We start from the raw sequence: 55,198 nt of genomic DNA, 5'->3' as shown, positions 1-55,198 counted from the left end.
GCATGACGTCGCGGACCTTGACGCTCTCGATGTCCTGCAGCATCAGGATGCGTGCGGTGTCGAGGTGCTTGCGCCAATGTGCTTCGGCGGCATCGCCGTCGCCGGAGCGAATGATCTGGATCAGCTTGCGGTAGGACCGCATGAGCTTGTCGTAGTCGGTCTTCGACACCGGCCGGCGCTCTTTGAACAGGAAGGCGTGGTGGCGCACGGTGATCTCGTGCAGCATGCCGGCGATGATGCCCAGTGTGGCGTTGCCCGACAGCTCCACCACCCGGCGGTGAAAGTCGCCCGTGGTTGCGGCCAGTTGGTCCGACAGATGGTCCTTGGGGATGTGCTCGTCGAGCATCTGCTCAAGTTCGGCGAACGCCGCCTCGTCGCCCTTCTCGGCGAGCAGGCGGGCGGCCATGGGCTCGATCGCCGCACGGCCCACCAGGAGATCGGCGATGTCGGCGCCGGACAGCTCGAGCAGAAGACCCGCCGGGCGGGCGACGATCTCAGGGCCCGGAACCCGGACGCGGGCTCCTGTCCGCGAGCCGCGGCGGACCTCGACCAGGCGCTCGGATTCCAGCACCCGCACGGCCTCACGCAGTGTCGGCCTGCTGACCCCGAAATGCTCCATGAGCTCGGCCTCGTTGGGCAGGAAGTCGCCCTCTTTGAGCTGGCCGTCGACGACCATGCGCCGTAGGGTGCCCGCGACGAGCTCGGCGGTCTTCGGGGAACGGACCGGTGCCTGCGGTGCGATCGCGTCGGGGCCGATCATCGGCGCCAGCGGTGTGGTTCGAGCCACCAGACACTCCCAGGTGAGACAACTTTTAGGCTGGCCGGATGGTCAGCTGTACAACTCAGTAAACCATCTGTTCACCGTGGGAACGGTACATCGACGTCTACCAACCAGTAGGTTGACCTAGTAAACCTACTGGTCTATTTTCACCTCGAGTGCCCCGTTTGGGTCCAACCGGGGTAGCACCCCACCCTTCAAAGGAGAAGTCATGGCTGAAGCCGTCATCGTCGAGGCTGTCCGGTCACCAGTCGGGAAGCGCAACGGCGCCCTGTCGGGTGTGCATCCGTCGGAGCTGTCGGCCCAGGTGCTCAACGGTCTGGTGCAGCGCGCCGGCATCGACCCCGCCCTCGTCGACGACGTCATCTGGGGCTGCGTCATGCAGGCCGGTGAGCAGGCGCTCGACATCGCCCGGACCGCCGTGCTGACCGCGGGCTGGCCCGAGACCGTCCCCGGTGTCACCGTCGACCGCCAGTGCGGTTCGAGTCAGCAGTCCCTGCACTTCGCCGTGGCCGGGGTCGTCGCCGGGCACTACGACGTCGTGGTCGCCGGTGGTGTCGAGTCGATGTCGCGCACACCGATGGGTTCCTCGCTGGCCAACGGCGGCCACCCCTACCCGGAGGCGTTCCGGGAGCGCTACAACGGCCAGACCCCGAACCAGGGCGTCGGTGCCGAGATGATCGCCGAGCAGTGGGGCCTGTCGCGGACCCAGCTCGACGAGTTCTCCCTGCGCTCGCACGAGAAGGCGGCGGCCGCACAGGATGCGGGTGCGTTCAAGGACCAGATCGTCGGGATCAAGGACCAAGATGCCAACGTCGTGTTGGAAGACGGCGGCATCCGCCGCGGCGGCACCGTCGAGTCCATGGCTGCCATCAAGCCGGCCTTCAAGGAGGACGGCGTGATCCACGCCGGTAACTCCAGCCAGATCTCCGACGGGTCGGCCGCGCTGCTGATCATGTCGGCCGACAAGGCAAAAGACCTGGGGCTCAAGCCGCTTGCGAAGGTGCACACCGCGGTGCTCGCCGGCGCTGATCCGGTCATCATGCTGACCGCGCCGATCCCGGCCACCCAGAAGGCGCTGGCCAAGTCCGGGCTGAGCGTCGACCAGATCGGTGCGTTCGAGGTCAACGAGGCCTTCGCCCCGGTTCCGATGGCCTGGCTCAAGGACATCGGCGCCGACGAGGAGCGCCTCAACCCCAACGGCGGCGCAATCGCGCTCGGCCACCCGCTCGGCGGCTCCGGCGCGCGCATCCTGACCACGCTGCTGTACCACATGCGGGACAACAACATTCAGTACGGCCTGCAAACCATGTGTGAAGGCGGCGGCCAGGCCAACGCGACCATCCTGGAGCTCCTGTGACCGACACCGACACCCAGCCAGGCGCGCTCGTTGAAAAGCGCGGCAACGTTCTGCTCATCACCATCAACCGGCCCGAGGCGCGCAACGCGATCAACGGCTCCGTCAGCATCGCTGTCGGCGATGCGTTGGAGCAGGCCCAGAATGATCCCGAGGTCCGGGCCGTGGTCATCACGGGTTCGGGGGACAAGTCGTTTTGTGCCGGTGCCGACCTCAAGGCGATCTCCCGCGGCGAGAACCTCTTCCACCCCGAGCATCCGGAATACGGATTCGCCGGCTACGTCAGCCATTTCATCGACAAGCCGACGATCGCCGCGGTCAACGGCACCGCCCTTGGCGGCGGCACCGAACTGGCTCTGGCCAGTGACCTGATCGTCGCCGAGGAGAGCGCCAAATTCGGTCTGCCCGAGGTGAAGCGCGGCCTGATCGCCGGTGCCGGTGGCGTTTTCCGCATCGCCGAGCAGCTGCCCCGCAAGGTGGCCAACGAGCTGCTGTTCACCGGTGAGCCGATGTCCTCGGCCGATGCGCTGCGGTGGGGTCTGATCAACCAGGTCGTGCCGGACGGCACCGTTGTCGACGCCGCACTCAAGCTGGCCGAACGGATCACGGGCAACGCACCGCTGGCCGTGCAGGCCAGCAAGCGCGTCGCCTACGGCGTCGACGAGGGCGTCATCACCGGCGACAAGGACGGCTGGAAGCGCACCAACCGCGAATTCAGCACGCTGCTGAAGACCGAGGACGCCATGGAAGGGCCGCTGGCCTTCGCGCAGAAGCGCGAACCTGTTTGGAAGGCAAAGTAAGCCATGAAGCGACAGATCTACACCTCGGAGCACGAGGCATTCCGGGAGACGGTCAAGGAATACATCGAGCGTGAGCTCGTCCCCAATTCCGAGAAGTGGGAGACCGAGCGCATCGTCGACCGGTCGGCGTACACCGCCGCGGGCAAGTACGGCGTCATCGGGTTCAACATGCCCGAGGAGTTCGGCGGCGGCGGTTCAGATGACTTCCGGTTCAACGCGATCATCGACGAGGAGATCGCCAAGGCCGGCGTGCACGGCCCGGCGCTGAGCCTGCACAACGACGTTGTCGGCCCGTACTTCAAGGACCTCACCAACGACGAGCAGAAGCAGCGCTGGCTGCCCGGCATCGCCAGCGGCGAGACCATCATCGCGGTCGCGATGACCGAACCGGGCGCAGGCAGCGACCTGGCCGGCATCCGCACCTCCGCGGTACGTGACGGTGACGACTGGATCATCAACGGCTCCAAGACGTTCATCTCCTCGGGTATCAACTGCGACCTGTGCGTCGTGGTGGCCCGCACCGACCCCGAGGCCGGCCACAAGGGCTTCACGCTGTTCGTGGTGGAGCGCGGCATGGAGGGCTTCACCCGCGGTCGCAAGCTCGACAAGATGGGCCTGCACAGCCAGGACACCTCCGAGCTGCACTTCGAGAACGTCCGGGTGCCGAACGCCAACCTCCTGGGCAAGGAAGGTCGCGGGTTCTACCACCTGATGACCAACCTGCCCTCGGAGCGGCTCTCGATCGCCATCTCGGCGATCTACGGTGCGCGCGCGGTCTTCCAGGAGACGCTGCAGTATGCCAAGGACCGCAAGGCTTTTGGGCAGCCGATCGGCAGCTTCCAGCACAACCGGTTCCTGCTCGCCGAGATGGATACCGAGCTGGAGGTCACCGAGAACTACCTCGACCGCTGTCTGCAGGGCGTGGTCGACGGTGAACTGACCGCCGTCGAGGCGGCCAAGGCCAAGTGGTGGGCGACCGAGGTCGCCAAGAAGGTCATCGACAACTGCGTGCAGCTGCACGGCGGCTACGGCTACATGATGGAGTACCGCGTTGCGCGGGCCTACGTCGACGGACGGATCCAGACGATCTTTGGTGGCACCACCGAGATCATGAAGGAGATCATCGGCCGCGATCTCGGCGTCTAGTTCTTTCGCCGAACAGTCCCCCGCAAGCGGGAGGGGCCCCCACCAAAACTGCCCATTTCCACACGGAAATGGGCAGTTTTGCGTCTGCTGGCGGGGTTATCCACAGGGCTCGAAGTCAAATAGTGGCGGCCGGAGAATTGTCCGCAAACAATCACCGGCATGACGCTCGACGAAGTGTTTGCCCGCAACAACGGCGTCGCGACCACGAAGCAGCTGCTTGCCGCTATGACTTACCGGACACTCGCGCGGCGGGTCCGCGACGGTGAGTTCGTCCGGGTGTGGCATGGGGTCTATTCGTTGGGCACGCCCGACACGGCTCGCAGGCTCCGCGCCCTGGACCTGCTGTCGGAGACGGCGATCGTGGGCTGTCTGGGGACGGCCGCGCAGCTCTACGGCTTCGACACCGAGAACACGGTGAGAACCCACATTCTCGATCCAGGGGTACGCATGAGGCCCTCAGCAGACCTCATGGTGCATCAACGAATTGGCGCTCCGCTCAAGAAACTCGATGGCCGGTTGCTGACAGCGCCGGCGTGGACTGCCATCGAGCTTGCACGGACGTTGCGGCGGCCACGCGCGTTGGCGACTCTCGACGCCGCCCTGCGCAGCGCCACCTGCTCCGCGGCCGACCTCGAATGCGCGCTCCAGGAACAGCACGGCCGCCGCGGCGTGGTGAAGGTTCGTCAACTGCTGCCTCACGCTGACGCCAGGGCCGAGTCGCCGATGGAATCTGAGATGAGGTTGGTCTTCATGGACTGGGGCGTGCCCACGCCAGAACTGCAGTACGAGATCGTCGACCGACACGGGCAGTTGTGGAGGGTGGATTTTGCCTGGCCAGACTGTCGGGTCGCAGCCGAATACGACAGCATGGATTGGCACGCGAATCCTGTTGCGGTCAAGCATGACCGGATGAAATCAGCCCGATTGCAGGAGATCGGCTGGACCAGTGTGCCAGCCGTGGTAGATGACGTCCGGCGGTATCCCGCCGAACTGTGCTCTCGAATCAGGAGCCACCTCGAGGCTGCCGCATGATGGTCCCTGACCAGACGCAAAACTGCCCATTTCCACACAGAAATGGGCAGTTTTGTGTCTGCTCGCGCTGAGAAAAGAAATCAGCCGATCGGGGCGTCGGCGGCCGGGGTCTCCGGGGCCTTCGTCGTGGTCGTGGTCGTGGTGCTGGAGCCCGACGGCACGATGGCCTCCGGCGGGCTGTTGGGATCCAGCACGGTGTCGATCAGGTAGATCCGGGCGTTGGCCGCCTGGATGGGACCGCAGACCAGCTTGGCGGTGTCGTTGACCTTGATGTCGCCGCCCTTGCCGGTCACCTTGACCTCGGCGCCCTGCTGGGTGGGCCGCTGGCCCTTGACGTCATCGGGGCCGAGCAGGCCCAGGAACGCGTGGTAGTAGTCAAAGCTGGTGAGCGCGGCCACGTCAGCCTTGAGCGCATCGAGCTTGCCGGGCTCCATCGCGGCGAACGCGTCGTTGGTCGGCGCGAAGATGACGTACGGGCCGTTGTCGAGCACCGGGACGATGTTGACGGCCGGGTTCATCCCACCCGAGATCGCGGCATTGAACGTGCTGATGTCCGGGATGCTGGCCAGCACCTTGCCGGTCGGCAGATCCGCGAAGCTCTTCCAGTCCGGCATCGCCTTCTTGAAGTTGTCGCAGCCAGAGCCCTGCGGGTCGGGGATTTCGACGACCGGGGCGGTGGTCGTCGTCGGCGCCGGGTCGGCGTAGGCGGTGACTGCCAGCGGCAGCGACGCCGAGATCGCGGCGACGGCCGCAGCAACGCCCAGTGTCTTGGTGCGAGTCTTCATTTGGTGGGTTTTCCTCCCGCTCATGCCTAGCCTGGTATTCGTCGGCTGTCGGTGACGCGTTACGCGGTTCTCCGCGCGACTATGGCGAGCGACCACGAGCAATGACAGCCTCAGCGTTCCCCGCGGCGCCGCATCGGATGTTAAGGGTTACGAAGCGGTTACGGCAAAGCCGAAGTGGCAACTGTGACCAGGTCGGACGTTGTGACCTGCGCTTTTCGAATACTGAGGCACAAAGCGGCGGCTACGAAGCACAGCCCGGCGGCCAGCTGGAAGGCCAGGTCGTAATCGCCGTTCAGATCCCGCAGCCATCCTGCACCCGCGGCGGCGATGGCCGCGCCGACCTGGTGGGAGGCGAACACCCAACCGAACACCACCGGCGAACGGTCTCCGAAGTAGTCCCGGCACAGCACGATGGTCGGCGGCACGGTGGCCACCCAGTCCAGTCCGTAGAAGATGACGAACACCCACGTGCTCGGTTCGGCATGGGGGGACAGCAGGGACGGCAGCAGCATCAGTGACAGGCCGCGGCCCGCGTAGTAGACGAGCAGCAGCAGTCGGGGGTCCACGCGGTCGGTGAGCCAGCCGGAGAACACGGTGCCTGCGACGTCGAGGATGCCGATGGTGGCGAGCAGGCCTGCGGCGATCGTGGTTGGCATGCCATGGTCGTTCGCGGCCGGAATGAAGTGGGTGCCGATCAGACCATTGGTCGTCATGCCGCAGATCGCGAAGCTGGCGGCCAGCAGCCAGAACACGCGGGTCCGTGCGCCGAGGCGCAGGCCATCGAAAGCGGCGGCGAATCCGCCAGTCGGAGCCGGCGCGGCCGGGACAGGCTCAGTGGCTCCGTACGGTGCCAAACCCACGTCGGCGGGGCGGTTGCGCATGAACAACGCGACGAGCGGGACGACGGCCAGCGAGGCCGCCGCGACGATCAAAGAGGCCCAGCGCCAACCATATTGTGTGGTGACGGCCGCGACCACCGGTAGGAAGACCAGTTGCCCCGTCGCGCTGGCCGCGGTGAGCACGCCGGTGACCAGACCGCGGCGCTGTGCGAACCAACGGGTCGCGATGGTCGCCACGAACCCCATCGAGATCGACCCGGTTCCGACGCCGACGAGCACGCCCCACAGCAGCACCAGTTGCCAGCTCGCGGTCATCAAGGTGCTGACTGCCGAACCCGTCGCGATCAGCAGCAGCGACACCGTCAGCACGGGGCGGACACCGAATCGGTCCATGAGTGCCGCGGCGAACGGTGCGGTGAGTCCGTACAACATCATGTTGACCGACATCGCCAGCCCGACCGTGCCGTGCGACCAACCGAATTCGTGATGCAGCGGGTTCATCATCACGCCCGGGATGGATCGGAACCCGGCTGCGCCGAGGATCGCCACGAAGCTCACTGCGGCGACCACCCAGGCCCAGTGGATGCCGATGCGGATCGGGGTAGGCGAGGTCACCCGAACACTGTTGCCGAGGATGGCCGTCGCGACCAGTGGCATAAACGACAGCAATCATCAAAAACGTGCCACAATTGGCGTCGTGCACCGTGTTGCCGTCCTGCTGCTGGCGCCGGTGGTCGGGTTCGACGCGGCCATCGCGCCGACGTTGTTCTCCAATGCCACCGACAGCGAGGGCAATCCGCTCTACGACGTGGTGACGTGCGGGCTCACCACTGACCCGGTGCCGTCGACGACCGGGTTTGCCATGGTGCCCGGCGCGGCAGCCGAGGCATTGGAATCGGCCGACACCGTCGTGATCCCTGGCACCAGGTACGCGCCGGCCCGTGCCGACGGTGTGTTGGGCACCGAGGTGAGGGAGACCCTGTCGCGGATCCGCCCCGGCACCCGGCTTGTTTCGATCTGCACCGGAGCTTTCGTGCTGGCCGCCGCCGGCCTGCTGGACGGCAGACCGGCTACCACGCACTGGCGCTTCGCCGCGGACATGCGCCGGCTGTACCCGGACGTTCGCCTCGACGAGGACGTACTGTTCGTCGACGACGGCGACGTGCTCACCTCGGCCGGCCTGGCCGCGGGAATCGACTTGTGCCTGCACATCATTCGCTCCGATCACGGTGCGCAGGTGGCCAACACGGTGGCTCGCTACTGCGTGGTGCCGCCGTGGCGGGAGGGCGGGCAGGCGCAGTTCATCGATCACGGGCCCACGGTCAACGACCATGCCTCGACCGCCGCCACCCGTGAGTGGGCGTTACAGCACCTCGCCGAGGAACTCACCGTGACGCGCCTGGCTGCGCACGCCCACATGAGCGCCCGCACGTTCAACCGCCGCTTCCGTGAGGAGACCGGGCAGGCGCCCGCTACCTGGGTCCGCAGCCGCAGGCTGGACCTGGCGCGCGAACTTCTGGAATCGGGGGACCTGCCGGTGGACGAGGTGGCCAGGCGTTCGGGTCTGGGCACGTCGGGCAATCTGCGTCATCACCTGCGCCGCGGGCTCGGGATGTCACCGTCGAGCTACCGCAAGGTGTACCAGGGCGCGTGAGCCGGCCGGTCGGCTGTCTACCATGACCGGCATGCCTGAGCCGCTGATCGTCTCCGTCGCTGGTCACACCCCGCAGATCGACCCGGACGCCTGGGTTGCCCCCAATGCCAGTGTGATCGGCCAGGTTTCGCTGGCCGCCGGTGCCAGCGTCTGGTACGGGGCGACGCTGCGCGCCGAGGTCGAGCCCATCGAGATCGGCGAGGGCAGCAACATCCAGGACGGGGTGACCGTCCACGTCGACCCGGGTTTCCCGTGCCGGGTCGCCACCGGGGTCACCGTCGGCCACAACGTGGTGCTGCACGGCTGCACCGTCGAGCAGGACAGCCTGGTCGGGATGGGTGCTGTGGTGCTCAACGGTGCGGTGATCGGCGCCGGTTCGCTCGTGGCCGCCGGTGCGGTGGTGCCGCAGGGCATGGTGGTGCCGCCGCGCTCACTGGTGGCCGGTGTCCCGGCCAAGGTGCGCCGCGAGCTCAACGATGACGAGGTCGGCCACAACCAGTTGAACGCCGCGGCCTACACGCATCTGACGGGTTTGCACCGCGACGCGGAGTGACCTGCCCGACGATTGCGACCGCGCCAAGCCGGGTACTAACCGCGGCGTGACTGATACGGCGAGTAAACGGATTCTGGTGATCGGTGCGAGCGGCTACGTCGGTTCGCGTCTGGTGAGTGTGCTGTTGACGGCCGGGCACCGCGTGGTGGCGGCCGGGCGCAGCCTCGACAAGCTCGCCGACTACGGCTGGTTCCGCGACGTCACCGCGGTGCAACTCGATGCCGACGACCCGCTGTCCACCAACGCCGCGTTCGAGCAGATCGGCCCGGTCGATCTGGTCTATTACCTGGCCCACGGGATCGGGCAGTCCGGCTTCCGGGAGGCGGACTGCCAGGCTGCTGCCAACGTCGCCGCCGCGGCAAAGGAAGCCGGCGTCGAACGAATTGTGTATCTCGGCGGTTTCGTGCCGGATTCGACGAGCCTGTCGGACCATCTCGCAAGCCGGGCGGAGGTAGCTCAGGCGCTGCGCGTCGACGGCGGGCCGGAGGTGGTGTGGTTGGGCGCCGCGTTGATCATCGGCTCGGGGTCGACGTCGTTCGAGATTTTGCGCTATGTGGCCGACCGGTTCCCGGTCCTGCCCGCCCCGGCCTGGATGGCCAACCGGATCGATCCGATCTCGATCCGCGACGTACTGCACTATCTGGTGGCCGCCGGTGAATCGAAGCAGGTGCCGGCCGGCGACTACGACATCTGCGGACCGGACATCACGACCTATCGAGACCTGGTGGCGACCTATGCCCGGCTCGCGGGCAAGCGCCGACTGACCGTGCCGATCGGTGGGCCGACGGCCGGTGTGGCGGCCCGCGTGTCGGCGGCCACCTTGCCGATTCCCGGCGGTCTGGCAACGGATGTGATCACCTCGCTCGACCATCCGATGAGCGCCGCACGCGAGGGCATCCGCACCGTGGTGCCGGATCCGCCGGGCGGGCTGCTGGGTGTCGACGAGGCGATCCGACGGGCCTTGGGACCCGATGCCCTGCCGGCCGAGCGGCGGCCGGTCAGCGCACTGGCCGATCCGCACGACCTGGCCGACACCGATCCGGTGTGGGCCGGCGGTGACGCTGCGCGGATCCGGCAACTCACACCCGGCTTCGCGCGGCGTGTGCTCGGCCTGCTGCCCCCGATCCCCGGACCGGTCGCGGCCGTGGTGCGCTCCGGCCTCGATGTGGCGGCCCGCCTGGTTCCGAGCGGGGGCTGAAGGCCGGCGTGCCGGGGGTGACCACGGACGAACCGGCCGGGTTGCTGCGTCGGCGGGTCGTCGTCGGCGTGGTACTGGTTGCCGGAGCCGTTCTGCTGGCGGTGTCGCTGGGGGTCGAACCGGGTGAGAGTTCCTTCTACTGGCTGACTTTGGCTCTGGCCGGGGTCTGGACGGTGGGTGCGCTGACATCCGGTCCGTTGCACCTGGGCACCGGGCACCGGCCGGTGCTGCTCGGCACTGCGGTGGGTCTGGCCCTCGGTCTGGTGTTCGTGGTCGGCGCGCTGGTGGCCCGCCTGATCCCTGGTCTGCGCGAATATGTCACTGCGGTACTGGAATTCGCGAATCACGGCAGCCTGGTGGTGGTCGTGCTGATCACGCTGATCAACGGGGCGGCCGAGGAATTGTTCTTTCGCGGCGCGTTGTACACCGCGCTGGGTGATCATCATCCGGAGCTCATCTCCACGGTGGTCTACGTCGCCGCGGTGATGGCGTCCGGTAACCCGATGCTCGGGTTCGCCGCGATCCTGCTCGGCACGGTCTGCGCGGTTGAACGCCGAATGACCGGTGGCGTACTGGCGCCCATGCTGACCCACTTCTTCTGGGGCCTGATCATGGTGCTGGTACTGCCACCGATCTTCGGCGTCTAGCGCAGCGGGTGCGCGAGCTCGTCGCGTGGCATCCGTGCTGCGGTCACGGCCACCGCGGCCAGCACGGCGGGCAGCAGTCCGGCCACCAGGAAGATGGACTCCATCGAGACGACCTTCGACAATGGGCCGACGATCGCGAACGACAGCGGCATGAAGGCCAGCGACACGAAGAAGTCCAGGCTCGACACGCGGCCCAACATCTCCGTCGGCACCCGGCGCTGAAGCAGCGTTCCCCAGATCACCATGCCCGCACCGTCGGTGACGCCGATGCAGAACGTGGCCAACGCCATCAACGGGAACGAGGAAGTGACGCCGACGACCACCAGCGGCACCGAGCCCAGACCCCACATCAGCATCATCGTGGTCAGGTAGCGCCGCGGCATCCGGCGCGAGGACACCGTCAACGCCCCCAGGGCGCTGCCGAATCCGAAGAACGCCAGGATGAATCCGTACGCCCGCGCGCCGTCGGCGAACCGGTCCTGGGCGATGAACGGCAGCAACACCTCGATCGGCCCGAGGACGACGAGCACGAACATGCTCGCGAACAACAGTGTCGCCAGCAGCCACGGTGTTCGCACCATGAACGCGAAACCGTCACGCAGATCGCGCAATACGTGCGTGCGCTCGCCGGCATCCTGTGCCGCAACGGAGTCCACGGTGGGGCGGGTGGCGACCAGTAGGACCAGGCCCGCGCCGAACAACGCAGCCACCACGACCGCGCCCAGGGACGGGAAGGTCGCGGCGATCACCATGCCTGCCACTGCAGGCCCCACCGAACGCTGAAACACCGGCCGCGCCACGCCCTCGACACCGTTGGCCGCCAACAGTTGTTCGGGCGGCAGGATGCGGGGCAGCAGCGCGCTGTAGGCCGGGAAGAAGAATGCCGCGGCGATGCCGAGAATGCCTGCGGCGACGGCCAGATGCCAGATCTTGAGCAGGCCGAGCAGGCCGAGCGTCGCGACGGTCGTCACCGTGACGAGGTTGACGGTTTCCACCGCGATGATGATCGTGCGCTGGTTGATCCGGTCGGCGGTGATCCCGCCGATGAGAACGAAGCCCACAAGGCCGACACCCATGCAGGTGGCGACCAGCGACAGTGAGGTCGGATTGTTGTCGATCGCGATGACCTGCAACGCCATCACCACCGACCACATGCCCTCGGCGAAGATCGACAACGTGACCGCGGCAATCAGCAACCGATATTCGCGGATGCGGAAGGGTGCGAGCACACGCCAGCCGCCGGTCTGATCGACCGGCGTTTGGATGTCGTGCTGCATGCTCACAACATTCGATGGTGCCTACCCGGAGTGGGTTGAGTCCAACGATTTTCGCCGGCGTGAGTCCGGCGGAGCGCTTACTGCTGGGTGAACTCCGGGCGCCGGTTCTGCTGGAAGGCCTTGGTGCCCTCGCGGAAGTCGTCGGACACCAGCAGTTGCAGCTGGCCCTTGCGCTCGCGGGCGAAGGCGCCCTCGAGCTCGGTGAGCGTGGCCGCGTTGACGGCCTGCTTGGTCTCGCGCAGGGCCACCGCCGGACCGGAGCGCAGCTTGGCGACGATCTTGTCCACCGCGGCGTCGAACTCGTCGGCCGGGTACACGGCGCTGATCAGACCCCAGTCGAAGGCATCGGCGGCGCTGAGGCGGTCGGCCAGCAGCGCCAGCCGCATGGCCCGGATCCGGCCGATGTTCGTGGCGACCAGTGCCGAGGCACCGCCGTCGGGCATCAACCCGATTTTGGTGAAGGCGAGCAGGAAGAAGGCCGACTCCGAGGCCAGCACGACGTCACATGCCAGTGCCAGCGACACCCCGACGCCGGCGGCAGGCCCCTGCACGACGGCCACGACCGGCTTGGGCAGCGCCACGATCGATGCGACGGCGCGGTTGGCGGCGTCCAGCACGCCTTCGGCGTCATGGCTCTTGGCGTTCTGGTCGTCCTCGCTGATGCCGGCACCGGAGCTGAATCCGCGGCCCGCTCCGCCGAGGCGAACCACGCGCACCTCGGAGTCGGTGGCGGCCAGATCCATGGCGTCGGCGATCGCCACGAGCATGTCCTGCGTCAGGGAGTTGAGGCTGTCGGGCCGGTTGAGGGTCACCGACAGAACGCCGCCCTCAAGGGACACGGATACGTCTTTGACTTCGGGGTAAGCGTGGGTCGCGGTCATCTGTGCACCTTAGGTCTGGCGGGCCTGTGGCCCGCTCCGGGCGGGGGCGGCTATGGCCATACCGGGTCGAGAAGGTTATACAAGTAAGCTATGTCACCGGTCAACCGAGACCCACACGCGAAGGGGCGAAAGAGCATGGCTGGACCACTGCAAGGTTTGCGCGTTGTTGAGCTGGCGGGCATCGGCCCCGGCCCGCACGCGGCAATGATCCTCGGCGATCTGGGTGCCGACGTGGTGCGCATCGAACGACCGGGCAAGGGCACCGGTACGCCCAGCGCCGACACCATGCTGCGTAACCGCCGGTCGGTGGCTGCGGACATGAAGAGCGACGAGGGCCGTGCGCTGGTGCTCAAACTCATCGAGAAGGCCGACGTCCTGATCGAGGGCTTCCGTCCCGGCGTGACCGAGCGTCTGGGGCTGGGACCCGACGACTGCGCCAAGGTCAACGAACGGCTGATCTATGCCCGGATGACGGGCTGGGGCCAGGAAGGCCCGCGGGCCCTGCAGGCCGGCCACGACATCAACTACATCTCGCTGAACGGCCTGCTGCACGCCGTCGGTCGCAAGGGTGAGCGGCCGGTACCGCCGCTGAACCTCGCCGGTGATTTCGGCGGCGGGTCGATGTTCCTGCTCGTCGGCATCCTCTCGGCGCTGTTCGAGCGGCAGACCTCGGGCAAGGGGCAGGTGATCGATGCCGCGATGATCGACGGGTCCAGTGTGCTGATGCAGATGATGTGGAGCTTCCGCAGCCAAGGTCTGTGGTCCGACGAGCGTGGCACCAACATGCTCGACACCGGTGCTCCGTACTACGACACCTACGAGACCTCCGACGGCCGCTACATGTCGATCGGGGCGATCGAGCCGCAGTTCTACGCCGAGTTGCTCAAGGGCCTGGGTCTGGATGACGCCGACCTTCCGGACCAGAACGACATGGCGCGCTGGCCCGAGCTGCGTGAGGCGTTCACCAAGGCATTCGCCGCGCACGACCGGGATCACTGGGCCAAGGTGTTCGCCGGTACCGATGCGTGTGCGGCTCCGGTGCTGTCCTTCGCCGAGGTGCTCACCGAACCGCACATCGCCGAGCGCAACACGTTCTTCGACGAAGGCGGCAACCTGCAGCCGATGCCGGCACCGCGGTTCTCCCGCAGCGTCCCGGCGGTGCCGACGCCACCGGGCCCGCGCGGGTCCGACACGGAAGCTGTTCTGCGGGACTGGGTTTAGTCCAACCACTGTTTGGTTCGACCAAAGGGGTCGGTGGGAACGCCGGCCGGAAAGGAATGCGGTACATGGAGATCAAGGACGCGGTAGCCGTTGTCACCGGCGGTGCCTCCGGCCTCGGATTGGCTACCACCAAGCGCCTGCTGGATGCGGGTGCCCAGGTGGTCGTGATCGACCTCAAGGGTGAAGAGGTCGTGGCCGAACTGGGTGATCGGGCCAAGTTCGTCGCCACCGACGTCACCGACGAGGCGGGCGTGACCGAGGCGCTCGACGTCGCGGAATCGCTTGGCCCGGTGCGGATCAACGTCAACTGCGCGGGCATCGGCAACGCGATCAAGACCCTGAGCAAGAACGGTGCGTTTCCGCTCGACGGCTTCCGCAAGGTGGTCGAGGTCAACCTGATCGGCACGTTCAACGTGATCCGGCTGGCCGCTGAGCGCATCGCCAAGACGGAGCCGCTCAAGAATGAAGAGCGCGGCGTCATCATCAACACCGCCTCGGTGGCGGCGTTCGACGGCCAGATCGGGCAGGCCGCCTACTCGGCGTCCAAGGGCGGCGTGGTCGGCATGACCCTGCCCATCGCGCGTGACCTCTCGCGTGAGCTGATCCGCGTGTGCACCATCGCGCCGGGTCTGTTCAAGACCCCGCTGCTGGGCTCGCTGCCCGAAGAGGCGCAGAAGTCGCTGGGCCAGCAGGTGCCGCACCCGGCCCGGCTGGGCGATCCCGACGAGTACGGCGCCCTGGCCGTGCACATCATCGAAAACCCGATGCTCAACGGCGAGGTCATCCGCCTCGACGGTGCTATCCGTATGGCCCCTAGGTAAGGACTAATATGGCATTGAAGACGAAGTTCACCGAGACGTTCGGGATCGAGCATCCCATCGTGCAGGGCGGCATGCAGTGGGTCGGCCGCGCCGAACTCGTTGCGGCCGTGGCCAATGCGGGTGCGTTGGGTTTCATCACCGCGCTCACGCAGCCGACTCCGGCCGATCTGGCCAAGGAGATCGAGCGGTGTCGTGAGCTCACCGACAAGCCGTTCGGTGTGAACCTGACCATCCTGCCGACCATCAACCCGCCGCCATACGACGAGTACCGCCAGGTGATCGTCGACTCCGGCATCAAGATCGTCGAGACCGCGGGCTCCAACCCGGCGCCGCACCTGCCGATGTTCCACGACAACGGCATCAAGGTGCTGCACAAGTGCACCTCGGTGCGCCACGCGGTCAAGGCGCAGAGCCTGGGTGTGGACGGCATCAGCATCGACGGGTTCGAGTGCGCCGGTCACCCCGGCGAGGACGACATCCCGGGCCTGGTGCTGATCCCGGCGGCGTCGGCCAAGATCGACATCCCGATGATCGCCTCGGGCGGTTTCGCCGATGCGCGTGGTCTGGTGGCCGCACTGGCGCTGGGCGCCGACGGCATCAACATGGGTTCGCGGTTCATGTGCACCGCGGAATCGGCGATTCATCAGAAGGTCAAGGAAGCGATCGTGGCGGGCACCGAGCTCGACACCGAGCTGATCTTCCGCAGCCTGGGCAACACCGCGCGGGTGGCGAGCAATACGGTCTCGCGTGAGGTGGTGCAGATTCTCAAAGATGGCGGCCAGTTCGAGGACGTCAAGGATCTGGTGGCCGGCAAACGCGGCGTGAAGGTCTATGAGATCGGTGATCTCGACGCAGGCATCTGGTCGGTCGGAACCTCGATGGGTCTGATCAACGACATTCCCACCTGCGGCGAACTCGTCTCGCGGATGGTGTCGGAGGCCGAGGAGCTGATCAGTGGGCGCCTGGCGAACATGATCGGCGCGGACGAAGCCGAGCCGGAGAAAGAAGCAGTCCTCGCCTGAGACGAGGACTGCGGCCCGTTACGGGCAAACTTAACATGGGAAACGCGCGCCGTGAGGCGCGCGTTTTCTCATACTGCGGTGGGCAGCTCCTGGTAGTCGTCAAACTGCTCCGAGGTGTCGCCCTCGACGAGGAAATCGCCGTGGTAGAGGGCCTCGAAGTCGACCTTGATGACATCTGCACTGGTGTCGTCGATCCACATGACACTGAGCGTATGGGTCACTATTAAGGAATCTTTGAGTCACGGTTCGGAAAATGGTGGCAATCCTACTTTTGGGTAGGTTTCTGGCGAGTAGCTCCGACCGGCGGGCGTGCGCGGCTGTGACGATGGCCGCGGGGGCGTGGCGGCCGAGTGGTTGCCGCCGATTTCTACGCAAGGGTCGCTTGGGCGCGCTGGCCGCAGCCCGGGTGTAGAAAACCGGCCGGCGATCAAGCGCGAAAATGTGATCAGGCACCCGGCTTGGTGAAGTGGATCGGATTGCCGGGGTTCAGCGCGATCCAGGTCACCACCGCGGCGACGACGCCGATCACCACGAGACCCACGGATGACCGGGCCGACACCCGGGAGCGGCCGAACACCCGGTGATCGACCGAGAACGCGCCGGCGCCGGTGAACAGCAGCGCGACGGCGGCGAATGCGGCCAGGAACGGAACGTTGAACGGCTGGGACCAGAAGGCGTCGGCCGAGACGTTCACCGCCCAGGCGTCGACCATTGCACCGATCACCGCGCAGGCGGCCAACGGGGTGAGGATGCCCAGGAGCAGGCCGATGCCGCCGAGGGTTTCGGCCGCCGTGACCATGAACGCGCCGAATGCGGGTAACCGCCAACCGGCGGATTCCATGAATTCGACGGTGGTGCCGAAGTCGAATGCCTTGATCAGGCCGGCCTGCAGCATGGTCGCGCCGGTGGCGATGCGCAGGATGAGCAATCCGGTGTCGGTCATGCCGGTAGTCGTGGTTCCGGGGTCGCTGGTGATCGTCATGCCTTATTAGACGCACCGAACCCGCCGAATTCATCGCGTACGAGGGAGTTGAACTCTTCGGCGCCGGTCGCCGTATGTAGAGCGAGGCCCACGTTGACGCTGGAAACTTACCGTTGTTAACTTAACGGCGGTATTCATCGGGGGAAGGACACGCAGTGCTGCACCGAATCGCCCATCTGGCCCTCGCCGCACCGCGGCGGGTTCTTGTCGTGGCCGCACTGGCGATGGTCGCCGCAGGCATCTTCGGCATCCCGGTCGCCAAGAGCCTGTCAGCCGGCGGATTCCAGGACCCGACCTCGGAATCGGCACGGGCCACGCAGCTGCTGTCGGACAAGTTCGCCCGCGGCGACATGCAGTTGGTCATCAGCGTCACCGACGACAACGCCGGCGCCCAGAGCCCCGCCGCACGAGCTGCAGGCGCGGACATCGCCGCCCAGCTCAAAGCATCGCCATTCGTGACCGAGGTCAGCTCGGCATGGACCGTGCCCGCACCGGCGGCGGCCACGCTCATCAGTAAGGACGGCAAGACCGGTCTGATCCTGGCCGGCATCACCGGCGGGGAGAGCGGCGCACAGAAACACGCCAAGGAGCTCACCGATCAACTCGTGCACGACCGCGACGGCGTCACCGTGCGCGCCGGCGGCGAGGCGATGATCTATGTCCAGATCAACGGGCAGAGCGAAAAAGACCTCTTGATGATGGAATCCATCGCGATCCCGTTGAGCTTCCTGGTGCTGGTGTGGGTGTTCGGTGGATTGCTCGCCGCGGCATTGCCGCTGGCCGTCGGGGGCTTCGCCATCCTGGGATCGCTGGCGGTGCTGCGCGGGTTCACCATGGTCACCGACGTCTCGATCTTCGCGCTCAACCTCACCGTCGCCATGGGCCTGGCGTTGGCCATCGATTACACCCTGCTGATCGTCAGCCGCTACCGCGACGAACTCGCCGAGGGCGTCGACCCGGACCGGGCGTTGGTGCGCACCATGGTGACGGCCGGACGCACGGTGCTGTTCTCGGCGATGACGGTGGCGTTGTCGATGGTGGCGATGGTGCTGTTCCCGATGTACTTCCTCAAGTCCTTCGCGTACGCGGGCATCGCGGTGGTGGCGCTCGCGGCATTCGCGGCCATTGTGGTGGCCCCGGCCGCCATCGCGCTGTTGGGTGACCGCCTGGACGCCTACGACGTGCGCCGGTTCATCCGCCGCGTCCTGGGCCGGCCGGAGCCCGTGCGTAAGCCCGTGGAGCAGACGTTCTGGTACCGCATGACCAAGCGCGTCATGCGCCGGTCGGTTCCGGTCGGGCTCGCCGTGATCGCGCTGCTGCTCATGCTGGGCGCCCCGTTCCTCGGCATCAAATGGGGATTCCCCGACGACCGGGTGCTGCCGTCGTCGGCGTCGTCCCGTCAACTCGGCGACGAACTGCGCAACGACTTCGCCGTCGACTCGTCGACCGCCGTCACCGTGGTGCTGCCCGACGTGACCCGGCTGGCACCCGCCGAACTCGACCGCTATGCCGGCGATCTGTCCCGCGCCGCCGACGGGGTTTCCGTGTCCGCGCCCGGGGGCACCTTCGTCGACGGGCGCCGGGTCGGGCCGCCGACGTCGGGAACCGGAATAGCCGACGGCAGTGCCTATCTCACCGTCGGCAGCCATGTCCCGCTGTTCAGCGACGCCTCTGAGGCCCAGCTCGACGCGTTGCACGCCGTGCCTGCGCCGGCCGAGGTGCAGTTCACCGGGCTCGCGCAGGTCAACCGGGACAGCTCACACGCGATCACCTCCCGGTTGCCGCTGGTGCTGGGCATCATCGCCGCGATCACTTTCGTGTTGTTGTTCCTGCTCACCGGCAGCGTGGTGCTGCCGTTGAAAGCGTTGGTGCTCAACGTGTTGTCGCTGTCGGCGGCGTTCGGTGCGTTGGTGTGGATCTTCCAGGACGGACACCTGGGCGCGCTCGGGACGACATCGACGGGCACCTTGGTGGCCAACCTGCCGGTGTTGTTGTTCTGCATCGCATTCGGGTTGTCGATGGACTACGAGGTGTTCCTGGTCTCGCGCATCCGCGAATACTGGCTCGAATCCGGCCAGACCCGAGAGGATAACGACGAGAGCGTCGCGCTCGGGCTGGCCCGCACCGGCCGGGTGGTGACGGCAGCGGCACTGCTGATGTCGATCTCGTTCGCGGCGCTGATCGCCGCTCAGGTCGCCTTCATGCGGATGTTCGGCCTCGGCCTGACCATCGCGGTACTCGTCGACGCCACCTTGGTGCGCATGTTGTTGGTGCCGGCCTTCATGCACCTGATGGGACAGTGGAACTGGTGGGCGCCCGCACCGTTGGCTCGGCTGCACAAGCGAATCGGGATCAGTGAGTCGGGACCGGCCGAGTCGGACGCCATCGGAGCCGGCGATGCTCCCACGGACCGGGACAAGCGTGAGCCGGCCGATGCCTGCGTGAAGGACGCTGGTTAGCGTGGTCATGCAATCGCGCAAGCGGCGCCGCGCCCCTCGTGGCTCCGGGGAGCTGCTGCGCGATGAGATCCTCGACGCCACAACCGAACTACTGCTGGAAACCGGTCATGCCAAGGCCGTCTCGATCCGGTCGGTCGCTCAGCAGGTCGGGGTCACACCGCCGTCGATCTACCTGCACTTCGAGGACAAGGACGCGCTGCTGGATGCAGTGTGTTCGCGGTATTTCGAGAAACTCGACGAGGAGATGCAGCGCGCCGCCGCCGACCACGACTCGACCATCGAGGTGTTACGAGCGCAGGGACACGCCTACGTGAACTTCGCGCGACGCACACCCGAGTTGTACCGGCTGGCGACCATGGGTGAGGGCAGGCCCGGCAGTGACGTCGACGTCGCACTCAACAGCTCTGCGTTCCAACACATGCGCGCTGCCATGGAGGCGCTGATCGCCGAGGGCGTGTATCCGCCCGGCGACCCCACGATACTGGCGTTGGAACTGTGGACCGCGGCGCACGGGGTTGCCGCGATCCTGATCTCCAAGCCGTATCTGCCGTGGGGAGATGTCGAGGAATTCACCGACCGCGTGCTACGTGCGGTGTCCACCGGCCAGATCGTCTCGGGGATCATCGGAACCGACCTCGCACCTGCCGAAGCAATCGCACGGTTGCAGGGCTTGGCCAGTGAACCCGCCGACCAAGGCGCCGACGAAGGGTAGAAGCCGTGACTGACAAGACCGTCGACAATCCGTTCTTCGCCCGGGTGTGGAAGACGCTGTCGAGTTCGGAGCCCAAGGCACTGCGCCGGCTGCGCGGTGACAACCTCGCCGGACTCAGCGGCCGGGTGCTGGAGATCGGTGCGGGTACCGGGACGAACTTTGCCTTCTATCCGTCGACGGTGACCGAGGTGGTCGCCATCGAGCCCGAACGTCACCTTGCCGAAGTGGCCCGCAGCGCGGCGACGCGGGCGCCGGTGCCAGTGACCGTCACCAGCGACACCGCCGAGAAGTTCAGCAGCGCAGAGCCGTTCGACGCGGTGGTCTGCTCACTGGTGCTGTGCTCGATCGATCAACCCGATACGGTGCTGCGCCAGCTGTTTTCGATTGTCCGGCCAGGTGGCGAACTGCGGTACCTGGAGCATGTCGCCGGTCTCGGCTGGCGGGCCGGAATGCAGCGCGTGGCCGATGCCACCGTGTGGCCGCGGTTGTTCGGCAATTGCCACACCCACCGGCACACCGAGCAGGCGATCGCCGACAGTGGATTCCAGGTTGAGACTGCGCACCGTGAGATGGCGATGCCGGCCTGGGTGCCGCTGCCGGTGACGGAGTTCGCGATCGGGCGTGCGGTCAGGCCGGCCTAGCCGGCGTCGCGAGTACCGAGGAGCGTCGGCAACCGCTGCAGCAGATTCGGCAGGGAGCCGCCCGCGGTCTCGCGGAGTGAGAGCGTCGCGCTGTCCGACAGCGGGGTGCGTTCCGGATTGACCTCGACCACCACGGTGCCTGCGGCGACGGCGGCTTCGGCCAGTCCCGCCGCGGGATAGACGATCGAGCTGGTGCCCACCACGATCACCACATCGGCGTTGCTGACGGCCAGCACCGACCGTTGCCAGGCATCGTCGGGCAGCGGCTCGCCGAACCACACGACGCTCGGCCGGATCAGGCCGCCGCACGGGCAAACCGGAGGTTCGATCGTCTCGACCGGCTCAGGCATCTCGGGCAGCTCGCCCTCGAACTTCGAACCACATGCGTCGCAACGGAACTCGAACAAGTTGCCGTGTAGGTGGTAGACGTTCGTACTGCCGGCCCGCTCGTGCAGGTTGTCGACGTTCTGGGTGATGACGTGGACGTCGGCGAAGTCCTGCCAGGCGGCCACGGCCCGATGTCCGTCGTTGGGCTGCACGTGGGACATCATGTAGTGGCGCCACAGATACCAGGCCCAGACTTTCTCCGGGTGCCGCTGCCAGCCTTCGATGCTGGAGATCTCGTAGGGGTCCACCTTTGCCCACAGGCCCGTTTCGACGTCGCGGAACGTTGGTACACCGCTCTCCGCCGAGATTCCGGCACCACTGAGGACAGTCACTTGCACATCACCAACGTAGTCGGTTTGGGTGATACTTGAGCACGTGGTTGAGTTGGGGGATTGGGTTCTGATTGATTCGAGCGCGGAAAAGCCGCTGTTCGATCAACTCCGGATCCAGATTATCGAGGGCATCCGGCAGGGGCGCCTGACGCCGGGTACCCGGTTACCGACGGTGCGTGAGCTGGCGGCGAAGGTCGGGCTTGCGGTGAACACCGTGGCCAGGGCCTATCGCGAGTTGGAGTCGGCGGGGGTGTTGGAGACCCGGGGGCGGTACGGCACCTTCGTCGCACGGGCCGATCCGGCCGATGCCGCGATGGCCGCCGCCGCGCATTCGTTCGCCGAGGCCGCCCATGCGCTGGGGATCGGCAAGGCCGACGCCCTGCGTTATCTGGACAGCGCGTTCGACTGATCCGGGCTGGCTCAGCCGGTCCGGATGCCGTGCCAGCGGTGCACATCCAGGGCGACGGCTACCGCGACACTGTTTTCGGCGAGCGGGCGGGGCAGGAGCTGGTCGGCGCGAGCCAGTCGTCGCAGCAGCGTGTTGCGGTGGAGGTACAACCGTGCCGCGGCGCGTGAGGCGTTGCACTGTTCGTCGACGAATACCCTTACCGTTTCCTGTAATTCAGGGTCGGCGGTCTCAAGATCGCCGAGATTGCGGCTGACGAACTCGGCGGCACGATCGGGGTCGGCGGTGGCCAGTGCGACGAGTTCGACGTCGGCGAACTTTGCGATCTGCTGTGTGGAGTGCAGCCGGGCCATCATCTGCTGTGTGGTGATCGCGTCGAAGTGGCTGCGCCGGAATCCATCCAGACCGTCGGACGGCGGGCCGATGGCGATCCGGACGCCGTCCAACTCTGCGGCGACGCGGGTGAGTGCTTGGAAGCCGTGCTGAATGTCGGCGCCCCCTGCGGCCCACACCCAGCGGGTGGCGGTGCTGGCCAGCACGCTCAACGGTCGCGGATCGCCGCAGTCCTGGCCGAATGCCTCGGCGGCCCGGTCCAATCCGGACAGGTCGCCCGCCGGGTCCTCGCTCCAGATCACTGCCGCGGTGTGCGTTCCGGTGAGCGCGTGGCCCAGGCGCGCCTCGGCGCGCTGCCGGGGGATCGGGGCGCCCTCCAGCAGGAGCGCGACGGTCTCGCGCCGTTCGGCATGGGTGCCGCGGGTCAGGTCATCGCGTTCCAGGTCGATCTGGGCAGCGATCCCGGCCAGCGTGGCGTCGACGAACGCACTGATGGACTGCGAGCACACGTCGAGCATCTCGTGTAGTTCGCCGGGGTCGGACGTGAGCTCGAAGGCGATCTCCATGAGCCGGCGCCATGCCACACCCTCGCCGACCCGATACGCATCCAGGGGGAACTCGCTGACGCCGCGGCGCACCAGTTCCCGCGCGATGCTGAGTGGCTCCGGACCGGTATTCGGCGGCACCGGAGCACCTGGATCGCGCACATTCGCCGTGCCCCAGAAGAACAGGTTGGCGTGGTTACTGCGGACGACCGCGCCGGCGAGCTCGGGGTCGGACGCGATTGCCGGGCTGGCGGCCAACACTGCGGCATCGAATTCGTCGAGCCATTCCTGGCGGGGGTTGAGCACAATCTGTGCGCATTGCCGGATCAGGTCCTGCACCCGAGGTGACGGTGGCTTCCACGCCATCACCCCAGCGTAGAACTGTGGTGCAAACTGCACCATAGGATGCCGAAGATTTGGAACTTCCGACCTTGGGTGACGATCGGCTGACCGCAACCATTGAGACATGAACCACACCGAACACGTCGACGTACTCATCATCGGCGCCGGAATCTCCGGCATCGGTGCCGCCTACTACCTGCAGCGCGAACACCCGGGCCGCAGCTACACGATCCTCGAGGCCCGTGGCGCTACCGGCGGCACGTGGGACCTGTTCCGTTACCCGGGCATTCGGTCGGACTCCGACCTGCACACCTTCGGGTACGAATTCAAACCGTGGCGCGACGAGCATGCCATCGCGACCGCCGACAAGATCCTGGCCTACCTGCGCGAGACGGTGTCGGAGAACGGCATCGACCGCCACGTCCGGCTTCATCACAAGGTGCTCGGCGCGGCCTGGGACTCCGCGACTGCCGCCTGGACCGTGGACATCGAGCGGACCGGCAGTGACGGCGCGGATCCCGAACTCGTGCAGATCTCGGCGAACTGGTTGTTCTGCGGTGGCGGGTACTACCGCTACGACCAGGGCTACACCCCGACCTTCGAAGGTCAGGACCGGTTCACCGGACGAATCGTGCATCCGCAGCACTGGCCGGAGGATCTCGACTACACCGGCAAGAAGGTCGTCGTGATCGGCAGCGGTGCCACCGCGGTGACGCTGGTGCCGTCGATGGCGCCGACCGCCGGGCACGTCACGATGCTGCAGCGCTCACCCACCTACGTGCTTCCCGTCCCGGCCAAGGACGCCTTCGCCAACACCGCCAGGCGGCTGCTGGGCGACCGCCTCGGGTATGCCGCGGCCCGGCGCAAGAACATCATCAAGCAGCGCTCCGTCTACGTGCTGTGCCAGAAGTACCCGACGGCCGCCCGGTGGCTGATCCAGAAGGTCAACGCCGCCAAGCTGCCCAAGGGCTACCCCGTCGACGAGCACTTCGCGCCCCACTACAACCCGTGGGACCAGCGGTTGTGCGCCGTACCCGACGGCGACCTTTTCGAGGCCATCAGCAACGGCAGCGCCTCGGTGGTCACCGACCGCATCGCGACGTTCACCGAGAACGGAATCCTGCTGGAGTCCGGCCGTGAGCTTGACGCCGACATCATCGTCACCGCAACGGGTCTCAACATCCAGCTGTTCGGCGGGATGTCGCTGACCGTCGATGGCGCACCGGTGGACCTCGCCGACACGGTCGCCTACAAGGGCATCATGCTCTCGGGCGTGCCGAACTTCGCCTTCGCCTTCGGCTACACCAACTCGTCATGGACGCTCAAGGTCGGGTTGCTCTGCGAGCACTTCTGCCGGTTGTTGAAGCACATGGACGACAACGGTTTCGACGTCGTCCGGCCGGAGTTCGCCGGCGGTCAGACCCGCCCCCTCCTGGATTTCGGGGCCGGGTACGTGCAGCGTGCCATCGACGAGATTCCCCGTCAGGGGGTTGACGGACCGTGGCAGATGACCATGAACTACACGTTGGATGCCGAGACGTTGCGCAACGGACCCGTCGAGGACCCTCACCTCAGGTTCGAAAAGTCCTTGGTGGCCGTCTAGTTCGGCGGACTAGCCGAACTCCAGCAGACCTACCACCGGGCGGACGGGGTCGAAGATCGGCAGGTGGTAGGTCCGCAACAGGGCGTTGAAGATCGCGCCGCGGCCGGGTGGCATCGGCAGATCGCGAACCGCCCGTACTCCGGGGACGGTGTTGACCAGATCGGCGAGCTCGCCCGGGGACAGGCTGAACGGCATGGGCGGCACCCGATAGCGCATCGAGGTCGGCATCCCTTTGCGGGTGAGAAACGCGAAGAACGCCGGAGGCAGGTCGAACATCATCTGTCCGCCCGGAAAGCGCTGCGCGCAGGCACGGATCAGTGACATGGACTCCTCTGGCTGCAGATACATCAGGAGGCCCTCGGCGGTGATGAACACGCCGTGATCGGTGTCGACGTGGTCCATCCAGCTGAAGTCCAGTGCCGACTGGGCGCGCTGCGTGACGCGGTCGGGCTTGGGCAGCAGCTTGTTGCGGAGCTCGATCATCGGCTCCAAATCGACTGACATCCAGCGGAACTCATGTCCCACGCCGGCGGCGTCCAGGCGGTAGAAGCTGGTCTGCAACCCCTCGGCCAACGCCACCACGGTGGCCTTCGGATGCTCGCGAAGATAGTCGCCGGTGATCCGGTCGAACAGCAGTGAACGCAGGGCCATGTCCTGGCGGCGGGTATAGCCGAACTTGGCGAAATCAAAATCGATCGAGTCGACCAGTTGCAGCGCCACCGGATCGTCGATCAGACCGTCCGGGCGGCGTGCCTCGTGCGCGCGCACCTGCAGGGTCAGCAGTGCCGTCTCGGAGACACCGGTGAGCGCACTGCCACTGACCTTCTCTGAGCCACCCGTCATGGCGCGAATGTACCCGCGTTCCGCCGGCCGGTGCCAACCTCGTCGATCGCACGCGCAAAGATGCTCTCAAAGGGTGATTCGGTTCAGCTGGAAGGAGTCCGCCGTGCCACGCTTCGCGGCCAATCTCTCCATGATGTACCCCGAACACGCCTTCCTCGACCGGTTCGCCGCCGCGGCGGCCGACGGGTTCACCGCGGTGGAATTCCTCTTCCCGTACGAGTACCCGGCCGAGCAGCTGCGCGTTCGCCTCGATGCCTGCGGTCTGGAGCAGGCGTTGTTCAACGCTCATCCCGGCGATTACACGGCGGGGGAACGCGGCACCGCCTCCCTGCCCGGCCGCGAGGCCGAGTTCAGGGATGGATTCGTCCGCGCACTGGGCTACGCCGAGGCGCTGAATTGCCCACGGGTGCACGTGATGGCCGGCGTTGTCCCGACCGGTGCCGGGCGCGAGGAGCGGCTGGCGGTGTACCGCGACAACCTCACCTGGGCCGCCGATCAGGCCGCCGGCCTCGGCGTCGACGTGCTGATCGAACCGATCAACCAGCGCGACATGCCCGGCTATCTGCTGAGCCGGCAGGACGAGGCGCACCGCATTGTGGGCGGTATCGGGGCGCCGAACCTCAAGGTGCAACTCGACCTGTACCACTGCCAGATCACCGAAGGTGACGTGACGGTCCGGCTGCGGTCGGACATTCCGACCGGTCACGTCGGGCACCTGCAGATCGCCGGAGTTCCCGATCGTCACGAACCCGACAGCGGCGAACTGGCGATCGACTACCTGCTCGCCGTCATCGACGAGACCGGTTACGACGGTTGGGTGGGCTGTGAGTACCGTCCCGCCGCCGGCACGAGCGCAGGGTTGGGGTGGCTGCGAAGAGCGCGCGGGTGACGGCTCAGCGCAGCACCTTGTCCAGGGTCCGTAGATTTCTGGTGGTGGTGCAGGATTTGTAGCGCTTCTTGCCCATGGTCTTGCCGATCGCGCTGTCGAGCGTCGCGGCTCGGGGCACCTGCCAATAGAGCACCCCGTCGCCGCGTTGCACCTTTTCGTCGTCGCCCGGGGTCAGCGCCGCGAGCTCGTCGAGCAGGTTGTCGTCACTCACGAATGTGACATACGAGTGGTGGTCGGGGACTTCCCGCGCGAACGGATAATCGGCGGAGATCTTCTGCAGCGTGGGGATGTCGTACACCAACACCCATGCCTCGTAGCCGAAGGCGTCGCGCAGTGCCTTCTCGGCGGTGGTGCGGACCTTCGGGGCCTTGGAAGTGCTGTCCAGCAAGACATTTCCGCTTGCCAGAATCGTCTTGACCTCGGTGAATCCGGCTGCCTCCATGGCTTTGGCCACGTCGGCCATCTTGAGATTCACGCCTCCCACGTTGATGCCGCGCAGGAACGCGATGTAGCCCGTCACCGCTCCAGCCTAACCAGTCACTTCACCGGCAGTTGGTCCAATTCGGCCTTCGAGGTGGCGGTGATGAGGTGGAGCACCCGCCGGAAGCTGGGGGATCGCGTCGACACGATCGACGTGTGATTCTCACCCGGGAGCAGTTCGACGCTGGCCCGGCCGCCGCGCTTCTTGAGCGCTGCGACGTAGCGCTGCGAATTGGCCGGTGCCACAACGGTGTCGAGGGTTCCGTGCACCGCGATCACCGGCACGCTCGGGTCGAGGTTCTGGATCGGATCGACCGAGGCGTACCGCTGCGGCACCTCTGCCGGGCGGCCGCCGAGCACTGCGACGATGCGTTTGTCGCCGTGGTCGGCGGCGTAGACCATGTCGAGCGGACCGGCCAGCGAGATGACCCTGGTCGGCCGGAACCGAGGCCGGGATCCGACCTCGTCACCGCGCAGGTCCTGGCGGGTGCTGGCCCATACCGCCAATTGGGCTCCTGCACTATGGCCCACGACCAGCGCGTCGTCGATGGCCAGCTGCGGATACTGCAGGGCCACCTCGGCGACATAGTCCATGGCGCCGGCCACGTCGTCGAACGTGGTCGGCCACCCACCGCCCGACCCCATCCTGCGGTACTCGATGTTGTAGACCGCCATGCCGCGGCTACTGAGCTCGCGGGCCAGGCCCTGGAACACCCCCGCGCCCATCGTGCTCTGCCACCCGCCGCCGTGGATCAGCACCACCAGCGGGACCGAATTGAACGCATGCCTGCCGGCGGGCAGGTAGAGATCGGCCCAGTTCTGGTCGGGGTACCGGTCGGTGGGCCGGGCGTCGGACCGGTAGTGGACGCGGGTGACAGTCACGTCGTGCAGGGTGAGGGCCTCGGGGACCACCGCGACCGCAGCGGACCTCTTTTCCGTTTTCGCCTCGGTTGTGCAGGACGGCGTGACACCGACGACGAGCAAAGCGGTGAGCGCGATCAGCGCCCGCCGGTACCGCCGGCGATGCAGTCCTGGAATCAGCACAGTCGTCTCTTTCTCGATCCTTCGGGTCAGAAGTCCAGTGCCGTGATGGACGGTCTGATGCGGTGGATCGCGCCGATCCGGTCCAGCCACGGCTCGGCCGCCAGCTTGAACAGGCCGCGCCCGGCCTGCATGGGCACGTCCCGAGCCGACCTCACCCCGGCGATGGCTCCCGGTCCCGTCCCAGCCATGGCCAGGCCCTCTTCGGCGGTCAGCGCGAACGGCATCGGCGGCGCGATGTAGCGGTCGGACAGGTGTAGACCCTTGATGGTGCGCCGGCTCGCCCAGTGCGGGATCGAGTCGAACACCATCCGCCCCCCGGGGAACCGTGCCGCGCAGTCGGCGATCAGGCTGCGCACGTCGTCGGGTTCCAGGTACATCAGAAGTCCCTCGGCGGTGATGAACACACCGTTGGTGGCGTCGACGTGGTCCATCCAACTGCGGTCGAGTGCCGACTGGGCCAGGGCGACGATGCGGTCGTCATGAGGCAATAGTTTGTCCCGGATCGCGACCACAGGCGGTAGATCGACTGAATACCAGGTCAATTCGTCAGCCACCCCGGCCTGATCGAGGCGCCAGAAGCTGGTCTGCAGCCCCTCGGCCAATGCCACCACCGCGGCCTTCGGATGCGACGAGAGGTAGTCGCGGGTCTCGACGTCGAAGGTGCGGGCCCGCAGCGCATGGGCTTGGGTGGGCCTGCCGAACTTGCGGTAGTCGTAGTCGATGGAGTCACGAAGGGCCACGGCCCACGGGTCGCGGATCACGCCGTCGGAACGTCTGGCCTCGAGACCACGGTTGCTCAGGGTCCACAGCGACGTCGCCGAGACGCCGTCGAGGGTGTTGCCGTCAATCACGCTCATCGAACCGATGGTAAAGACGTACGCTCGTCACATGGGGCGCCAGGTTTTCGACGACAAGCTTTTGGCCTTGATCGGCGGCAACTCGATGGGAGTTCTCGCGACGATCAAGCAGGACGGTCGTCCGCAACTGTCGAATGTCTCCTACTACTTCGACCCGCGGGCAGTGCAGATCCAGGTGTCCATCACCGAGCCGCGGGCCAAGACCCGCAATCTGCGGCGGGATCCCCGGGCATCCGTCCATGTCAGCTCCGACGACGGCTGGTCGTATGCGGTTGCCGAGGGCGACGCGATCCTCACCCCACCCGCCGCCGCGCCCGACGACGATACGGTCGAGGGGCTGATTGCCTTGTACCGCAACATCGCCGGAGAGCATCCCGACTGGGACGATTACCGGCGAGCCATGGTCGACGATCGCCGCGTGTTGCTGACCCTGCCGATCACGCACGTGTACGGGATGCCGCCGGGCCGTCGGTAATACGCGTGACTATGGACTCGGAGTCGGACTACGCTGCGGCGTATGGCTGACGACACACCGGAAGACGACAACAAGCGCAAATTCCGGGAGGCCCTGGAGCGCAAGAAGGCGCAGTCGTCTGGGGGCGCTGCGCACAAGGACGGCGGGCGTGACAAATCGCGGGCACATGGCCCGGTCGAGAACCGGCGGGAATTCCGCCGCAAGAGCGGGTAGATACAGGTTCGTCAACGCCGAGTGTGCGTACAGATCGCTATTCCGTGGAAATTCGCGATCTGTACGCACACTCGACGTGTTAGTTGCGGGCCAGCGCCCGGGCCGCCACGAGGGCGGCCAACATGACCGCCACGCAGTACACGCCCTGATCTTTCAGGCCCCAAGCAACCGAGGTCAGTGTCGCCGCACCGGCCAGGCACAGCAGCAGTCCCACCGTGGCGCTGCGGATGCCGGTGTCGGCCACCGCGCCACCGTCCCACAGTGGCAGCGGCGAGTTCTCCAGCGGTCGCAGCGCGACGAAGGCGACCGCGACCAGTCCGGCCATCACGGCCAACTGCAGCACTGACAGCGCGATGAAGCCGGGGGCAGACGGGTCGATGCGGTCGAGCCCAAGGTAGTCGAACACCAGGTGCAGGCCCAGCAGCAGCGGCATGTGCCACAGGTACAGCGTCATCGCACCGGAGTTGCCGATCGCGGTCAGCCACCACACCCGCGGCCGCTGAGCCCACCGGTTGATGGCGGGGGCGGCGGCAATCGCGAACGCGCACATCATGATTGCGTGGCCGGCCAGCAGCAGCGACGGCGGCGTCATGTTCTTCAGGTGCTGGGTCTCGATGCCGACCAGGCTCAGCTCGTAGGGGCCGAAGTACAGCAGTGCCAGGTTCACCCCGAGCATGCCGATCCCGATCTTCAGCGCGGCACTGCTGGACAGCAGGTGGCGACGGTAGGCCACACCGAACACTCCGGGGATCAACCACACCACGGTGTTGAGGTAGCCCAGTGTGGCGTAGCCGTCCATGTTTATCCGGACCATGTCGATCACGGCGATGAACGCATATGTGCCGATGATCGCGCCGGCCATCTGCCCGGTCGTGGTGATACGGGCCAGCAGCGGCACCGCGGCCAGCACCAGGACATAAGCGCCCAGGAACCACAGCAGCTGGATGGAGATCCCGGCGATGGGCTCGTACACATGCTCGGGCAGCACGAACCGCAACACCGCCAGGGCCGCGGTCCAGAAAGCCAGGTAGTAGAACACCGGCCGGTACAGCCGGGTGCAGCGTCGCAGCAGCCACCCGCCCCACGAGGAGCCCGGCTTCCAGGACTGCACCGAAGCGGCCACGCCGGCGAAGAAGAACAACGGCATGATCTGGAACACCCAGGTCAGCGCCTGAAACACGACGGACGCGGTGAGCAGGTTGCTCCAGATGAACACGTCGTCACGGATCGTGCTGGTGGCCATGATCGTGTGGCCGAACACCACACCGACCAGGGAGACGATCCGGATGACGTCGATGGCGCGGTCCCGGTCGGGTGGGGTCTGCGCCTCGACCTCGGCGGGCGAGGGGAACGGCCCGGCTTTCGCGGGGGCATTCTTGGCAGCTGTGTCAGCAGCAACGGTCATGGCTAGAACGCTATGGCCCCACGGCTGCGTAGTCCCTAGGTAGAAGCACTCAACTTCGCTCTGGCCTCCGCGAACAGGATCGCGGTCAGACAGATCGCGGCCAGCACCGCGACCGTGATCGCGAAAGTGATGCCGGCGGTGCGCAGGCCCAGTGATTGAGCGGCCAGACCCTCGCCGATCACCGGAAGCGAGATGGCGACATAGGCGACGACGAAGTAGGTGGAGCTGACCTCGGCGCGACGCTGGGCCGGGGCGCGCTCGACGACCGCGGCCAGGCCCCGGCTGAAGCTCATGCCCTGGCCGATGCCGGATACCACGGCCGCGGCGATCAGGCCGGGCAGCGAGGAAAAATACAGTGCCGCAGTCAGAATCATCATGCCCACGATCAGCAGTCCGCAGCCGACCGCCACCGCCCGCTCGGCGACCATTCGATTCGCTGCCACCTGGGTCAAGGCCGAGGCCGCGAAGATCGAGCAGGCGATCGCGCCCGCCACCGCGTGGTTGCCGATGCCGATGACGTTCGACAGGAACGACGGCGCGACCGCGGTGAACAGTCCGGTCACCGCGAATCCGGCGAAGGCGGCGAGTGCGGCGATGACGAAGACGGTCCGCACCTCGGTGGGCACGGACAGCCGCTGCAACCCGATCCTCCCGGTGCGCGCCGACGTCTCCGGCACAACGAACACCGCGATCCCGGCCAGCACAGCGAGGCCGATGTGAATCAGGAACGGCAGCAGAAGGGGTTGGGGTGCGTACTGCACCAGTAGCCCGGCCAGCAGCGGGCCGGCGCCCAAGCCGCCGATGTTGGCCACTGTCGCCACCGCCGCGGCCCTGGATTTCCAGGCCTGGGGGGCGGCCTCAATGACGGCCGCCGTGGCCGTTCCGGTGAAGAGACCCGCCGACAGACCGGACAGGACCCGACCGATCAGCAGCAGCGGCACCGAATCGGCGAACAGGAACACCACGGCGCTGACCAGGGCCGCCGCCACGCCCGCCAGCAGCATGGGCCGCCGACCCACGGCATCCGACCAGCGGCCGAATACGAGCAGCGCGAACAACACACCGCCGGCGTAGGTGGCATAGATGACCGTCGTGGTCAGCACCGCGAAATGCATGCGGTCGGCGTACAGCGCGTACATCGGGGTGGGCAGCGTGGTGCCCACCATGATCGCGGCGAACGCGTACGCGAGGAGAGGAAAGGAGAGGCGGCGCACGCTGAATGGTAGCGGCGCCGCCCGACCTGTTATTCCGCTTATTCCGCCGAAACGGCATTCCAGCAGGCCGCTACTCGCAGTTTCTCTGCTGGAATGCCGTTTCGGCGGAGTGGCGTCTAGTGCGCGACCGCCTTCTCGGCGCCGACGCCGGTCAGCGACCGGACCTCCATCTCGGCGTTGAGTTCGGGGTTCCCGGTGTCGGGCGACGTGAGCGTGCCGATGATGCCGAGCGCGAATGCGAGCGGGATGGACACGATGCCTGGGTTGGCCAGCGGGAAGAAATCGAAGTCCGCGCCGGGGATCATGGCGGTCTTCGAACCCGATACGGCGGGGGAGAACACAATCAGCACGATGGTCGAGATCAGGCCGCCGTACATGCTCCACAGGGCACCGCGGGTGTTGAACCGCTTCCAGTACAGCGAGTACACGATCGTCGGTAGGTTGGCCGCAGCAGCCACGGCGAATGCCAGGGCCACCAGGAACGCCACGTTCTGGCCGTTGGCGAGAATGCCCAGCCCGATCGCGAACACGCCGAGCACGACCGCGGTGATACGCGAGACCCGCACTTGCTCGTCTTCGGTCACCTTGTGCGACTTGAGTACTGACGCATAGATGTCGTGGGCGAACGAGGCCGACGCCGTGATGGTCAGACCGGCCACGACGGCGAGGATCGTCGCGAACGCCACCGCGGAGATGACCCCGAGCAGGATCACCCCGCCGAGTTCGAACGCCAGCAGCGGGGCGGCCGAGTTGACGCCACCGGCTGCCCCAAGAATGCGGTCCGGACCGACCAGGGCGGCCGCGCCGTAGCCGAGTACCAAAGTAAATAGGTAGAAGGCGCCGATCAGCGCGATCGCCCAGACCACTGATCGCCGAGCCTCTTTCGCGGTCGGCACCGTGTAGAAGCGCATCAGCACGTGGGGTAGGCCCGCGGTACCGAGCACCAGCGCCAGCGCCAGCGAGATGAAGTTGATCTGCGAGGTGAGCGATCCGCCGTACTGCGCGCCCGGGGCGAGCACGTCACGGCTGGACACGCCCTTGGTGGTGGCCCCGGAGATCGCCGATTGTGCCGAACCGAGGATCTCGGAGAAGTTCAGCCCGAACTTGCTCAGCACCATCACGGTCATCAGAGCGGCACCCGCGATCAGCAGCACGGCCTTGATGATCTGCACCCACGTGGTGCCCTTCATGCCGCCGACCAAGACGTAGACGATCATCAGGATGCCGACGACGGCGATCACGATCGACTGCCCGGTGCGGCTGTTGACGTCGAGCAGCAGGGCGACCAGACCGCCGGCTCCGGCCATCTGGGCCAGCAGGTAGAACAGCGAAACCGTCAGTGTCGAGATGGCCGCGGCCAGCCGCACCGGACGCTGCTTGAGCCGGAAGCTCAGCACGTCGGCCATGGTGAATTTACCTGTGTTGCGCAGTAATTCGGCCACCAGTAGTAGGGCGACCAGCCAGGCCACCAGGAACCCGATCGAGTACAGGAAGCCGTCGTAGCCGTAGACGGCGATGGCGCCGGCGATGCCGAGGAAGCTGGCCGCCGACAGGTAGTCGCCGGCGACGGCGATGCCGTTCTGCGGGCCGGAGAAGCCGCGGCCGCCGGTGAAGAACTCGTCGGCGGTCGCATTTCGCTTGCTGGCCTTGATCACCACGATCATCGTGACGACGACGAAGAGGCTGAAGATGCCGATGTTGGCCACCGGGTTACCGACGGTCTCCGCGGCGAGCGTTGTGACTGTCATCGGGTGCCCTCCAGCTCTTCGCGGATGGCGGTGGCCCGCGGGTCGAGCTCCCGGTTCGCGAAGCGTACGTACAACCCGGTGATGAGGAACGTGGTGAGGAACTGGCCCAGCCCGATCAGCAGGCCGACGTTGACGTTGCCGAACACCCGGATGGCCATGAAGTCGTGGGCGAACGCGCCGAGAGCGACGTAGAGGCCGTACCAGACCAGGAAGAACGCGGTCATCGGAAAGACGAAGCGGCGCAGGCGGGTACGCAGTTCCTGGAATTCAGGACTGGCCTGCATGGCGAGGAACTGCTCCCCGGTGGGGGCAACCCTCTCGGGAAGGTCGGTTTCGGTCACCCGAGAACTCCTGACAATTGGCTGTGAGAGCGGATAGCGCCTGAACCTAATTGAGAGCTGGGTCACATGGGCGGGGTATCGAGGTCGATACGCCGAATTCGGTCATCGCTGCGCCGAGCGGTCGGTCGTCGGGGCTGAGCGGCAGGCGGTTCAGCCTGCGGGCACCCGCTCGACGCCGAGGCCGAGGCGTTCGGGCACGTGCATGCGCGCGAAGATCTGCGCGACGCCCGCGATGGGCCGGGTGAACATGCTGACGACGATCATGGTGAGGAAGGCGATCGGCACGCTGACCGCCGCCGGGTAACCGACCATCACCGCGGGCCATCCGCCGAGTACGTCGTCATCGATACCGCCGCTGATCGCCACGAGCGCCGCGCTGCCGCACACACATCCGCCCACCGCGAGGCCACATGCCGCACCGATCGCCGTCAGGCCGCGCCACCAGATACCGAGCACCAGTAGCGGGCACAGGGTGGACGCGGCGACCGCGAAGGCCAAGCCGACGCTGCGTGACAACTCCAGCCCGGACACCATCAGCGACAACGGGATCGGGATGAGCCCGCCGAACACTGCGGCGATCCGGAAGTCGCGCACCCGGCCGCGCAGCACATCGGTGGCCAGGGCCCCGGCGACGCTGATCAGCAGGCCCGAGGAGGTTGCCAGGAACGCCGCGATGGCGCCGGCGGCCACCAGGGCGGCCAGCAGTTGGCCGCCGATCCCGCCGACGGCTGCGCCGGGGGCCAAAAGCACTGCAGCGTCGGCAGTTCCGGTGATGAGCAGCTGCGGCACGTACAACCGGGAGAAGACCCCGAGCAGGATCGGGAAGAAGTAGAACACCGACAGCAGTGCCACCACCGCCAGCGCGGTACGGCGGGCCGCCCGACCGTCGGGGTTGGTATAGAAGCGGACCAGCACATGCGGCAGGCCCATGGTGCCCAGGAACGTCGCGACGATGATCGACAACACCTGATACAGCGGATGTCCACCGCCCAGGCCGCCGCCCGAGGCGATCCACTCACTGCCGGTCCCCGGAGTGCCGGCCACCACCGGCGTGGCCGCACCCGCGGCCAGCGTGAGTGTGGTGCCCGCGCCGAGGGTGTGTTGCCCGGGCGCGGTGATCGTGGCGGAGTCGACGTGACGGCCGTCCAGGTCGCCGGACACGGTGATGCCCGCCGGATCGATCACCTGGACCACCACTGCGGTCTCGATCTGCACGGTGGTCTGCTGCTGCACAGTGGGCGGCAGTGGGCCGCCCAAATCGCCACGGTCGCCGATGAACAGCCCGAGCAGGGCCAGCGCCGGGACCGCGATGGCGGTGAGTTTGAGCCAGTATTGAAACGCCTGCACGAAGGTGATCGACCGCATGCCGCCGGCCACCACGTTGGTGATCACGATCCCGGCGACGAGCAGCGGTCCGATCCAGACCGGCACGCCCAGAAGCGTTTTCAGGGCGAGCCCGGCGCCCTGATACTGCGGCGCCAGATAAAACAGGCAGATCACCACGACGACGAGCATGGCCACCTTGCGCAGACGGACCGAGCCGAGCCGGAATTCGGCGAAGTCGGGGACGGTGTAGGCCCCCGAGCGTCGCAGCGGTGCGGCCACGAACAGCAGCACGCCCAGATAACCCGCGGTGAAACCGACCGGATACCACAGCGCGTCGGCGCCGTACTTCGCGATCAGCCCGGCCACCCCGAGAAACGAGGCGGCGGAGAGATATTCACCGGAGATCGCGGCGGCGTTCCACTGCGGGCCGACGCTGCGCGAGGCCACCAGGAAGTCGGAGGTGGTGCGCGACAACCGAACCCCGTAGGCGCCGATGGCGATGGTGGTCACGACGGCGGCGAGCAGGGCAGCGGCGGTCAGCGGTGCGCCGGTCATGGTTCGCTGTCGACGACGCGGACGAAATCGCGCTCGCCCTGCTCGGCCAGTCGGATATAGAGCCGGCCTACGCCGTACAGCAGGGGATACAGCAGCCCGGCGAGGATCAGCCAGTTGAGCCGGATGCCGAGTACGGTGAGCGCGGCGAACTCCGGTACGGCGGAATTGAGTAGTACCAAGGCCACCACGACCGTGACCACTACGGCGGCGAGTCGCAAGGCGAGCCCCAACTGTGTGCGCACCAGGCCGCGTACCAGTGCGTCGCCCACCTGTGTCTGCTCGGCCACCTCGATGCGCGTGCGCACCATGCGGGTACCGCGGCGGTGGGCCAGCACGACGCGTTGGCGTCCGGCGGCGGGCCGCCCATTGGGTCCGGCGGCGGGCCGCCCATTGGGTCCGGCGGCGGGCCGCCCAGCGGACCCAGGCCGCTCACTCATCGCTGCCCGCCGGTTTGAGGGAACGCATCGGATCGCGGACCAGTCGGTCCCGCAGTTCGCGGGCCTGGCGCCGGCTCACCGGAAGCTCCACGGCGGGGGAGGTTCCGTTGGCGCGTAACCGCACCAGCACGGCGCCTTCGGCGGTACGCAGCCCGGTGATCTGTCGCAGTGACACCAGGTATGACCGGTGGATGCGTTGGAACCCATGGTCGCGCCAGCGGGTTTCCAAGGTGCTCAACGGGATCCGCACCAGGTGGGCGCCGGTGGCCGAGTGCAGCCGGGCGTAGTCACCTTCGGCCTCAACCCAGCCGATGCTGTCGCGGGGCACCAGGTGGGTTATACCGCCCAGTTCGGCGGGAACCACGTTCCAATCCCGATCCTCGGGCTGCGCCGGTTCAGCGGCCGCGGCCTTCGGAGCGGCCGACGCGGCCCGGCGCACGGCTTCGTCGAGGCGGTTCTGCCGGATCGGCTTGAGCAGATAGTCGACGGCGCCGACATCGAAGGCCGCCACTGCCTTGTCCTCGTGGGCGGTCACGAACACCACGGCGGGCCGGTTCGCGTAATTGGCCAGCACCCCGGCCAATTCGATGCCGGACAGGCCGGGCATGTTGATGTCGAGGAACACCGCGTCGAAAGCGTGCTGGTTGAGTTCGCGTAGTGCCGAGGTGGCGTCGGACGCGGTGTGCACCTCACCGACGTCGGGGTGTTGCCCCAGCAGATAGGCCAACTCGTCGAGCGCGGGCGCCTCATCGTCGACAGCGAGCACGGTGAGGCCAGAACTCATGCGAAACCACCTCCGCCGGCTCGGACCCCTGAACGGAACTTCGGCACGCGCATCACCACTTTGGTGCCCGCACCGACCGCTGTCTCGACCACAAGACCGTAATCGTTGCCGAATGCCGCGCGCAGTCGATGGTCCACATTTGTCAGCCCGACATGCGCGGACTCCCCGGTACGGTCGGCCAGTGCGTCGCCGGGGCCGGCGCGCAGTGTGTCGGGATCGATGCCTGCACCGTCGTCCTCCACGGTGATCACGCATTCAGTGCCCGCATCGCGGGCGATGATCTCCACGGATCCGCCGCCCCGACCCGCCAGCCCGTGCCGCACAGCGTTTTCCACCAGCGGTTGCAGCGCGAGGAACGGCACGACGACGTTGAGCACCTCGGGGGCCACCTGAAGCCGTACCCGCAGGCTGGTGCCGAACCGGGCCCGTTCCAGCGTCAGGTAGCGGTCGATGTTGCGCAGTTCGTCGGCGAGCGTGGTGTACTGCCCGGCCGCACGGAACGAGTAGCGGGTGAAATCCGCGAATTCCAGGATCAGTTCGCGGGCCCGGTCCGGGTCGGTCCGGACGAACGAGGCAATCGTGTTGAGCGCGTTGTAGATGAAGTGCGGGCTGATCTGGGCACGCAACGCCAGCACCTCGGCCCGGTCCAGTCGGGCGCGTGACGCGTCGAGTTCGGCCAGCTCGAGCTGGCTGGCGGCGTAGCGCGCCACCTCGCCGACCGCGCCGAGCATGCCCGGGCCAGGGCTGGCCGGTGCCAGGACCACCAGGGCACCGAGCACCTCGCCGCCCTCGGTCAGCAGCGGCTGCGCCACGACAGCTGTCGACCGTGCGGTGTGCAGTACCCGGCGACCGGCACTGATCGACTCGCGGGCGGTGTCGGCACAGACGTCGACGGTGCCGGACTGCCAGATCGCCTCATCGTCGTGGTCACGGGCCAGCAGGGCCGCGTCATCGTCGAACAGCGCGAGCCCCGCGGTACCGGTCAGCTCGCGCAGATAGGGCGCCGCGGTCTGGGCGGATTCGGTGTCCAGGCCTTGACGTAACGCGCGGGCGGCCTGCGCGGCGGTGTGCAGTGCGGCGTGCACGGCACGTTCGGTGGGGGTGGCCACCACCCGCCGGGTGCGCACCACGACGACGGCGGCGATCGCCGCCAAGATCAGCGCCAGGGCCAGCGCGACTGCCACTTCGCCGGACATTGTGGGCCAACCTTAGATGGCTGTGCGGCGAAACCGCAGCTAGCTCACCTACTGAACGGGGCAGGCGTACTTCCTGGCCACGTCGTACACCCGCTGCTCCGCACCGGGGCCGATCACACCCTGGGCGGCCAACTCCCAGCTGATGTACCCCGGGATGCTGCCCGTACACGCCTGGTGAGCGACGCGCCACGCGGTGTCGGGATTCAAGTGGAATCCGTTGCGGTCCAGGCCCTGCATGTAGTTGTCGAACTCCGGCGTGCCCTGATCGGGGATCGCGTTGGCCGTGGCGGCCAAGGCAAGCGCGGTAATCACCGCTGCAAAGAAGGGTGCAACGACGCGTCTCATGTCCATCTCCTGTGGGCACATCACCGGTTAACGCGTACACATTCGCACACTCCACCGACACAGACGTCAAAAACGTGGCTAGTCCTAGACTGGCGACGTGGGAAAACTGCAGCTAGTCCAAGACCCGGAGGCCGACGCCCTGCTGGAGTCCAACCCGTTCGCGCTGTTGGTCGGGATGTTGTTGGATCAGCAGATTCCGATGGAAACCGCATTCGCCGGGCCCAAGAAGATCGCCGACCGTCTCGGTCGTGTCGACGCCCGCGAGATCGCCGACTACAACCCGGACGAATTCATCGCGCTGGTGTCGCAAACCCCTGCCATTCACCGGTTTCCGGGGTCGATGGGCAAGCGGGTACAGGACCTGGCGCGGGCCATCGTCGACGAGTACGACGGCGATGTCACGGCGCTGTGGACCAGCGGCGATCCCGATGGCAAAGAGGTGTTGCGCCGGCTCAAGCGGCTGCCCGGGTTCGGTGACCAGAAAGCCCGGATCTTCTTGGCGCTGTTGGGTAAGCAGTACGGCGTGACGCCGACGGGCTGGCGTGAGGCCGCGGGGGATTACGGCACGGCCGGCAGCTTCATGTCGGTGGCCGACGTGGTAGATCCCGGGTCGCTGCAGAAGGTCCGCACCTACAAGAAGCAGATGAAGGCAGCCGCCAAAGAAGCCAAGGCCAAGAGCTGATGTCGGCGTCGAGCGTGCGCTGAGATCGCGTTTCGTGGCGAAATCGCGATCTGGGTGCACACTCGGGGTTGAAAGCTCGACTACCTATGCAATGGTGAACATATGGCGAAGACACATCTGAACTGCCCGTGTGGAGAAGCGATCAGCGGGACCGATGAGGACGACCTGGTCGAGAAGGCTCAGGCGCATCTGGCCCAGCAGCACCCCGGGCGTGAGTACGACCGCGAAATGATCCTCTTCATGGCCTACTGAGGCCTCCAGACTCAACCGAAAACAGCCCTACACAAAATTCCCGGTCGCCAGCCGTGAGGCAAGCGACCGGGAATTTCGTTTCCCCATTCATATGGTGTGGTCAGGGCACCACCGTGGATCCGATGGTGGGCATGAACTGGCACTGCTTCTCGGTCGTGGTGACCTGGCCGAAGACCGTCGTCATGATGCTGCCCGATCCGGTGTCGGCGATCGCGGTCAGCGTGGTCGGTCCTTCGGGGTTGATGTCCGAGCGCGGCTGCAGCGTCACGCTGCCGGACTTGCCGGTGGTCAGGTTCACCCACGTGGCGTTCAGCGGCAGCTTCTGCTCGGCGGCCGGGCCCGGAGTGCCGATCGCGGTGAACACGTACGCGGTCTGACCGGCCTTCGGACCGGGCAGCGGGATCGTGGCCGGGCCGGCCACCGAGATCGCCGTCGCCAGAACGTTTCCGCCGTCCTTGAGGCAGCCATTGCTGATCGACGGGTACATGAAGTCCTGCGTCGTCGGCGTGTCCGGCCCGAAGCCAGGGGGCGGAGCCGGGGCACCCGCCGGGGCGGCTTCAGGCGCGGGTGCCGGTGCAGGCGCAGCTTCAGGGGCCGGCGCGGGAATGGTGGCCGCGACCGGGACTGCCCCGGGAGTCGGGGCGGGCGCGGGTGCAGCTTCGGGTGCGGGTGCCGCCGCCTGTGCCGCCGGGGCAGCGGGTGCAGCCGGTGCCGGCGCGGGAGCGGGTGCGGCCTCGGGAGCGGGCGCGGGTGCCGGTGCGGGCAGCGCCTCAGGGGCCGGCCCGGCCGCATGGGCCGGGTCGACACCCATCGGCAGGTGAGCGTCGCCGCCGGCGCCCAGAGCAGGAACATGCTCGGGTGCGGCGACGGGCTGCGCCGCGAAATGGTTGACCGCCGTGGCGACGTTGCGGGATTCAGCCGATTCCGATTTGTTGGCAGCGAATGCCTGCGCGGCTGCCATCAGCAGTTGCACGGCGCCGCCGGGATCGGCTGCAGCCTGCTGGATGATCGGACTGAGATTCTCCATCGCCGGCAGACCGGGTGCCTGTACCGCGTCGATCGGCAGCGGTGCCGGATCGGCGTTCGCTACGGCGCTGCTGAACAGCAACAGGGTGGTGGACCCGATTGCGGCGGCGGTGCCGAACATCGTTTTCAGAGACATACGCGGTGACATGGTTTTCCCAATCGTTTCGGGCGGTCAGACCAGTTCGGGGATCAGGGCAGGCCGGCGGTCAGCAGTGGAGCCAGCGCCGCGACCTCGGGGTTGAGGGCAGCCGGAGCGGCGGCGGCCGGAGCCGCAACCGCAGGAGCTGCCGCCGCTGCCGGGGCCAACGGCGACGCCGCGGCGGGCAGCGCCGTCTGAGCGGCAACCGGAGCCAGCGAGGCCAGATCGCCCGGGATGTTCACCTTTTGGGGCAGCGGGATGGGCATCCCGGGCACCTGCGGGATCGTCAGCTCCGCAGAGGGGATCAGGGATGCCGGACCGGAGACCGGAGCCGTCGCGGCCGGAACCGCGGGTGCCGCGGCCGGTGCGGTGGCGCCGGGCAGCAACGACCCGAGCGGTGAGGCGGCAGCGGGTGCGGCAGCCGTCGGTGCCTGCGGCAGCGTCACCGAGGCGGTAGCGCCCGGAACCGGAGCCGGTGCGGCGGCAGGGGTGCCGGTCAACGCGGAGCTCACGCCCTGCAGCAGTTGCGGCGCGGCAGCCGGCACGCCGGCGAGTTGGTTGACGATCGGCAGGTTCGGTGCCGGGACCGGCGCCGGGGCCACCGGTTCGGCGTTCGCTGAGGCGCTGAGGGCCAACGCGACCGGGACTGCGCCGGCGGCCGCGATCATGCTGGTGGAAAGTGCTTTCCAGGTGAAGATCATGGTTCTCCCAATCGGTTGCTTGCACGTCTGAAGGGAAAACTATCGAGTTACTGATGGGACTCAAGTGACACGTGTGGCGGTTATTCAACCGTTACTGCCCTGACCGAATTCGTTATCTCGCAGTGCCTTGGGCGTGATGCGTCGGGATCGGGAACCTCACTCTCGGCGATTGTCACGCTGGAGTGACGCCCGGCGCCGACAGCCACTCCAGCGTGACAATCGGGGTCAGGCCGCGGGTCGCCCGTCACTCCAGCGTGACCCTCGGCGGCGAGAGCCGCGCTGGCGTGACAAACCGCCGACGAGACGAGCCGGGCGGGTCGCTAAAGTCGTGTCCGTTAACACCGAACCGGCCACCCACGTCTCAGCAACCGCGCGGCTCTACCGTCTGGCGCCTGCGTTGCTGGTCCTCAGCATTGCGGCGCGCCTGGCCTGGACCTATCTCGTCCCCAACGGCGCGAACTTCGTCGACCTGCACGTCTATGTCGGCGGCGCCGCCACCCTGGACGGTCGGGCCGGCCCGCTCTACGACTACGTCTACGCGGACCAGACACCGGATTTCCCACTGCCTTTCACCTACCCGCCGTTCGCGGCGGTGGTGTTCTACCCGCTGCATCTGCTGCCGTTCGGGTTGGTGGCGTTCTGTTGGCAGATCGGCATCATCGCCGCTCTGTACGGCGTGGTGCGGGTCAGTCAGCTGTTGCTCGGCGGTCCGGCGCCCCGGCGTGTCGCGATGTTGTGGACGGCCGTCGGTATCTGGACGGAGCCGCTGCGCAGCACGTTCGACTATGGGCAGGTCAATGTCGTCCTGGTGCTGGCGGTGCTTTGCGCCGTCTACAGCAACCGCTGGTGGCTGTCGGGGCTGCTGGTCGGTCTGGCCGCGGGCGTGAAACTGACGCCTGCGGTCTCGGGGCTCTACTTCCTCGGCGCGCGCAGGTGGGGCGCTGCGGTGTTCTCGGCCGTGGTGTTCTTCGGGACGGTCGCGTTCTCGGTGCTGGTGATCGGCGACGAGGCGCGCCGGTATTTCACCGAACTTCTCGGTGACGCAGACCGGATCGGACCGATCGGGACGTCGTTCAACCAGTCCTGGCGCGGCGGGATCTCCCGGATCCTTGGCCATGACGCGGGATACGGTCCGGCCGTCCTGCTCGGCATCGCCGTCACCGCGGTCCTTGCCGTTCTGGCCTGGCGGGCTATCGGCGGCAGCGCCGACCGGCTGGGCGCGATCGTGATCGTGAGCCTCTTCGGGTTGCTGCTTTCGCCGATTTCGTGGACGCACCACTGGGTCTGGCTGATTCCACTGATGATCTGGTTGCTGCACGGGCCGCTGGCGAACCGGCTGGGCGCGCGGGTGCTGGGCTGGGGTTGGCTGGCGCTCACGCTGGTCGGCGTGCCGTGGTTGCTCAGCTTCGCCCAGCCGACGATCTGGGAGATCGGCCGACCCTGGTATCTGGCCTGGGCCGGGCTGGTCTACATCGTCGCGACGCTGGCGACGCTGGCCTGGATCGCGACGACTACGCCAAGCGCGTCTAGCCCGGCTGGTCGGCCAGAATCCGGTTGATCTCCGTAGCCATCTGGAGGTCCTTCTCGGTGATTCCGCCGGCAGAATGCGTCACCAGTGCGAATGTGACTGTGCGCCAGCGGATGTCGATGTCAGGGTGATGGTCTTTTTCCTCGGCGAATTCGGCGACACGGCGCACGGCGTCGATGCCGTCGAGGAACGTCGGGAATTTGGTGGATCTGCGCAGGGCACCCGCCGCGCGTTCCCAGCCCGGCAGATCGGGCAGTGCGGCGTCGACCTGATCGTTCGATAACACGGCCATACCCGACGGTATACCGTCGGGCGCGATGGATGAACAGATCGTCGTGGCGGGTGCATTGTTCTCCGAGGCCGGGCTGTTGGTCGCCCAACGCCGGCGGCCGCCGGAGCTTGCCGGATTGTGGGAACTGCCCGGTGGCAAAGTGGCCGCCGGCGAGAGCGACGCCGATGCGCTGACCCGCGAGCTGCGAGAGGAACTGGGGGTCGAGGTGAGTGTCGGCGCCCGCCTCGGCGTGGATGTCACGCTCAAGGCAGGCATGACCCTGCGCGCCTACCGGGCCACACTGACCGCGGGCAGCCCGCAACCGCACGATCACCGGGCGCTGCGATGGGTCACCGCCGACGAACTCGACGAACTCCCATGGGTACCGGCCGATCGGGCTTGGCTTGCGGATCTGACCGCAGCGCTTACCCCGGCCAGCGGACGTGAAAGTACCTGACACGACGGGATTTCGGGTGCCGTCGCGCATGCTCGCACAACAAGCCGACCGCGGGCCTCGGGCGCATGAGATTTATTTGGGCATATCGATGTTGCGGATTACATTTCCGTGAAACCACCCACAACGTTTCCGGGAAAATGACGCGACCGCGCCGAACATGATGTTTTGCTGTTCGAGTGACCACGGCAAGTACGCCGTACCTGGGCCAAGGGCAGGGCATGAATCTTGTGCTGGCCACCTGGGTCTCGGCCATCAACTTCTGGGCCTGGAACATGATCGGCCCACTCTCCACTACCTACGCCGGCGACATGAAGCTCAGTGCCACGCAGGCTTCGATGCTCGTCGCCACGCCGATACTGGTCGGATCGCTGGGCCGCATAGCGGTCGGCTCACTGACCGACAGGTACGGCGGTCGCACCATGTTCCTCGCGGTGACGCTGGCCTCGATCGTGCCGGTGCTGGCCGTCGGGGCGGCGGGTGAGGCACGGTCCTATCCGATGTTGTTGGTGTGCGGATTCTTCCTGGGAATCGCGGGCACCATATTCGCGGTCGGAATCCCGTTCGCCAACAATTGGTACGAGCCGTCCCGCCGCGGATATGCCACCGGCGTATTCGGCATGGGAATGGTCGGCACAGCGCTGTCGGCATTCTTCACTCCGCGATTTGTGCGGTGGTTCGGATTGTTCCCGACGCATCTCATCATCGCGGCGGCCCTGGCGCTGACGGCGGTGCTGTGCATTGTGGTGATGCGCAATTCACCGGCATTCCAGCCGAACACCGACCCGGTGCTGCCGAAGCTCAAGTCGGCGCTGAAACTTCCGGTGACGTGGGAGATGTCGTTCCTGTACGCGGTGGTCTTCGGTGGGTTCGTCGCATTCAGCAACTACCTGCCCACCTACATCAAGAACGTGTACGAGTTCTCCTCCGTCGAAGCAGGTTCCCGCACAGCGGGCTTCGCACTGGCCGCGGTGCTGGCCCGGCCGATCGGCGGTGCGCTCTCGGATCGGATACCGCCCAAGTACGTCGTGCTCACGTCCTTCGCCGGAACCGCGGTACTCGCCTTCATCGCGATGTTCCAGCCGCCCCCGGACGTGTGGTCGGCGGCGACCTTCATCGGCCTGGCGATCTTCCTGGGCATCGGTACCGGCGGCGTGTTCGCCTGGGTGGCGCGTCGTTCACCGGCCAAAGAGGTGGGCTCGGTCACCGGAATCGTGGCCGCCGCAGGTGGTTTGGGCGGCTACTTCCCGCCGCTGGTGATGGGCGCTACGTACGACGCTGTGGATCACGACTACTCCGTCGGGCTTGTGCTGTTGGTGGCGACGGCATTGGTGGCGTTCGGCTACACCGCTCTACGACTGCACGCCCACGAACCTCAGCAGGCCAAGGAGGCCCATCGATGAGCAAGCCCCACGTCGGCGGATCGATCGAGGAATTGCTCGAGCGCAGTGGGAGGTTCTTCACCGCCGGTGAGTTCTCCGACGACCTGCGTACGGTCACACGCCAGGGGGGCCGTCAGGGCGACGTGTTCTACCGCGACCGGTGGAGCCACGACAAGGTGGTGCGCTCCACCCACGGGGTCAACTGCACGGGTTCATGCTCCTGGAAGATCTATGTCAAGGACGGGATCATCACCTGGGAAACCCAGGAGACCGACTACCCGTCGGTGGGGGCGGACCGACCTGAGTACGAGCCACGTGGATGCCCGCGCGGTGCGGCGTTCTCCTGGTACACCTACTCGCCGACGCGGGTGCGCTACCCGTACGCGCGTGGCGTGCTGGTGGAGATGTATCGGGAAGCCAAGGCGCGCCTGAAGGATCCGGTGCTCGCCTGGGCCGACATTCAGGGCGATCCGGAACGCCGCAAGCGCTATCACCGGGCGCGCGGTAAAGGCGGCCTGGTCCGGGTCAGCTGGACCGAGGCCACCGAGATGATCGCCGCCGCGCATGTGCACACCATCAAGACCTACGGGCCGGACCGGGTGGCGGGTTTCTCGCCGATCCCGGCGATGTCGATGGTGTCGTTCGCGGCCGGGTCCCGGTTCGTGGAGCTCATCGGCGGGGTGATGACGTCGTTCTACGACTGGTACGCCGATCTGCCGGTGGCCTCTCCGCAGGTGTTCGGCGATCAGACCGATGTGCCGGAGTCCGGCGATTGGTGGGACGCGTCGTATCTGATGATGTGGGGCTCGAACGTCCCGGTGACGCGTACGCCCGATGCGCACTGGATGGCCGAGGTCCGCTACCGCGGAACCAAAGTGGTGACGGTCAGCCCGGATTACGCCGACAACACCAAGTTCGCCGACGAGTGGATGCCGTGCGCGGCGGGCACCGACGGGGCGCTGGCGATGGCGATGGGCCACGTCATCCTCGACGAATGCTTTGTGCAGAAGCGGATTCCCTATTTCGTCGATTACGTTCGCAAGTTCACCGATCTGCCGTTCCTGGTCAAGCTCGAAGAGCGCGACGGTGTGCTGGTTCCCGGGAAAAACCTCACCGCAGCAGATCTCGGCGGCCCGACCGCCGAGCAGGAGAACGCGGCGTTCAAGCCGGTGCTGCTCGACGGTGCGAGCAACAGTGTCGCAGTCCCGCAGGGCTCGCTCGGGTTCCGGTACGGCGCCGATGGTGTCGGTAAGTGGAATCTCGATCTGGAGGACCTGGTTCCCGCGCTGACGGTGTCGGGGGACATCTTCGAGACCGCCGAGATCACGTTGCCGCGGTTCGACACCGTCGACGGCAGCGGCGCGACCATGCAGCGCGGGGTGCCGGTGCGACGGGTCGGTGAGCACCTGGTGTGCACGGTGTTCGACCTGATGTTGGCCCAGTACGGCGTGCATCGGCCCGGACTGCCCGGTGACTGGCCCACCGGATACGACGACGCCACCCAGCCGTACACCCCGGCCTGGCAGGAGCAGATCACCGGAGTCTCGGCGGGCCAGGCCATCCGGGTGGCACGCGAATTCGCCCGCAACGCCGAGGAATCCGGCGGCCGGTCGATGATCATCATGGGCGCCGGGATCTGCCAGTGGTTCCACGGCGATGCCACCTACCGGGCCGTGCTGGCACTGCTGCTGCTCACCGGTTCGATGGGCCGCAACGGCGGTGGCTGGGCACACTACGTCGGCCAGGAGAAGTGCCGTCCCGTCACCGGGTGGGCCGCCATGGCGATGGGCACCGACTGGTCGCGCCCACCGCGGCAGATGGCCGGCACGTCGTACTGGTACGCCCATACCGACCAGTGGCGCTACGACGGATACCGGGCCGACGCGCTGTCCAGTCCGGTCGGGCGGGGCCGATTCCGCGACAAGCACACGATGGATGTGATGAGTTCGGCGGTGGCCATGGGGTGGACACCGTTCTTCCCGCAGTTCGACCGCTCAAGCCTGGATGTGGTCGACGAGGCCAAGGCTGCCGGCCAGGAAGTGCCCGACTATGTGGCCGGCCAATTGGCAAGTGGTGGGCTGAAACTCGCGGTCACCGATCCCGACAATCCGGCGAACTGGCCTCGTGTACTCAACGTCTGGCGGGCCAACCTGTTGGGCTCGTCCAGCAAGGGCAACGAGTACTTCCTGCGGCACCTGTTGGGCACGACGTCGAACGTGCAGGCCGAGCCGGCCGGGGCGGAGTTGCGGCCCAAGGACGTGGCCTGGACCGAGGACATTCCCGAGGGCAAGCTCGACCTGCTGATGTCGATCGACTTCCGTATGACGTCGACGACGTTGCTCTCCGATGTGGTGCTGCCCGCGGCGACCTGGTACGAGAAGTCCGACCTGTCCAGCACCGATATGCACCCCTATATTCACGCCTTCAGTCCGGCGGTCGACCCGCCGTGGGAAACCCGTTCGGATTTCGAAGCTTTCGGTGCGATCGCCCGGACCTTCAGCGCGCTCGCGGCCCGGCACCTGGGCACCCGCACCGACGTGGTGATGGGCACACTGCAGCACGACACCCCGGGTGCGATGGCGTATCCCGGTGGCACCGAACATGATTGGCGGGTCACCGGTGAGACGCCGGTGCCGGGCAAGACGATGGGTCCGCTGGTGGTGGTCGAGCGCGACTACACGGCAATCGCCGAGAAGTGGGCAACACTGGGCCCACTGGTCGAGAGCTTGGGCCTGACCACCAAGGGCGTCACCACCCATCCCGACCAGGAGGTGGCCGAACTCGCCGCCAAGTTCGGGGTGATGGATTCGGGTGCCGGCCAGGGCCGCCCGGCGATCACCACGGCTGAGCGGATGTCCGATGTGATCCTCGCACTGTCGGGCACGTCCAACGGCCGGCTCGCGGTGGAAGGCTTCCGGGAACTCGAACGACGTACCGGTCGCAAGCTCATTCACCTGGCCATCGGCAACGAGGAACGCCGGATCACCTACGCCGACACCCAGGCCAGACCGGTCCCGGTGATCACCAGCCCCGAGTGGTCGGGCAGTGAGACCGGCGGCAGGCGCTACGCGCCGTTCACGGTGAACATCGAGGAGCTCAAGCCCTTCCACACCCTCACCGGCCGAATGCATTTCTACGTCGACCACGACTGGTTGGAGGAACTCGGCGAACAGTTGCCGATCTACCGGCCACCGTTGGACATGGCGCGGCTGTTCGGCGAATCGAAGCTGGGCCGCGACGGTATCGGCCTGACCGTGCGGTATCTGACCCCGCACTCCAAGTGGTCGATCCACTCGGAGTACCAGGACAACCTGTTCATGCTGTCACTGTCGCGCGGCGGCCCGACCATGTGGATGAGTCCGTTGGATGCCGACAAGATCGATGTGAAGGACAACGATTGGATCGAGGCGGTGAACCGCAACGGCGTACTGGTGTGCCGCGCCGTGGTCAGCCACCGCATGCCAGAGGGAGTGGTGTACGTCTACCACGCCCAGGAACGGACCATCGACGTACCGCTGAGCGAAACCACCGGAACCCGCGGCGGTATCCACAACTCACTGACCCGGCTGTTGGTCAAGCCCAGCCATCTTGCCGGTGGGTACGCCCAGCACTCGTTCGCCTGGAACTATCTCGGCCCCACCGGAAATCAGCGTGACGAAGTGACGGTGGTCCGCCGCCGCTCGCAGGAGGTGAAGTACCAGTGAAGGTCATGGCCCAGATGGCGATGGTGATGAACCTCGACAAGTGCATCGGGTGTCAAACGTGTTCGGTGACCTGCAAACAGGCCTGGACCAACCGGGCCGGCACCGAGTACGTCTGGTTCAACAACGTCGAAACCCGTCCAGGGCAGGGTTATCCGCGCACCTATCAGGACCAGGAGAAGTGGCGCGGGGGGTGGAAGCTGGACCGGCGTGGCCGGCTGCGACTGCGTGACGGCGGTCGGCTGGCCAAGCTGGCCAGGATCTTCGCGAACCCGAAGCTGCCCTCGATCGACGACTACTACGAGCCGTGGACCTACGACTACGAGAACCTGACCTCGGCGCCGCTGGGTGAGCACATCCCGACCGCGCCGCCGCGCAGCCTGATCACCGGCAAGCCCATGAAGGTGTCGTGGTCGGCGAACTGGGACGACGACCTGGCCGGGTCGCCGGAGATCGTGCCAGGGGATCCGGTCCTCAAACAGGTCAGCGAGCAGATCAAGCTCGAACTCGAGCAGACCTTCATGTTCTATCTGCCCCGGATCTGCGAGCACTGCCTGAACCCGGCGTGTGTGGCGTCCTGCCCGTCGGGCGCGATGTACAAGCGTTCCGAGGACGGCATCGTGCTGGTCGATCAGGACCGTTGCCGCGGCTGGCGCATGTGTGTATCCGGATGTCCGTACAAGAAGGTGTATTTCAACCACAAGACCGGCAAGGCCGAGAAGTGCACGCTGTGCTACCCGCGGATCGAGGTCGGGTTACCCACGGTGTGCTCCGAGACCTGCGTGGGCCGGTTGCGCTACCTCGGTCTGGTGCTCTACGACGTCGACCGGGTGCTGGAGGCGGCATCGGTGCCCGACGACAAGGACCTCTACGAGGCGCAGCGGCAGATCCTCCTCGACCCGACCGACCCCGAGGTGATCGCCGGGGCCCGGGCCGAGGGCATCTCCGATGAATGGATCGAGGCCGCCCAACGTTCCCCGGTGTACAAGTTGATCCACACCTATGGTGTCGCGCTACCGCTACATCCGGAATTCCGGACGGTGCCGATGGTGTGGTACATCCCGCCGCTGTCGCCGGTGGTCGACGCGGTCAGCCGCGACGGGCACGACGGCGAGGACGTCGGCAATCTGTTCGGAGCCCTGGAGGCACTGCGGATCCCGATCGAATACCTCGCGGGGTTGTTCACCGCGGGAGACACCGCGGTCGTCGAGGGAGTGCTGCGCCGTCTCGCGGCGATGCGCTCGTACATGCGTGACATCAACCTCGGGCGCGACACCCAGCCGCACATCCCGGCCGCGGTGGGGATGACCGAGGAACAGATGTACGAGATGTACCGGCTGCTGGCGCTCGCAAAATACGAGGAGCGCTACGTCATTCCGACTGCGTACAGCACCGAGGGCATTCCCGGGACGGAGGAGCCCGGTTGCTCGCTGTCCTTCGAAGGCGGCCCCGGAATGTACGAGTCGGGTCCTTTCGGTGAGGCCAGCGGTGGGCCCGTCCCGGTGGCGGTGGAGACGTTCCACGCGTTGCAACACCGGCAGACCAGCGACGGCATGGCCGCCAACGCCGACCGGCCCTCGCGCGTCAATCTGCTCAACTGGGACGGCAGGGGAGTGCCGTCCGGGATGTTCCCAGGTGGTGATCGGTGATGAAGCGTCGCAACCGAACCCGCGACAGCGGCCTGACTCGTCGCACCCGCGACAACACCATGCAGGACCGCTTGGTGTGGCAGGCGGCGTCGCTGATGCTGGCCTACCCGGACGACGGGCATACCGACCGGCTGCAGGCCGCGGCACGCATGCTGGACCACGTCACCGGTGACGCCAGGGCGTTGCTCGGCGAAACCGTCGTCGGGTTGAGCCTGCGCCCCACCATGGAGCTGCAGCAGGAGTACGTCGACACCTTCGACCTCCAGAAGCGGTGCACCATGCTGCTGACGTACTGGACGTCGGGCGATACCCGCAACCGAGGCGCAGACATGGTCGAATTCACTCAGACCTACCGGGCCGCCGGCGTCGAGATCCCGAAAGGTGAGGCACCCGACCATCTTCCGGTGGTGCTGGAGTTTGCGGCCACTGTCGACCCGGAGGCGGGACGACGGCTGCTCGCCAAATACCGGGTGCCCATCGGTGTGGTTGCGCGCGCGTTGGCCGACGCAGGGTCACCGTACTCGCCGGTTGTCGCGGCGGTGGCCCGAACCCTGCCGTCGCTGGCTTCGGTCGATGACGTGTCGCGTCTGATGATGTCCGGACCGCCTGCGGAATCGGTGGGACTGCAGCCATTTCAGCTGACCGTTCCGCCCCGCCGGGTACAGGAGGTGCTCTGATGTCGGGCTGGGAGATCTTCTGGGACGTGGTGCCGTATGTGACCTTGGCGATGGTGGCCGTGGGCACCTGGTGGCGGTACCGCTATGACAAGTTCGGCTGGACCACCCGCTCGTCCCAGCTCTATGAGTCGCGGTTGTTGCGCATCGCCAGCCCGATGTTCCACTTCGGCATGCTCGTGGTGTTCGTCGGACACGTCATCGGCCTGTTCATCCCCGAATCGTGGATGGATCTGGTGATGAGTGACCACATCTATCACCTGCAGGCGGTGATCCTCGGCGGCATCGCCGGAATTGCAGCCCTGGTCGGCATCGCACTGCTGATCTACCGCCGCCGCGCCACCGGCCCGGTGTTCATGGCCACAACTGTCAACGACAAGACGATGTACGTCGTCCTGGTGGCCGCGATGGTGGCCGGGTTCGCCTGTACGGCGATCGGGGCGACGCCCGAGGGCGCCGAGCACGACTACCGCGAGACTGTTTCGCCGTGGTTCCGCTCGATCTGGATCTTCCAGCCCCGCGGCGACTTGATGGTCCAGGCGCCGGTGTACTTCCACATCCACGTGATGATCGCGCTCGTGCTGTTCTGCCTGTGGCCGTTCACCCGGCTGGTGCACGTGTTCAGCGCGCCGATCGGCTACCTGTTCCGGCCCTACGTCGTGTACCGCAGCCGCGACGTCGCCAAGGAGAGTGAACTGGTCGGATCCCGCCCGCAGCGTCGGGGTTGGTGATCCCGAACTAGGGACCTTCGGCCCTGCTGTGCGGATCCCCGTCAGGCGGAGGATCAACGGTATGGAGCAGTTGACCGCCCTGGACGCGGGGTTCCTGGAAGCAGAGGACTCCGACCGGCACGCGAGCCTGGCGATCGGGGCGATCGCCGTGCTGGACGGACCGATGCCCGGCGCCGACACCGTCGTGGCCTCGCTTGCCGAACGGGCCATGACCGCGCCCCGCCTGCATCAGCTGCTGCACACCCAGCCCCTCGACCTCGGGGCGCCGCGATGGGTCGAAGACACCAATTTCGACGCGGCACACCACATCCGGTATGCGGCGCTGCCCCAACCCGGCGACGATGCGGCGCTGTACCGGTGGGCAGCCGACATCATGGAACGGCGCCTGGACCGGGACCGACCGCTGTGGGAATGCTGGGTCGTCGACGGTCTGGCCGGCAACAGATGGGCGATCCTGTTGAAGGTCCACCACTGCATCGCCGACGGGATCGCGGCCACCCGGCTGCTCAGCCGCCTGTGTGACGACGGCGACCTGACCGGCCATGCCCTGAAGCAACAAACCGCCGGGGGGACCGCTGTTTTCAACCCCGTCGAGTGGATCGGTAAGGCGTGGCGCATTTCGACTGGGTTGCCCGTGGCCGCGATGCAGGCCGTCCAGGGTGCGGTTGGCATCGTCACCGGCCTGCTGCGTCCGGCGGCCGCCACCTCGTTGACCGGCCCGGTGACCAGCATGCGACGCTACGCCGCCGGCGAGGTGTCGATGGACGACGTCGACACGGTATGCCGGGAATTCGGGGTGACCGTCAACGATGTTGCCCTGGCGGCGATCACCGACAGCTTTCGCAAAACCCTCATCCGTCGCGGCGAGAAGCCCAGCCGGGATGCGCTCCGTACCTTGGTGCCGGTCTCGGTGCGCACCGCGGATGCGGACGATCGGACTGACAACCGCGTGTCGGTGATGTTGCCGTACCTCCCGGTCGACAAGGCCGATCCGCTACAGCAGTTGCGCGCCGTGCATTCGCGGCTGTCCCGGGCCAAAGCCAGCGGGCAGCGCGAAGCGGGAAATGTCCTGGTGTCGGCGGCCAACGCAATCCCGTTCCCGCTCACCGCGTGGACGGTGCGGGCACTGACCCGGTTGCCGCAGCGCGGCGTCGTCACCGTGGCCACGAATGTGCCGGGCCCGCGGAATCGACTGTGTGTCATGGGTTGCGACATCGTCCGGCTGCTTCCGATTCCGCCGCTGGCGTTGCAGCTACGCACCGGTGTGGCCATCATGAGCTACGCCGACCGCCTGGTCTTCGGGGTGATCGGTGATTACGACGCGGCGCCCGATGTGTCCGAATTGGCCCGTGGCATCGAACGCGCGGTCGCCCGTCTGGTCGATATCGGCATTGGCCACTGGCGGGCCACCCCCGTGGGTACTCTGCAACTCGTACAGGGAGGTTGACCGATGAAGGGATCTGAACTCGGCGTTCTCACCCGCAGGCAGTGCCTGGATCTGCTGGAGGGGGTACGCGTCGGCAGGTTGGTGTTCACCGAGGACGCCCTGCCGGCCGTGCAGCCCGTCAATTTCCGGGTGTGGCATGACGATGTGGTGATCCGGGTGGCCGGCGGGCCCAAGCTGATCGCCGCGACCGATCGTCAGGTGGTGGCGTTCGAGGCCGACGAGCTCGACCCCGACCTACGCACCGGCTGGAGCGTGACGATCGTCGGGCATGCCGAGCACATCACCGACGTGGACGAGCAGGTGCAGGTCGCCGGGACGTTCGTGCAGCCGTGGGCTGAGGGGCGGCGCGATCATTTCGTGCGGATACGGTCGGAGAAGGTCACCGGGCGTCAGCTCCGGAACCATGCGATGCCGCACTACGGTGCGGCGGGCGGCGGTTAGTACCGAAGCCGGTCGTCGACGACCCGCACGGCGTGGCCCGGATGCTGCGTCGCGTACAGCGGGTGCATCAGCATCGGGTGACGGCAGTGCGCGCAGGAGGCCTGCGGCTGGTTCGCCGACGCGAAGGTCAGGTGGTGGCATTCGCTGCAGCGGACCATGTAGCAGGCGCCGATCCAGTTGGCCATACCCACGTAGATCGCGACTGTGGTTCCCGCAGCGAGCACCATGATCAACGCGACCGTGAGCGCTTCATAAACCGTCATGACCGGCACCTCCAAGCTCGCCTATCGCAACGTGACGGATACCTGAAACGGTACTCGCGAAACCTAGGACTTCCTGGCCCGTTTGAAGACCTTGTCCAGTTCTTTACCGTGCAATCCGTTGTTCTCGGCCTTGCGGACTTTGTGCAGAACCAGCGGGCAGCGTTTGCAGCGCGGCTTGCTTTTGCAGCACTTTTTCTTGGGCTTCAGGCCGGCGATTTTTGCGGACTTCAACGTGACGGGGCTCTCTCGTTTTCGTGATCGACCGGCCAGCCTGCGAGAATGTCGGTGTGGATTCACGCCCGAGCTTTCGCAATGTCGCCATCGTCGCCCACGTCGACCACGGCAAGACGACCCTAGTCGACGCGATGCTGCGACAGTCCGGTGCCTTGACGCACCGCGGCGACGACGCAGTCGAGCGCCTGATGGACTCCGGTGACCTTGAGAAGGAAAAGGGCATCACCATCCTGGCCAAGAACACCGCGGTACACCGGCACCATGCCGACGGCACCATGACGGTGATCAACGTCATCGACACCCCTGGTCACGCCGATTTCGGTGGCGAGGTGGAGCGTGGCCTGTCCATGGTCGACGGTGTGGTCCTGCTGGTGGACGCCTCGGAGGGGCCGCTGCCGCAGACCCGGTTCGTGCTGCGCAAGGCGCTGGCCGCGCACCTTCCGGTGATCCTGGTGGTCAACAAGACCGACCGGCCCGACGCCCGCATCGCCGAGGTCGTCGAGGAAAGCCACGACCTGCTGCTCGACGTCGCCTCCGATCTTGACGACGAGGCCCAGGCGGCCGCCGAGAAGGCACTGGATCTGCCCACCCTGTACGCCTCGGGCCGGGCCGGCATCGCGTCGACGACGCAGCCCCAAAACGGTGAGAACCCTGACGGCGAGAACCTGGACCCGCTGTTCGACGTGCTGATGGAGCACATCCCGGCACCCTCGGGTGA

At 66.8% G+C, this 55,198-nt stretch carries 57 protein-coding genes (2 of these 57 running past the window's edge); 31 read left to right on the top strand and 26 right to left on the bottom strand.

The genetic code is table 11. The annotated features are described in order from the left end of the window. Positions 1 to 787, bottom strand: partial view of a FadR/GntR family transcriptional regulator gene (locus AC4ELS_RS25670; RefSeq protein ID WP_064882945.1) — the 5' portion only. 5 nt of this gene lie to the left of the window's left edge; 787 of the gene's 792 nt are visible here — the first part of the coding sequence; the start codon lies at positions 785 to 787; its stop codon lies off the left edge, out of view. Between the two features lie 202 nt (positions 788 to 989). On the opposite strand from AC4ELS_RS25670, the gene AC4ELS_RS25665 reads away from it, so the two are divergent. From AC4ELS_RS25665 to AC4ELS_RS25650, 4 genes are all read left to right on the top strand, one after another. After that, positions 990 to 2,138 (top strand): thiolase family protein, encoded by a 1,149-nt coding sequence (locus tag AC4ELS_RS25665; RefSeq protein ID WP_498889441.1) that lies wholly within the window; start codon positions 990 to 992, stop codon positions 2,136 to 2,138. Next, on the top strand, positions 2,135 to 2,935 hold the full coding sequence (locus tag AC4ELS_RS25660) for a crotonase/enoyl-CoA hydratase family protein (protein WP_498889443.1): 801 nt from the start codon (positions 2,135 to 2,137) through the stop codon (positions 2,933 to 2,935). The genes AC4ELS_RS25665 and AC4ELS_RS25660 overlap by 4 nt, the downstream gene beginning before the upstream one ends. A 3-nt stretch (positions 2,936 to 2,938) precedes the next feature. Next, positions 2,939 to 4,081: an acyl-CoA dehydrogenase family protein gene (locus tag AC4ELS_RS25655; protein WP_448442351.1), complete on the top strand. Its 1,143-nt coding sequence runs from the start codon at positions 2,939 to 2,941 to the stop codon at positions 4,079 to 4,081. Positions 4,082 to 4,240: 159 nt separating this feature from the next. Next, the gene (locus AC4ELS_RS25650) at positions 4,241 to 5,113 is read left to right on the top strand and encodes a type IV toxin-antitoxin system AbiEi family antitoxin (protein WP_499049803.1); all 873 of its coding nucleotides are present in this window, start codon (positions 4,241 to 4,243) and stop codon (positions 5,111 to 5,113) included. Between the two features lie 80 nt (positions 5,114 to 5,193). Here the strand turns inward: AC4ELS_RS25650 and AC4ELS_RS25645 are convergent, their stop codons facing one another. Both AC4ELS_RS25645 and AC4ELS_RS25640 read right to left on the bottom strand, forming a co-directional pair. Next, the gene (locus AC4ELS_RS25645; protein WP_499049800.1) at positions 5,194 to 5,898 is read right to left on the bottom strand and encodes a fasciclin domain-containing protein; all 705 of its coding nucleotides are present in this window, start codon (positions 5,896 to 5,898) and stop codon (positions 5,194 to 5,196) included. A gap of 158 nt (positions 5,899 to 6,056) precedes the next feature. After that, positions 6,057 to 7,394 carry an MFS transporter gene (locus AC4ELS_RS25640; protein WP_498889447.1) on the bottom strand — a complete coding sequence of 446 codons (1,338 nt, stop codon included), beginning with the start codon at positions 7,392 to 7,394 and terminating at the stop codon, positions 6,057 to 6,059. A gap of 40 nt (positions 7,395 to 7,434) precedes the next feature. Here AC4ELS_RS25640 and AC4ELS_RS25635 point away from each other — a divergent pair, with 40 nt between their 5' ends. From AC4ELS_RS25635 to AC4ELS_RS25620, 4 genes are read left to right on the top strand one after another with little or no spacing between them, the layout of a single operon-like run. After that, positions 7,435 to 8,391 (top strand): GlxA family transcriptional regulator, encoded by a 957-nt coding sequence (locus AC4ELS_RS25635; RefSeq protein WP_498889449.1) that lies wholly within the window; start codon positions 7,435 to 7,437, stop codon positions 8,389 to 8,391. 31 nt (positions 8,392 to 8,422) lie between these two features. After that, a complete protein-coding gene (locus AC4ELS_RS25630; RefSeq protein ID WP_064882980.1) occupies positions 8,423 to 8,944 on the top strand; it encodes a gamma carbonic anhydrase family protein in 522 nt (173 codons plus the stop codon). A 46-nt stretch (positions 8,945 to 8,990) separates the two neighbouring features. Beyond that, positions 8,991 to 10,142: an NmrA family NAD(P)-binding protein gene (locus tag AC4ELS_RS25625; protein ID WP_499049798.1), complete on the top strand. Its 1,152-nt coding sequence runs from the start codon at positions 8,991 to 8,993 to the stop codon at positions 10,140 to 10,142. Positions 10,143 to 10,150: 8 nt separating this feature from the next. Next, complete coding sequence (locus tag AC4ELS_RS25620) at positions 10,151 to 10,789, top strand: CPBP family intramembrane glutamic endopeptidase (protein ID WP_499049795.1); 639 nt, start codon at positions 10,151 to 10,153, stop codon at positions 10,787 to 10,789. Here the strand turns inward: AC4ELS_RS25620 and tet(V) are convergent. After that, the gene (gene tet(V) / locus AC4ELS_RS25615) at positions 10,786 to 12,066 is read right to left on the bottom strand and encodes a tetracycline efflux MFS transporter Tet(V) (protein ID WP_499049945.1); all 1,281 of its coding nucleotides are present in this window, start codon (positions 12,064 to 12,066) and stop codon (positions 10,786 to 10,788) included. The genes AC4ELS_RS25620 and tet(V) overlap by 4 nt on opposite strands. A 77-nt stretch (positions 12,067 to 12,143) precedes the next feature. Continuing rightward, complete coding sequence (locus AC4ELS_RS25610) at positions 12,144 to 12,947, bottom strand: enoyl-CoA hydratase (RefSeq protein WP_499049792.1); 804 nt, start codon at positions 12,945 to 12,947, stop codon at positions 12,144 to 12,146. Between the two features lie 135 nt (positions 12,948 to 13,082). Here AC4ELS_RS25610 and AC4ELS_RS25605 point away from each other — a divergent pair, with 135 nt between their 5' ends. The 3 genes from AC4ELS_RS25605 to AC4ELS_RS25595 all read left to right on the top strand — a co-directional run bounded on the left by AC4ELS_RS25605 (position 13,083) and on the right by AC4ELS_RS25595 (position 16,011). Then, positions 13,083 to 14,168, top strand: coding sequence for a CaiB/BaiF CoA transferase family protein (locus AC4ELS_RS25605; protein WP_499049789.1), 1,086 nt, complete (start codon positions 13,083 to 13,085; stop codon positions 14,166 to 14,168). 65 nt (positions 14,169 to 14,233) lie between these two features. After that, positions 14,234 to 14,989, top strand: coding sequence for a 3-hydroxyacyl-CoA dehydrogenase (locus tag AC4ELS_RS25600; protein WP_064882985.1), 756 nt, complete (start codon positions 14,234 to 14,236; stop codon positions 14,987 to 14,989). Between the two features lie 8 nt (positions 14,990 to 14,997). Next, entirely contained in the window at positions 14,998 to 16,011 is a 1,014-nt protein-coding gene (locus AC4ELS_RS25595) for an NAD(P)H-dependent flavin oxidoreductase (protein WP_064882966.1), read from the top strand. Between the two features lie 68 nt (positions 16,012 to 16,079). On the opposite strand, the gene AC4ELS_RS25590 is transcribed toward AC4ELS_RS25595, so the two are convergent. After that, positions 16,080 to 16,211, bottom strand: a complete 132-nt coding sequence (locus tag AC4ELS_RS25590; RefSeq protein ID WP_088305117.1) for a hypothetical protein — start codon at positions 16,209 to 16,211, stop codon at positions 16,080 to 16,082. Positions 16,212 to 16,456: 245 nt separating this feature from the next. Further along, positions 16,457 to 16,993: a DoxX family protein gene (locus AC4ELS_RS25585; RefSeq protein WP_498889458.1), complete on the bottom strand. Its 537-nt coding sequence runs from the start codon at positions 16,991 to 16,993 to the stop codon at positions 16,457 to 16,459. 155 nt (positions 16,994 to 17,148) lie between these two features. Here AC4ELS_RS25585 and AC4ELS_RS25580 point away from each other — a divergent pair, with 155 nt between their 5' ends. Genes AC4ELS_RS25580 through AC4ELS_RS25570 form a run of 3 tightly spaced genes read left to right on the top strand, consistent with a single transcriptional unit; the run spans position 17,149 to position 20,805 of the window. Beyond that, on the top strand, positions 17,149 to 19,452 hold the full coding sequence (locus AC4ELS_RS25580) for an MMPL family transporter (RefSeq protein WP_064882678.1): 2,304 nt from the start codon (positions 17,149 to 17,151) through the stop codon (positions 19,450 to 19,452). Between the two features lie 7 nt (positions 19,453 to 19,459). Next, positions 19,460 to 20,164 carry a TetR/AcrR family transcriptional regulator gene (locus AC4ELS_RS25575; RefSeq protein WP_498889556.1) on the top strand — a complete coding sequence of 235 codons (705 nt, stop codon included), beginning with the start codon at positions 19,460 to 19,462 and terminating at the stop codon, positions 20,162 to 20,164. A 5-nt stretch (positions 20,165 to 20,169) separates the two neighbouring features. Then, positions 20,170 to 20,805, top strand: a complete 636-nt coding sequence (locus AC4ELS_RS25570; protein WP_064882679.1) for a class I SAM-dependent methyltransferase — start codon at positions 20,170 to 20,172, stop codon at positions 20,803 to 20,805. Here the strand turns inward: AC4ELS_RS25570 and AC4ELS_RS25565 are convergent. After that, positions 20,802 to 21,530 carry an NAD-dependent deacylase gene (locus AC4ELS_RS25565; RefSeq protein WP_064882681.1) on the bottom strand — a complete coding sequence of 243 codons (729 nt, stop codon included), beginning with the start codon at positions 21,528 to 21,530 and terminating at the stop codon, positions 20,802 to 20,804. The two genes, AC4ELS_RS25570 and AC4ELS_RS25565, sit on opposite strands and share 4 nt — an antisense overlap. 37 nt (positions 21,531 to 21,567) lie before the next feature. Between AC4ELS_RS25565 and AC4ELS_RS25560 the strand changes: the two genes are divergently transcribed. Next, positions 21,568 to 21,933 carry an Rv1152 family transcriptional regulator gene (locus AC4ELS_RS25560; protein WP_064882684.1) on the top strand — a complete coding sequence of 122 codons (366 nt, stop codon included), beginning with the start codon at positions 21,568 to 21,570 and terminating at the stop codon, positions 21,931 to 21,933. A gap of 11 nt (positions 21,934 to 21,944) precedes the next feature. On the opposite strand, the gene AC4ELS_RS25555 is transcribed toward AC4ELS_RS25560, so the two are convergent. Continuing rightward, positions 21,945 to 23,174, bottom strand: coding sequence for an Rv1453 family transcriptional regulator (locus tag AC4ELS_RS25555; protein ID WP_448449180.1), 1,230 nt, complete (start codon positions 23,172 to 23,174; stop codon positions 21,945 to 21,947). Between the two features lie 100 nt (positions 23,175 to 23,274). Here AC4ELS_RS25555 and AC4ELS_RS25550 point away from each other — a divergent pair, with 100 nt between their 5' ends. Further along, positions 23,275 to 24,753 carry a flavin-containing monooxygenase gene (locus AC4ELS_RS25550; RefSeq protein WP_448449179.1) on the top strand — a complete coding sequence of 493 codons (1,479 nt, stop codon included), beginning with the start codon at positions 23,275 to 23,277 and terminating at the stop codon, positions 24,751 to 24,753. A 9-nt stretch (positions 24,754 to 24,762) separates the two neighbouring features. On the opposite strand, the gene AC4ELS_RS25545 is transcribed toward AC4ELS_RS25550, so the two are convergent. Further along, entirely contained in the window at positions 24,763 to 25,596 is an 834-nt protein-coding gene (locus AC4ELS_RS25545) for a class I SAM-dependent methyltransferase (protein ID WP_498889462.1), read from the bottom strand. A gap of 103 nt (positions 25,597 to 25,699) precedes the next feature. Between AC4ELS_RS25545 and otnI the strand changes: the two genes are divergently transcribed. After that, entirely contained in the window at positions 25,700 to 26,485 is a 786-nt protein-coding gene (gene otnI, locus AC4ELS_RS25540) for a 2-oxo-tetronate isomerase (RefSeq protein ID WP_499049786.1), read from the top strand. Positions 26,486 to 26,489: 4 nt separating this feature from the next. Here otnI and AC4ELS_RS25535 read toward each other — a convergent pair whose 3' ends face one another. The 3 genes from AC4ELS_RS25535 to AC4ELS_RS25525 are packed head-to-tail and all read right to left on the bottom strand — an operon-like array spanning position 26,490 to position 28,866. Next, complete coding sequence (locus tag AC4ELS_RS25535) at positions 26,490 to 27,005, bottom strand: DUF1697 domain-containing protein (RefSeq protein ID WP_499049783.1); 516 nt, start codon at positions 27,003 to 27,005, stop codon at positions 26,490 to 26,492. A 17-nt stretch (positions 27,006 to 27,022) separates the two neighbouring features. Beyond that, positions 27,023 to 28,009: an alpha/beta hydrolase family protein gene (locus AC4ELS_RS25530; protein ID WP_448449007.1), complete on the bottom strand. Its 987-nt coding sequence runs from the start codon at positions 28,007 to 28,009 to the stop codon at positions 27,023 to 27,025. Positions 28,010 to 28,035: 26 nt separating this feature from the next. Next, the gene (locus AC4ELS_RS25525) at positions 28,036 to 28,866 is read right to left on the bottom strand and encodes a class I SAM-dependent methyltransferase (RefSeq protein ID WP_463794983.1); all 831 of its coding nucleotides are present in this window, start codon (positions 28,864 to 28,866) and stop codon (positions 28,036 to 28,038) included. A 31-nt stretch (positions 28,867 to 28,897) separates the two neighbouring features. Here AC4ELS_RS25525 and AC4ELS_RS25520 point away from each other — a divergent pair, with 31 nt between their 5' ends. Next, the gene (locus tag AC4ELS_RS25520) at positions 28,898 to 29,341 is read left to right on the top strand and encodes a PPOX class F420-dependent oxidoreductase (protein ID WP_064882694.1); all 444 of its coding nucleotides are present in this window, start codon (positions 28,898 to 28,900) and stop codon (positions 29,339 to 29,341) included. Between the two features lie 42 nt (positions 29,342 to 29,383). After that, positions 29,384 to 29,554, top strand: coding sequence for a DUF5302 domain-containing protein (locus AC4ELS_RS25515; RefSeq protein ID WP_110777269.1), 171 nt, complete (start codon positions 29,384 to 29,386; stop codon positions 29,552 to 29,554). A gap of 79 nt (positions 29,555 to 29,633) precedes the next feature. Here the strand turns inward: AC4ELS_RS25515 and AC4ELS_RS25510 are convergent, their stop codons facing one another. The 9 genes from AC4ELS_RS25510 to AC4ELS_RS25470 all read right to left on the bottom strand — a co-directional run bounded on the left by AC4ELS_RS25510 (position 29,634) and on the right by AC4ELS_RS25470 (position 38,911). Continuing rightward, positions 29,634 to 30,959: an acyltransferase family protein gene (locus tag AC4ELS_RS25510; protein ID WP_499049780.1), complete on the bottom strand. Its 1,326-nt coding sequence runs from the start codon at positions 30,957 to 30,959 to the stop codon at positions 29,634 to 29,636. A gap of 35 nt (positions 30,960 to 30,994) precedes the next feature. Further along, a complete protein-coding gene (locus tag AC4ELS_RS25505) occupies positions 30,995 to 32,173 on the bottom strand; it encodes an MFS transporter (protein WP_499049777.1) in 1,179 nt (392 codons plus the stop codon). A gap of 116 nt (positions 32,174 to 32,289) precedes the next feature. Next, complete coding sequence (locus AC4ELS_RS25500; protein WP_498889472.1) at positions 32,290 to 33,921, bottom strand: monocarboxylic acid transporter; 1,632 nt, start codon at positions 33,919 to 33,921, stop codon at positions 32,290 to 32,292. After that, positions 33,918 to 34,262, bottom strand: a complete 345-nt coding sequence (locus AC4ELS_RS25495) for a DUF485 domain-containing protein (RefSeq protein ID WP_055116574.1) — start codon at positions 34,260 to 34,262, stop codon at positions 33,918 to 33,920. Before AC4ELS_RS25495 ends, AC4ELS_RS25500 begins: the two co-directional genes overlap by 4 nt. Positions 34,263 to 34,412: 150 nt before the next feature. After that, on the bottom strand, positions 34,413 to 36,143 hold the full coding sequence (locus AC4ELS_RS25490; protein WP_499049774.1) for a sodium/solute symporter: 1,731 nt from the start codon (positions 36,141 to 36,143) through the stop codon (positions 34,413 to 34,415). After that, the gene (locus AC4ELS_RS25485) at positions 36,140 to 36,451 is read right to left on the bottom strand and encodes a hypothetical protein (RefSeq protein ID WP_110777271.1); all 312 of its coding nucleotides are present in this window, start codon (positions 36,449 to 36,451) and stop codon (positions 36,140 to 36,142) included. Before AC4ELS_RS25485 ends, AC4ELS_RS25490 begins: the two co-directional genes overlap by 4 nt. Positions 36,452 to 36,572: 121 nt before the next feature. Continuing rightward, positions 36,573 to 37,364: a LytR/AlgR family response regulator transcription factor gene (locus tag AC4ELS_RS25480; protein ID WP_499049771.1), complete on the bottom strand. Its 792-nt coding sequence runs from the start codon at positions 37,362 to 37,364 to the stop codon at positions 36,573 to 36,575. Beyond that, positions 37,361 to 38,560, bottom strand: a complete 1,200-nt coding sequence (locus tag AC4ELS_RS25475) for a sensor histidine kinase (protein WP_499049768.1) — start codon at positions 38,558 to 38,560, stop codon at positions 37,361 to 37,363. The genes AC4ELS_RS25480 and AC4ELS_RS25475 overlap by 4 nt, the downstream gene beginning before the upstream one ends. A gap of 48 nt (positions 38,561 to 38,608) precedes the next feature. Then, positions 38,609 to 38,911: a DUF732 domain-containing protein gene (locus AC4ELS_RS25470; protein ID WP_463794973.1), complete on the bottom strand. Its 303-nt coding sequence runs from the start codon at positions 38,909 to 38,911 to the stop codon at positions 38,609 to 38,611. A 91-nt stretch (positions 38,912 to 39,002) separates the two neighbouring features. Between AC4ELS_RS25470 and AC4ELS_RS25465 the strand changes: the two genes are divergently transcribed. Then, positions 39,003 to 39,587: an HhH-GPD-type base excision DNA repair protein gene (locus AC4ELS_RS25465; RefSeq protein ID WP_064960444.1), complete on the top strand. Its 585-nt coding sequence runs from the start codon at positions 39,003 to 39,005 to the stop codon at positions 39,585 to 39,587. A 102-nt stretch (positions 39,588 to 39,689) separates the two neighbouring features. Next, entirely contained in the window at positions 39,690 to 39,839 is a 150-nt protein-coding gene (locus tag AC4ELS_RS25460; RefSeq protein WP_003882209.1) for a DUF1059 domain-containing protein, read from the top strand. 100 nt (positions 39,840 to 39,939) lie between these two features. Here AC4ELS_RS25460 and AC4ELS_RS25455 read toward each other — a convergent pair whose 3' ends face one another. Next, positions 39,940 to 41,001: an Rv1157c family protein gene (locus AC4ELS_RS25455; RefSeq protein ID WP_463794968.1), complete on the bottom strand. Its 1,062-nt coding sequence runs from the start codon at positions 40,999 to 41,001 to the stop codon at positions 39,940 to 39,942. A 53-nt stretch (positions 41,002 to 41,054) separates the two neighbouring features. Continuing rightward, a complete protein-coding gene (locus tag AC4ELS_RS25450) occupies positions 41,055 to 41,705 on the bottom strand; it encodes a hypothetical protein (RefSeq protein WP_448448999.1) in 651 nt (216 codons plus the stop codon). 328 nt (positions 41,706 to 42,033) lie between these two features. On the opposite strand from AC4ELS_RS25450, the gene AC4ELS_RS25445 reads away from it, so the two are divergent. Further along, on the top strand, positions 42,034 to 43,263 hold the full coding sequence (locus AC4ELS_RS25445) for a mannosyltransferase (RefSeq protein WP_499049764.1): 1,230 nt from the start codon (positions 42,034 to 42,036) through the stop codon (positions 43,261 to 43,263). On the opposite strand, the gene AC4ELS_RS25440 is transcribed toward AC4ELS_RS25445, so the two are convergent. Further along, positions 43,232 to 43,525, bottom strand: a complete 294-nt coding sequence (locus AC4ELS_RS25440; protein WP_448448997.1) for a 4a-hydroxytetrahydrobiopterin dehydratase — start codon at positions 43,523 to 43,525, stop codon at positions 43,232 to 43,234. The genes AC4ELS_RS25445 and AC4ELS_RS25440 overlap by 32 nt on opposite strands. Before the next feature lie 25 nt (positions 43,526 to 43,550). Between AC4ELS_RS25440 and AC4ELS_RS25435 the strand changes: the two genes are divergently transcribed. From AC4ELS_RS25435 to AC4ELS_RS25400, 8 genes are all read left to right on the top strand, one after another. Continuing rightward, positions 43,551 to 43,961, top strand: coding sequence for a (deoxy)nucleoside triphosphate pyrophosphohydrolase (locus AC4ELS_RS25435; RefSeq protein ID WP_448448996.1), 411 nt, complete (start codon positions 43,551 to 43,553; stop codon positions 43,959 to 43,961). Between the two features lie 218 nt (positions 43,962 to 44,179). Continuing rightward, positions 44,180 to 45,361 carry a nitrate/nitrite transporter gene (locus AC4ELS_RS25430; RefSeq protein ID WP_499049941.1) on the top strand — a complete coding sequence of 394 codons (1,182 nt, stop codon included), beginning with the start codon at positions 44,180 to 44,182 and terminating at the stop codon, positions 45,359 to 45,361. Continuing rightward, a complete protein-coding gene (locus AC4ELS_RS25425; RefSeq protein WP_499049761.1) occupies positions 45,358 to 49,044 on the top strand; it encodes a nitrate reductase subunit alpha in 3,687 nt (1,228 codons plus the stop codon). Before AC4ELS_RS25430 ends, AC4ELS_RS25425 begins: the two co-directional genes overlap by 4 nt. Then, the gene (narH, locus tag AC4ELS_RS25420) at positions 49,041 to 50,690 is read left to right on the top strand and encodes a nitrate reductase subunit beta (RefSeq protein ID WP_064882719.1); all 1,650 of its coding nucleotides are present in this window, start codon (positions 49,041 to 49,043) and stop codon (positions 50,688 to 50,690) included. Before AC4ELS_RS25425 ends, narH begins: the two co-directional genes overlap by 4 nt. Beyond that, positions 50,690 to 51,367: a nitrate reductase molybdenum cofactor assembly chaperone gene (gene narJ, locus AC4ELS_RS25415; RefSeq protein WP_498887921.1), complete on the top strand. Its 678-nt coding sequence runs from the start codon at positions 50,690 to 50,692 to the stop codon at positions 51,365 to 51,367. The genes narH and narJ overlap by 1 nt, the downstream gene beginning before the upstream one ends. Then, positions 51,367 to 52,095: a respiratory nitrate reductase subunit gamma gene (narI, locus tag AC4ELS_RS25410; RefSeq protein ID WP_064882722.1), complete on the top strand. Its 729-nt coding sequence runs from the start codon at positions 51,367 to 51,369 to the stop codon at positions 52,093 to 52,095. Before narJ ends, narI begins: the two co-directional genes overlap by 1 nt. 61 nt (positions 52,096 to 52,156) lie before the next feature. Next, the gene (locus AC4ELS_RS25405; RefSeq protein ID WP_499049758.1) at positions 52,157 to 53,542 is read left to right on the top strand and encodes a WS/DGAT/MGAT family O-acyltransferase; all 1,386 of its coding nucleotides are present in this window, start codon (positions 52,157 to 52,159) and stop codon (positions 53,540 to 53,542) included. 3 nt (positions 53,543 to 53,545) lie between these two features. Next, positions 53,546 to 53,983 (top strand): pyridoxamine 5'-phosphate oxidase family protein, encoded by a 438-nt coding sequence (locus tag AC4ELS_RS25400; RefSeq protein WP_064882726.1) that lies wholly within the window; start codon positions 53,546 to 53,548, stop codon positions 53,981 to 53,983. On the opposite strand, the gene AC4ELS_RS25395 is transcribed toward AC4ELS_RS25400, so the two are convergent. Further along, positions 53,980 to 54,246, bottom strand: a complete 267-nt coding sequence (locus tag AC4ELS_RS25395; protein WP_055120552.1) for a hypothetical protein — start codon at positions 54,244 to 54,246, stop codon at positions 53,980 to 53,982. The genes AC4ELS_RS25400 and AC4ELS_RS25395 overlap by 4 nt on opposite strands. Positions 54,247 to 54,533: 287 nt before the next feature. Here AC4ELS_RS25395 and typA point away from each other — a divergent pair, with 287 nt between their 5' ends. Next, positions 54,534 to 55,198, top strand: partial view of a translational GTPase TypA gene (gene typA, locus AC4ELS_RS25390; protein WP_499049756.1) — the 5' portion only. The gene runs 1,237 nt beyond the window's last position; only the first 665 of its 1,902 coding nucleotides appear in the window; its start codon is at positions 54,534 to 54,536; the stop codon falls past the right edge of the window.

Source organism: Mycobacterium shunyiense, from assembly GCF_058270035.1.
Note: the sequence above shows the minus strand (reverse complement) of the source record. Positions and strands in the feature narration are given on the sequence as shown.

Excerpts from the sequence above, each read along its gene's own strand:
- AC4ELS_RS25665 (WP_498889441.1), top strand. The coding sequence starts at position 990 with ATGGCTGAAGCCGTCATCGTCGAGGCTGTCCGGTCACCAGTCGGGAAG.
- AC4ELS_RS25655 (WP_448442351.1), top strand. The coding sequence starts at position 2,939 with ATGAAGCGACAGATCTACACCTCGGAGCACGAGGCATTCCGGGAGACG.
- AC4ELS_RS25650 (WP_499049803.1), top strand. The coding sequence starts at position 4,241 with ATGACGCTCGACGAAGTGTTTGCCCGCAACAACGGCGTCGCGACCACG.
- AC4ELS_RS25645 (WP_499049800.1), bottom strand. The coding sequence starts at position 5,898 with ATGAAGACTCGCACCAAGACACTGGGCGTTGCTGCGGCCGTCGCCGCG.
- AC4ELS_RS25640 (WP_498889447.1), bottom strand. The coding sequence starts at position 7,394 with ATGCCACTGGTCGCGACGGCCATCCTCGGCAACAGTGTTCGGGTGACC.
- AC4ELS_RS25630 (WP_064882980.1), top strand. The coding sequence starts at position 8,423 with ATGCCTGAGCCGCTGATCGTCTCCGTCGCTGGTCACACCCCGCAGATC.
- AC4ELS_RS25610 (WP_499049792.1), bottom strand. The coding sequence starts at position 12,947 with ATGACCGCGACCCACGCTTACCCCGAAGTCAAAGACGTATCCGTGTCC.
- AC4ELS_RS25605 (WP_499049789.1), top strand. The coding sequence starts at position 13,083 with ATGGCTGGACCACTGCAAGGTTTGCGCGTTGTTGAGCTGGCGGGCATC.
- AC4ELS_RS25600 (WP_064882985.1), top strand. The coding sequence starts at position 14,234 with ATGGAGATCAAGGACGCGGTAGCCGTTGTCACCGGCGGTGCCTCCGGC.
- AC4ELS_RS25595 (WP_064882966.1), top strand. The coding sequence starts at position 14,998 with ATGGCATTGAAGACGAAGTTCACCGAGACGTTCGGGATCGAGCATCCC.
- AC4ELS_RS25590 (WP_088305117.1), bottom strand. The coding sequence starts at position 16,211 with ATGTGGATCGACGACACCAGTGCAGATGTCATCAAGGTCGACTTCGAG.
- AC4ELS_RS25585 (WP_498889458.1), bottom strand. The coding sequence starts at position 16,993 with ATGACGATCACCAGCGACCCCGGAACCACGACTACCGGCATGACCGAC.
- AC4ELS_RS25575 (WP_498889556.1), top strand. The coding sequence starts at position 19,460 with ATGCAATCGCGCAAGCGGCGCCGCGCCCCTCGTGGCTCCGGGGAGCTG.
- AC4ELS_RS25555 (WP_448449180.1), bottom strand. The coding sequence starts at position 23,174 with ATGGCGTGGAAGCCACCGTCACCTCGGGTGCAGGACCTGATCCGGCAA.
- AC4ELS_RS25550 (WP_448449179.1), top strand. The coding sequence starts at position 23,275 with ATGAACCACACCGAACACGTCGACGTACTCATCATCGGCGCCGGAATC.
- AC4ELS_RS25545 (WP_498889462.1), bottom strand. The coding sequence starts at position 25,596 with ATGACGGGTGGCTCAGAGAAGGTCAGTGGCAGTGCGCTCACCGGTGTC.
- AC4ELS_RS25525 (WP_463794983.1), bottom strand. The coding sequence starts at position 28,866 with ATGAGCGTGATTGACGGCAACACCCTCGACGGCGTCTCGGCGACGTCG.
- AC4ELS_RS25520 (WP_064882694.1), top strand. The coding sequence starts at position 28,898 with ATGGGGCGCCAGGTTTTCGACGACAAGCTTTTGGCCTTGATCGGCGGC.
- AC4ELS_RS25515 (WP_110777269.1), top strand. The coding sequence starts at position 29,384 with ATGGCTGACGACACACCGGAAGACGACAACAAGCGCAAATTCCGGGAG.
- AC4ELS_RS25510 (WP_499049780.1), bottom strand. The coding sequence starts at position 30,959 with ATGACCGTTGCTGCTGACACAGCTGCCAAGAATGCCCCCGCGAAAGCC.
- AC4ELS_RS25500 (WP_498889472.1), bottom strand. The coding sequence starts at position 33,921 with ATGACAGTCACAACGCTCGCCGCGGAGACCGTCGGTAACCCGGTGGCC.
- AC4ELS_RS25490 (WP_499049774.1), bottom strand. The coding sequence starts at position 36,143 with ATGACCGGCGCACCGCTGACCGCCGCTGCCCTGCTCGCCGCCGTCGTG.
- AC4ELS_RS25485 (WP_110777271.1), bottom strand. The coding sequence starts at position 36,451 with ATGGTGCGCACGCGCATCGAGGTGGCCGAGCAGACACAGGTGGGCGAC.
- AC4ELS_RS25480 (WP_499049771.1), bottom strand. The coding sequence starts at position 37,364 with ATGAGTTCTGGCCTCACCGTGCTCGCTGTCGACGATGAGGCGCCCGCG.
- AC4ELS_RS25475 (WP_499049768.1), bottom strand. The coding sequence starts at position 38,560 with ATGTCCGGCGAAGTGGCAGTCGCGCTGGCCCTGGCGCTGATCTTGGCG.
- AC4ELS_RS25470 (WP_463794973.1), bottom strand. The coding sequence starts at position 38,911 with ATGGACATGAGACGCGTCGTTGCACCCTTCTTTGCAGCGGTGATTACC.
- AC4ELS_RS25460 (WP_003882209.1), top strand. The coding sequence starts at position 39,690 with ATGGCGAAGACACATCTGAACTGCCCGTGTGGAGAAGCGATCAGCGGG.
- AC4ELS_RS25455 (WP_463794968.1), bottom strand. The coding sequence starts at position 41,001 with ATGTCTCTGAAAACGATGTTCGGCACCGCCGCCGCAATCGGGTCCACC.
- AC4ELS_RS25450 (WP_448448999.1), bottom strand. The coding sequence starts at position 41,705 with ATGATCTTCACCTGGAAAGCACTTTCCACCAGCATGATCGCGGCCGCC.
- AC4ELS_RS25440 (WP_448448997.1), bottom strand. The coding sequence starts at position 43,525 with ATGGCCGTGTTATCGAACGATCAGGTCGACGCCGCACTGCCCGATCTG.
- AC4ELS_RS25435 (WP_448448996.1), top strand. The coding sequence starts at position 43,551 with ATGGATGAACAGATCGTCGTGGCGGGTGCATTGTTCTCCGAGGCCGGG.
- AC4ELS_RS25430 (WP_499049941.1), top strand. The coding sequence starts at position 44,180 with ATGAATCTTGTGCTGGCCACCTGGGTCTCGGCCATCAACTTCTGGGCC.
- AC4ELS_RS25425 (WP_499049761.1), top strand. The coding sequence starts at position 45,358 with ATGAGCAAGCCCCACGTCGGCGGATCGATCGAGGAATTGCTCGAGCGC.
- narJ (WP_498887921.1), top strand. The coding sequence starts at position 50,690 with ATGAAGCGTCGCAACCGAACCCGCGACAGCGGCCTGACTCGTCGCACC.
- narI (WP_064882722.1), top strand. The coding sequence starts at position 51,367 with ATGTCGGGCTGGGAGATCTTCTGGGACGTGGTGCCGTATGTGACCTTG.
- AC4ELS_RS25405 (WP_499049758.1), top strand. The coding sequence starts at position 52,157 with ATGGAGCAGTTGACCGCCCTGGACGCGGGGTTCCTGGAAGCAGAGGAC.
- AC4ELS_RS25400 (WP_064882726.1), top strand. The coding sequence starts at position 53,546 with ATGAAGGGATCTGAACTCGGCGTTCTCACCCGCAGGCAGTGCCTGGAT.
- AC4ELS_RS25395 (WP_055120552.1), bottom strand. The coding sequence starts at position 54,246 with ATGACGGTTTATGAAGCGCTCACGGTCGCGTTGATCATGGTGCTCGCT.